At 67.0% G+C, this 55754-nt stretch carries 53 protein-coding genes (2 of these 53 running past the window's edge); 16 read left to right on the top strand and 37 right to left on the bottom strand.

The features are described from left to right. Together A3M1_RS0101235 and A3M1_RS0101230 are read right to left on the bottom strand one after the other, a co-directional pair. Window positions 1-717: the 5' portion of a response regulator gene (locus A3M1_RS0101235; protein ID WP_018387130.1), read on the bottom strand. Its footprint begins 24 nt before the window's first position; 717 of the gene's 741 nt are visible here — the first part of the coding sequence; its start codon is at window positions 715-717; the stop codon falls past the left edge of the window. 14 nt (window positions 718-731) lie between these two features. Further along, entirely contained in the window at window positions 732-1316 is a 585-nt protein-coding gene (locus A3M1_RS0101230; protein ID WP_018387129.1) for a MarR family winged helix-turn-helix transcriptional regulator, read from the bottom strand. Between the two features lie 251 nt (window positions 1317-1567). Between A3M1_RS0101230 and A3M1_RS0101225 the strand changes: the two genes are divergently transcribed. Continuing rightward, window positions 1568-2458 carry a branched-chain amino acid aminotransferase gene (locus A3M1_RS0101225; protein ID WP_018387128.1) on the top strand — a complete coding sequence of 297 codons (891 nt, stop codon included), beginning with the start codon at window positions 1568-1570 and terminating at the stop codon, window positions 2456-2458. A gap of 192 nt (window positions 2459-2650) precedes the next feature. Here the strand turns inward: A3M1_RS0101225 and A3M1_RS0101220 are convergent, their stop codons facing one another. The 4 genes from A3M1_RS0101220 to uvrC all read right to left on the bottom strand — a co-directional run bounded on the left by A3M1_RS0101220 (window position 2651) and on the right by uvrC (window position 6314). After that, window positions 2651-3109: a molybdenum cofactor biosynthesis protein MoaE gene (locus tag A3M1_RS0101220; protein WP_018387127.1), complete on the bottom strand. Its 459-nt coding sequence runs from the start codon at window positions 3107-3109 to the stop codon at window positions 2651-2653. A 15-nt stretch (window positions 3110-3124) separates the two neighbouring features. After that, complete coding sequence (gene moaD, locus A3M1_RS0101215) at window positions 3125-3376, bottom strand: molybdopterin converting factor subunit 1 (RefSeq protein ID WP_018387126.1); 252 nt, start codon at window positions 3374-3376, stop codon at window positions 3125-3127. Beyond that, entirely contained in the window at window positions 3373-4014 is a 642-nt protein-coding gene (gene pgsA / locus A3M1_RS0101210) for a CDP-diacylglycerol--glycerol-3-phosphate 3-phosphatidyltransferase (RefSeq protein WP_371258726.1), read from the bottom strand. The genes moaD and pgsA overlap by 4 nt, the downstream gene beginning before the upstream one ends. Window positions 4015-4157: 143 nt before the next feature. Further along, window positions 4158-6314, bottom strand: coding sequence for an excinuclease ABC subunit UvrC (uvrC, locus tag A3M1_RS0101205; RefSeq protein WP_018387124.1), 2157 nt, complete (start codon window positions 6312-6314; stop codon window positions 4158-4160). 176 nt (window positions 6315-6490) lie between these two features. Between uvrC and A3M1_RS0101200 the strand changes: the two genes are divergently transcribed. Then, window positions 6491-7426 (top strand): DMT family transporter, encoded by a 936-nt coding sequence (locus A3M1_RS0101200; protein WP_018387123.1) that lies wholly within the window; start codon window positions 6491-6493, stop codon window positions 7424-7426. Window positions 7427-7446: 20 nt separating this feature from the next. Here the strand turns inward: A3M1_RS0101200 and A3M1_RS0101195 are convergent, their stop codons facing one another. Further along, on the bottom strand, window positions 7447-8244 hold the full coding sequence (locus tag A3M1_RS0101195) for an SDR family oxidoreductase (RefSeq protein WP_018387122.1): 798 nt from the start codon (window positions 8242-8244) through the stop codon (window positions 7447-7449). 381 nt (window positions 8245-8625) lie between these two features. Next, window positions 8626-8853, bottom strand: coding sequence for a pentapeptide repeat-containing protein (locus A3M1_RS27140; protein ID WP_081620313.1), 228 nt, complete (start codon window positions 8851-8853; stop codon window positions 8626-8628). On the opposite strand from A3M1_RS27140, the gene A3M1_RS0101185 reads away from it, so the two are divergent. Next, the gene (locus A3M1_RS0101185; RefSeq protein ID WP_018387120.1) at window positions 8817-9359 is read left to right on the top strand and encodes an outer membrane protein; all 543 of its coding nucleotides are present in this window, start codon (window positions 8817-8819) and stop codon (window positions 9357-9359) included. The genes A3M1_RS27140 and A3M1_RS0101185 overlap by 37 nt on opposite strands. Window positions 9360-9733: 374 nt before the next feature. Next, the gene (locus A3M1_RS0101180) at window positions 9734-10384 is read left to right on the top strand and encodes an outer membrane protein (protein WP_018387119.1); all 651 of its coding nucleotides are present in this window, start codon (window positions 9734-9736) and stop codon (window positions 10382-10384) included. A gap of 97 nt (window positions 10385-10481) precedes the next feature. On the opposite strand, the gene A3M1_RS0101175 is transcribed toward A3M1_RS0101180, so the two are convergent. The 8 genes from A3M1_RS0101175 to A3M1_RS0101140 form a co-directional block, all read right to left on the bottom strand. Beyond that, on the bottom strand, window positions 10482-11090 hold the full coding sequence (locus A3M1_RS0101175; protein ID WP_018387118.1) for a glutathione S-transferase family protein: 609 nt from the start codon (window positions 11088-11090) through the stop codon (window positions 10482-10484). A gap of 101 nt (window positions 11091-11191) precedes the next feature. Further along, entirely contained in the window at window positions 11192-11407 is a 216-nt protein-coding gene (locus A3M1_RS0101170; RefSeq protein ID WP_018387117.1) for a cold-shock protein, read from the bottom strand. A 122-nt stretch (window positions 11408-11529) separates the two neighbouring features. Next, the gene (locus A3M1_RS0101165) at window positions 11530-12405 is read right to left on the bottom strand and encodes a 23S rRNA (adenine(2030)-N(6))-methyltransferase RlmJ (RefSeq protein WP_018387116.1); all 876 of its coding nucleotides are present in this window, start codon (window positions 12403-12405) and stop codon (window positions 11530-11532) included. 8 nt (window positions 12406-12413) lie between these two features. Then, complete coding sequence (locus A3M1_RS0101160; RefSeq protein WP_018963923.1) at window positions 12414-13085, bottom strand: ribonuclease T2; 672 nt, start codon at window positions 13083-13085, stop codon at window positions 12414-12416. Beyond that, window positions 13082-13702 (bottom strand): hypothetical protein, encoded by a 621-nt coding sequence (locus tag A3M1_RS0101155; protein ID WP_018387114.1) that lies wholly within the window; start codon window positions 13700-13702, stop codon window positions 13082-13084. The genes A3M1_RS0101160 and A3M1_RS0101155 overlap by 4 nt, the downstream gene beginning before the upstream one ends. A gap of 96 nt (window positions 13703-13798) precedes the next feature. Further along, entirely contained in the window at window positions 13799-14152 is a 354-nt protein-coding gene (locus A3M1_RS0101150) for a cupin domain-containing protein (RefSeq protein WP_018387113.1), read from the bottom strand. A 135-nt stretch (window positions 14153-14287) separates the two neighbouring features. Further along, the gene (locus A3M1_RS0101145) at window positions 14288-15904 is read right to left on the bottom strand and encodes a xanthine/uracil/vitamin C permease (RefSeq protein ID WP_018387112.1); all 1617 of its coding nucleotides are present in this window, start codon (window positions 15902-15904) and stop codon (window positions 14288-14290) included. Window positions 15905-15979: 75 nt separating this feature from the next. Then, a complete protein-coding gene (locus A3M1_RS0101140; RefSeq protein ID WP_018387111.1) occupies window positions 15980-16708 on the bottom strand; it encodes a cysteine hydrolase family protein in 729 nt (242 codons plus the stop codon). A gap of 353 nt (window positions 16709-17061) precedes the next feature. Between A3M1_RS0101140 and A3M1_RS0101135 the strand changes: the two genes are divergently transcribed. Both A3M1_RS0101135 and uvrB read left to right on the top strand, forming a co-directional pair. Next, window positions 17062-17655, top strand: a complete 594-nt coding sequence (locus tag A3M1_RS0101135; protein WP_018387110.1) for a hypothetical protein — start codon at window positions 17062-17064, stop codon at window positions 17653-17655. A gap of 64 nt (window positions 17656-17719) precedes the next feature. Then, the gene (gene uvrB / locus A3M1_RS0101130) at window positions 17720-20323 is read left to right on the top strand and encodes an excinuclease ABC subunit UvrB (RefSeq protein WP_018387109.1); all 2604 of its coding nucleotides are present in this window, start codon (window positions 17720-17722) and stop codon (window positions 20321-20323) included. A gap of 114 nt (window positions 20324-20437) precedes the next feature. On the opposite strand, the gene A3M1_RS0101125 is transcribed toward uvrB, so the two are convergent. Next, window positions 20438-20851, bottom strand: coding sequence for a GNAT family N-acetyltransferase (locus A3M1_RS0101125; RefSeq protein ID WP_018387108.1), 414 nt, complete (start codon window positions 20849-20851; stop codon window positions 20438-20440). Window positions 20852-20956: 105 nt separating this feature from the next. On the opposite strand from A3M1_RS0101125, the gene A3M1_RS0101120 reads away from it, so the two are divergent. Further along, on the top strand, window positions 20957-21346 hold the full coding sequence (locus tag A3M1_RS0101120; RefSeq protein WP_018963925.1) for a DUF805 domain-containing protein: 390 nt from the start codon (window positions 20957-20959) through the stop codon (window positions 21344-21346). 62 nt (window positions 21347-21408) lie between these two features. Here A3M1_RS0101120 and A3M1_RS0101115 read toward each other — a convergent pair whose 3' ends face one another. Both A3M1_RS0101115 and A3M1_RS26345 read right to left on the bottom strand, forming a co-directional pair. Then, a complete protein-coding gene (locus A3M1_RS0101115) occupies window positions 21409-22413 on the bottom strand; it encodes a TIM44-like domain-containing protein (RefSeq protein ID WP_018387106.1) in 1005 nt (334 codons plus the stop codon). 280 nt (window positions 22414-22693) lie between these two features. After that, the gene (locus A3M1_RS26345; RefSeq protein ID WP_018963927.1) at window positions 22694-22867 is read right to left on the bottom strand and encodes a hypothetical protein; all 174 of its coding nucleotides are present in this window, start codon (window positions 22865-22867) and stop codon (window positions 22694-22696) included. A 406-nt stretch (window positions 22868-23273) separates the two neighbouring features. On the opposite strand from A3M1_RS26345, the gene ppc reads away from it, so the two are divergent. The 3 genes from ppc (at window position 23274) to A3M1_RS0101095 (ending at window position 27055) form a co-directional block, all read left to right on the top strand. Then, window positions 23274-26066 (top strand): phosphoenolpyruvate carboxylase, encoded by a 2793-nt coding sequence (gene ppc / locus A3M1_RS0101105; RefSeq protein WP_018387104.1) that lies wholly within the window; start codon window positions 23274-23276, stop codon window positions 26064-26066. Between the two features lie 6 nt (window positions 26067-26072). Next, entirely contained in the window at window positions 26073-26366 is a 294-nt protein-coding gene (locus A3M1_RS0101100) for a cupin domain-containing protein (protein WP_018387103.1), read from the top strand. Between the two features lie 92 nt (window positions 26367-26458). Further along, the gene (locus A3M1_RS0101095) at window positions 26459-27055 is read left to right on the top strand and encodes an FMN-binding negative transcriptional regulator (RefSeq protein WP_018387102.1); all 597 of its coding nucleotides are present in this window, start codon (window positions 26459-26461) and stop codon (window positions 27053-27055) included. 660 nt (window positions 27056-27715) lie between these two features. Here A3M1_RS0101095 and A3M1_RS0101090 read toward each other — a convergent pair. Next, window positions 27716-28474 carry a 3-keto-5-aminohexanoate cleavage protein gene (locus A3M1_RS0101090; RefSeq protein ID WP_018387101.1) on the bottom strand — a complete coding sequence of 253 codons (759 nt, stop codon included), beginning with the start codon at window positions 28472-28474 and terminating at the stop codon, window positions 27716-27718. Window positions 28475-28500: 26 nt separating this feature from the next. After that, a complete protein-coding gene (locus A3M1_RS0101085; protein WP_018387100.1) occupies window positions 28501-28974 on the bottom strand; it encodes a YaiI/YqxD family protein in 474 nt (157 codons plus the stop codon). A 350-nt stretch (window positions 28975-29324) separates the two neighbouring features. Between A3M1_RS0101085 and ggt the strand changes: the two genes are divergently transcribed. After that, window positions 29325-31076: a gamma-glutamyltransferase gene (gene ggt / locus A3M1_RS0101080; protein ID WP_018387099.1), complete on the top strand. Its 1752-nt coding sequence runs from the start codon at window positions 29325-29327 to the stop codon at window positions 31074-31076. A 222-nt stretch (window positions 31077-31298) separates the two neighbouring features. On the opposite strand, the gene A3M1_RS0101075 is transcribed toward ggt, so the two are convergent. The 7 genes from A3M1_RS0101075 to urtA form a co-directional block, all read right to left on the bottom strand. After that, window positions 31299-31655 carry a zinc ribbon domain-containing protein gene (locus A3M1_RS0101075; RefSeq protein ID WP_026221076.1) on the bottom strand — a complete coding sequence of 119 codons (357 nt, stop codon included), beginning with the start codon at window positions 31653-31655 and terminating at the stop codon, window positions 31299-31301. A gap of 254 nt (window positions 31656-31909) precedes the next feature. Further along, the gene (gene fmdA / locus A3M1_RS0101070) at window positions 31910-33139 is read right to left on the bottom strand and encodes a formamidase (RefSeq protein WP_018387097.1); all 1230 of its coding nucleotides are present in this window, start codon (window positions 33137-33139) and stop codon (window positions 31910-31912) included. Window positions 33140-33204: 65 nt separating this feature from the next. Further along, window positions 33205-33894, bottom strand: coding sequence for an urea ABC transporter ATP-binding subunit UrtE (gene urtE, locus A3M1_RS0101065; protein ID WP_018387096.1), 690 nt, complete (start codon window positions 33892-33894; stop codon window positions 33205-33207). Window positions 33895-33904: 10 nt separating this feature from the next. Then, window positions 33905-34672 (bottom strand): urea ABC transporter ATP-binding protein UrtD, encoded by a 768-nt coding sequence (urtD, locus tag A3M1_RS0101060; RefSeq protein WP_018387095.1) that lies wholly within the window; start codon window positions 34670-34672, stop codon window positions 33905-33907. Between the two features lie 11 nt (window positions 34673-34683). Next, on the bottom strand, window positions 34684-35856 hold the full coding sequence (gene urtC / locus A3M1_RS0101055; protein ID WP_018387094.1) for an urea ABC transporter permease subunit UrtC: 1173 nt from the start codon (window positions 35854-35856) through the stop codon (window positions 34684-34686). A gap of 10 nt (window positions 35857-35866) precedes the next feature. Next, window positions 35867-36793 (bottom strand): urea ABC transporter permease subunit UrtB, encoded by a 927-nt coding sequence (gene urtB, locus A3M1_RS0101050; protein ID WP_018387093.1) that lies wholly within the window; start codon window positions 36791-36793, stop codon window positions 35867-35869. Between the two features lie 101 nt (window positions 36794-36894). After that, window positions 36895-38178, bottom strand: coding sequence for an urea ABC transporter substrate-binding protein (gene urtA, locus A3M1_RS0101045; RefSeq protein WP_018387092.1), 1284 nt, complete (start codon window positions 38176-38178; stop codon window positions 36895-36897). Window positions 38179-38667: 489 nt separating this feature from the next. Between urtA and A3M1_RS0101040 the strand changes: the two genes are divergently transcribed. After that, window positions 38668-42057, top strand: coding sequence for an ATP-binding protein (locus A3M1_RS0101040; RefSeq protein WP_018387091.1), 3390 nt, complete (start codon window positions 38668-38670; stop codon window positions 42055-42057). After that, a complete protein-coding gene (locus A3M1_RS0101035; RefSeq protein ID WP_018387090.1) occupies window positions 42047-42979 on the top strand; it encodes a response regulator transcription factor in 933 nt (310 codons plus the stop codon). Before A3M1_RS0101040 ends, A3M1_RS0101035 begins: the two co-directional genes overlap by 11 nt. Window positions 42980-42991: 12 nt before the next feature. Here A3M1_RS0101035 and A3M1_RS0101030 read toward each other — a convergent pair whose 3' ends face one another. Next, entirely contained in the window at window positions 42992-43411 is a 420-nt protein-coding gene (locus A3M1_RS0101030; protein ID WP_018387089.1) for a DUF779 domain-containing protein, read from the bottom strand. A gap of 286 nt (window positions 43412-43697) precedes the next feature. Next, a complete protein-coding gene (gene adh / locus A3M1_RS0101025) occupies window positions 43698-45215 on the bottom strand; it encodes an aldehyde dehydrogenase (RefSeq protein WP_018387088.1) in 1518 nt (505 codons plus the stop codon). Between the two features lie 238 nt (window positions 45216-45453). Here adh and A3M1_RS0101020 point away from each other — a divergent pair, with 238 nt between their 5' ends. Both A3M1_RS0101020 and A3M1_RS0101015 read left to right on the top strand, forming a co-directional pair. Further along, window positions 45454-47295 carry a sigma-54-dependent Fis family transcriptional regulator gene (locus A3M1_RS0101020; RefSeq protein ID WP_018387087.1) on the top strand — a complete coding sequence of 614 codons (1842 nt, stop codon included), beginning with the start codon at window positions 45454-45456 and terminating at the stop codon, window positions 47293-47295. A gap of 80 nt (window positions 47296-47375) precedes the next feature. Beyond that, the gene (locus A3M1_RS0101015; RefSeq protein WP_018387086.1) at window positions 47376-47633 is read left to right on the top strand and encodes a hypothetical protein; all 258 of its coding nucleotides are present in this window, start codon (window positions 47376-47378) and stop codon (window positions 47631-47633) included. A gap of 18 nt (window positions 47634-47651) precedes the next feature. On the opposite strand, the gene mnhG is transcribed toward A3M1_RS0101015, so the two are convergent. From mnhG to A3M1_RS0100985, 6 genes are read right to left on the bottom strand one after another with little or no spacing between them, the layout of a single operon-like run. Continuing rightward, the gene (mnhG, locus tag A3M1_RS0101010) at window positions 47652-48011 is read right to left on the bottom strand and encodes a monovalent cation/H(+) antiporter subunit G (protein WP_018387085.1); all 360 of its coding nucleotides are present in this window, start codon (window positions 48009-48011) and stop codon (window positions 47652-47654) included. After that, a complete protein-coding gene (locus A3M1_RS0101005; protein ID WP_018387084.1) occupies window positions 48008-48289 on the bottom strand; it encodes a K+/H+ antiporter subunit F in 282 nt (93 codons plus the stop codon). Before A3M1_RS0101005 ends, mnhG begins: the two co-directional genes overlap by 4 nt. Continuing rightward, window positions 48286-48783, bottom strand: a complete 498-nt coding sequence (locus A3M1_RS0101000; protein WP_018387083.1) for a Na+/H+ antiporter subunit E — start codon at window positions 48781-48783, stop codon at window positions 48286-48288. The genes A3M1_RS0101005 and A3M1_RS0101000 overlap by 4 nt, the downstream gene beginning before the upstream one ends. Continuing rightward, complete coding sequence (locus tag A3M1_RS0100995; protein ID WP_018387082.1) at window positions 48780-50441, bottom strand: monovalent cation/H+ antiporter subunit D; 1662 nt, start codon at window positions 50439-50441, stop codon at window positions 48780-48782. The genes A3M1_RS0101000 and A3M1_RS0100995 overlap by 4 nt, the downstream gene beginning before the upstream one ends. After that, window positions 50438-50788 carry a Na+/H+ antiporter subunit C gene (locus tag A3M1_RS0100990; RefSeq protein WP_018387081.1) on the bottom strand — a complete coding sequence of 117 codons (351 nt, stop codon included), beginning with the start codon at window positions 50786-50788 and terminating at the stop codon, window positions 50438-50440. The genes A3M1_RS0100995 and A3M1_RS0100990 overlap by 4 nt, the downstream gene beginning before the upstream one ends. Next, window positions 50788-53697: a monovalent cation/H+ antiporter subunit A gene (locus A3M1_RS0100985; protein ID WP_018387080.1), complete on the bottom strand. Its 2910-nt coding sequence runs from the start codon at window positions 53695-53697 to the stop codon at window positions 50788-50790. Before A3M1_RS0100985 ends, A3M1_RS0100990 begins: the two co-directional genes overlap by 1 nt. Window positions 53698-53807: 110 nt before the next feature. Here A3M1_RS0100985 and A3M1_RS25600 point away from each other — a divergent pair, with 110 nt between their 5' ends. Then, complete coding sequence (locus tag A3M1_RS25600; protein ID WP_026221074.1) at window positions 53808-54035, top strand: helix-turn-helix transcriptional regulator; 228 nt, start codon at window positions 53808-53810, stop codon at window positions 54033-54035. 198 nt (window positions 54036-54233) lie between these two features. On the opposite strand, the gene A3M1_RS0100975 is transcribed toward A3M1_RS25600, so the two are convergent. Then, window positions 54234-55754 carry the 3' portion of an ATP-dependent helicase gene (locus tag A3M1_RS0100975; RefSeq protein ID WP_018387078.1) on the bottom strand. It continues 552 nt past the right edge of the window, so 1521 of the gene's 2073 nt are visible here — the last part of the coding sequence; its start codon lies beyond the right edge, outside the window; it ends in the stop codon at window positions 54234-54236.

Raw genomic sequence — 55754 nt, 5'->3', positions numbered from 1 at the left:
GCCGACGCCGCGCACCGTCTGCACATAGGCGGGATTGGCCGGGTCACGCTCGATCTTGCGGCGCAGTCGGTTCACCTGCACGTCCACCGCCCGGTCGCCGGCAGCGACGCCGGGGGCCACCAAGTCCTGGCGCGGCACGGTCTGGCCCGGCGCCTCGCCGAGCACCCGCAGCATGTCGCGCTCGCGGTCGGTGAGGCGCACCATCTCGCCCTCGCGGGTGAGTTCGCCGCGCGCCAGATGGAAGCTGAACGGGCCGAAGCGCACCGTTTCGATCGCCTGCGCCGGCGGGGTGGCCGAGCGCTTGATGATGTTGCCGATCCGCAGCAGCAATTCGCGCGGCTCGAACGGCTTGGCGAGGTAGTCGTCGGCGCCGATTTCCAGCCCCTGGATGCGGTCGCCCGGCTCGGAGCGGGCGGTGAGCATGAGGATCGGCACGGAAGAAGTTTCGCGCACCCCGCGGGCGAGGTCGAAGCCGGTTTCGCCAGGCATCATCACGTCGAGAATCAGCAGGTCGAAGGTGAGGCCGGCGAGCCGGGCGCGGGCATCGGCGCCCGATTCCGCCGTGGTGACGCGGTAGCCATGCTCGCTGAGGAAGCGCGAGAGCAGGTCGCGGATGCGCCGGTCGTCATCGACGATGAGCAGGTGGAAGGCGTCGTCGGCAGGCATGGTGCGGGCTTCCCTTGCCGCCGCGACCGGGCTTTGGCGGGCGTCGAGCATGGCGATCCTCCCCGTCAGCCGGCCGGCCGGCTGCGGGCGGCGCTGCGCGCCTCCACGGCCTGGTCGGCGCGGGCGATCAGCTTCTCTGTCGGGCTGCGATCTTCCGGGTCGATCATGGCGACAAGAAAGCGGCGCACGACATCGCGCGCATCGCCGCCGCTCTCTTCCAGCGCGCGGCGCAGGCGGCGCGACTGGATGGCGACGAATTCCTGGGTCAGCGCCTCGCCCTTCGGGGTGAGGTAAAGCAGGCGCTGGCGGCGGTCGGAGGCGCCGGCCCGGCTGTCGATGAAGCCCTGGTCCACCAGCTCGCGCAGCACCCGGCCGAGGCTCTGCTTGGTGATGCGCAGAATGTCGAGCAGGTCGGTAACGCGCATCCCGGGATGGCGATTGACGAAATGCAGCACCCGGTGATGGGCCCGGCCGAAGCCGAAGCCGTGCAGGATCTCGTCGGGATCGCTGACGAAATTGCGATAGGCGAAAAACAGAAGCTCGATCAGGTCGAGCATCGGCTCGCCTTCCGGGGCGGGGGACAGGCGCGGGGCAGCCCCCGGCTCGCTCTTGCCGGTGCGCGCTGTCAGCGAGACATTTATGTCAGCCATGTTGACTTTTTTCGTTATGATCGTTACCCAGATGTCCCGTTCAACGAAAGGATCGTTCGGCTAGCCGCCCGATCCGCCTCGGAACAGGATAGAGTCGCGCTCGCTCTTACTGAGCCGCGACGATAACGGGACTTCGGCCGCGAGGCAAAGCGTTGCGCGCTCGCCTGACAGGCCGTAGCCACCATGCCGAAGGAACAGAAGGGCTCCGGCGCCTCCCATGGCGCGCTGGCGCCCCGGTTGGGAGACTTACCATGGCGAGCGAACCTTTCGACAAACGCAGCGGCTGGATCTGGTATGACGGCGCCTTCGTGCCCTGGCAGGACGCGCAGGTCCATGTACTGACCCACGGGCTGCACTATGGCAGCTGCGTCTTCGAGGGCGAGCGCGCCTATGGCGGCGAGATCTTCAAGCTGGACGAGCACACGGCGCGGCTGAAGCACAGCGCCGAACTGCTCGATTTCGAGATCCCCTATGGCACGGACGAGATCAACGCCGCCTGCCGCGAGCTGCTGGTGCGGCAGAAGCTGAACGACGCCTATCTGCGTCCCGTCGCCTGGCGCGGCTCGGACATGATGGGCGTTTCGGCCCAGCACAACCAGATCCACCTCGCCATCGCGGCGTGGGAATGGCCGAGCTATTTCGATCCGGCCCAGCGGCTCAAGGGCATCCGCATCGGCATGGCGAAGTACCGCCGTCCCGACCCGATGACCGCGCCCTCGACCTCCAAGGCGGCCGGGCTCTACATGATCTGCACCATCTCCAAGCACGCCGCCGAGCGCGAGGGCTTCGCTGACGCGCTGATGCTGGACTGGCGCGGCCGTGTCGCCGAATGCACCGGCGCCAATGTGTTCTTCGCCAAGGACGGAGTGATCCACACGCCTGACGCCGACGCCTTCCTGAATGGCATCACCCGCCAGACGGTGATCGCGCTCGCCAAGCGGCGCGGCATCGAGGTGGTGGAACGGGCGATCATGCCGGAGGAACTGCCGAGCTTCGACGAGTGCTTCATCACCGGCACCGCCGCCGAGGTGACGCCGGTCGCCGAGATCGCCGGCCAGCACTTCCAGCCCGGCCCGGTCACCAAGACGCTGCTGGAGGACTATATGTCCGAAGTGCAGCCGAAGAAGGCCGAGGCGGCCTGAGGGCTGCAAAGATCGCAGACTGGAAATGCCGGCCTTCGGGCCGGCATTTTTCGTTTGCCCGGCTCTTCGCGTCAGGCCGGCCCCAGCCCGCAGGGCGGAGAGCCGGGATCGCTTCCCGCTACCTCTCGGCCGAGGATCCCGGATCGTCTTGCGGCCGTCCGGGATGACGGCGGCTGGCGGGCGGCCTCGGTGTCAGGCCCAGCGTTCCGCCGCCGCGTCGTCTTCGTCCTTGGCGGCGACCCAGCCCTTGCCGTCGTCGCGCTCTTCCATCTTCCAGAACGGCGCGCGTGTCTTCAGCCAGTCCATCAGGAATTCGGCGGCTTCGAAGGCTGCGGCGCGGTGGGCGGAGGCGGTGACGACGAGCACGATGTTGTCGCCCGGCACCATGCGGCCATAGCGGTGGATGACGGTGGCGCCGACCAGCGGCCAGCGGGCGCGGGCCTGCTCCATCAGCCGGCCGATCTCCTCTTCCGCCATGCCGGGATAATGCTCCAGCGTCAGGGCGATGAGCGGCGCGCCGCCGGGCGCGTCCTGCGCGCGGCACAGGCCGGCGAAGGTGACGACCGCGCCGATGTCCGTGCGCCCGCGCGCCAGGGCGGCGGCCTCGGCGGCGGCGTCGAAATCCTGCGCCTGTATGCGGACGGTGAACATCTCCGCCCTCCCGGTTCAGCCGCCCGTCATGGGCGGGAAGAAGGCAATCTCGCGCGCGGCGCCGAGCGGCGTGTCCGGCTTGGCGTGCCGCCGGTCGAGCGCGGCCCGCACGATACGCGGATTCTCGAAGGCACGGGCATAGCCCTCGCCGCGCGCGCCGAGAAAGGCGGCGAGTTCGGCGACGGTGGCGACGCCCTGCGGCAGGTCGATCTCCTCCGCCTCAAGGCCGATGCGCTCGCGCACCCAGGCGAAATAAAGCACCTTCACGCATCATCCCCGATCAGATGGCGGGCGCCGGCGCGGAAATAGTCCCAGCCGGTATAGAGCGTCAGCAGCGCCGCGATCCACAACAGGCCGATGCCGAACAGCGTGATGCCTGGCACCACAAGGTCCGCCGCCGGCCCGGCCAGCAGCACGCCCACCGCCACGAGCTGGGCGGTGGTCTTCCATTTGGCGAGGCGGGTGACGGGGACGCTGACCCGCAATTCGGCGAGAAATTCGCGCAGGCCGGAGACGAGAATCTCACGGCACAGAATCACCAGCGCCGCCCAGAGCGACCAGCCGCGAATGGTGCCGTCCGAGGCCAGCATCAGCAGCGAGGCGGACACCAGCAGCTTGTCGGCGATCGGGTCCAGCATGCGGCCGATGGCCGATTGCTGCTGCCAGGCGCGGGCGAGGTAGCCGTCGAAGAAATCGGTGACGGCGGCGACGACATAGATGACCACCGCCACCCAGCGCAGCCAGACGCCGCCTTCCAATATGTCGGACCAGAACAGGCAGGCCGCCACCAGCGGCACCGCCACGCAGCGGCCATAGGTGAGCAGATTGGGCAAAGACAAGGCGTGACCGCGAGTCACCTTGGCCGGCTCCCGTGCTGTCTGCGGGTTTGATGCAACATCGACCATAGTGCGCCGGCTCCCTCACAGGCAGGTAAACACGCGAGCCGGCTACGTCAATTGCGTGGCGGCCATTGCTTTGCCTGCCGTGGCGCTTTCACGATGCGGCAGGGCTGTGGCCATCGCATGACGGGAATGGCCGGACAGGCGCTTCATGTGGCTTTCGCATGAAAGAAGTCATAAACCGCCCGCGCCATCGCCGCGTTCACCCCCGGCACACCCTCAAGATCGGCGAGCGAGGCGCGCTCGATCGCCTTCAGAGTTCCAAAATGGTGCAGCAGCGCGCGTTTACGAGTGGGGCCGATGCCGGGAATTTCCTGCAGGCCGGCCTGGGTGATGTCCTTCTTGCGGCGGGCGCGGTGCGAGCCGATGGCGAAGCGGTGCGCCTCGTCGCGCAGGCGCTGGATGAAATAGAGCACCGGGTCGCGCGGCTCCAGCCGGAAAGGCTCGCGGCCATCGGCATAGAAGGTCTCGCGGCCGGCATCGCGGTCCGGGCCCTTGGCGACGCCGACCATCGGCACATCGGTGACGCCGAGCCCGGCCAGGGTTTCGCGCGCGGCCTTCAACTGGCCGGGGCCACCATCGATCAGCAGCAGGTCCGGCCAGGCCGAGGAGGCGGCGGAGGCTTCCACCTCGGCGCCTTCGCTCGCCCCATCGGCGAGGGATAGCCCGCCAAGCGGGTCGGCGTGGGGGAGGGCGTTCGCCACGCTCGGCGCGGTTTCCCCCTCGCCCGGGCGCTCTCCCAGGTGGGGAGAGGGCGCGGCCTCCCCCTCGGCGAGAGAGGTCGCGCCGGCCGGAATCGCCCGTGGATTCTCCTTCAGCAGGCGGGAGAAGCGGCGGGTCAGCACTTCGCGCATCATGCCGTAATCGTCGCCGGGGGTGAGTTCGGTCGAGCGGATGTTGAACTTGCGGTACTGGCTCTTGGCGAAGCCCTCCGGCCCGGCCACGATCATGCCCCCCACCGCATTGCTGCCCATGATGTGGCTGTTGTCATAGACCTCGATGCGCCGGGGCGGCGCCTTGAGGGCGAAGGCGCGGGCGAGTTCCTCCAGCAGCCGGGCCTGGCTGGCGCTCTCGGCCAGCTTGCGGCCCAGCGCCTCGCGGGCATTCTGCAAGGCGTGCTCGACCAGCTCGCGCTTCTCGCCGCGCTTGGGCGCCGCGACCTCCACCCGGTGGCCGGCGCGGGTGGAGAGCGCCTCCTCCAGCAGTTCGCGCTCGGCGATGTCGTGGCTGATCAGCACGAGGCGCGGGCAGGGCTTGTCCTCGTAGAACTGGGCCAGGAACGATTCCAGCACCTCGCCGATCTCCAGCGTCCGGTCGGCGCGGGGATAGAGCGCGTGGTTGCCCCAGTTCTGGCCGGTGCGGAAGAAGAACACCTGCACGCAGGTCGCCCCGCCCTCCTGGTGGATGGCGAACACATCCGCCTCCTCCACCGAGCGCGGGTTGATGCCCTGCGTGCCCTGAACGGCGGAAAGCGCGGCGAGGCGGTCGCGCAGGGCGGCGGCGCGCTCGAATTCCAGTTCCTGCGAGGCGGCTTCCATCTCGCGCGCCAGCTGTTCCTTCACCGCCTTGCTGCGGCCGGAGAGGAAGTCGCGCGCCTCGTGCACATATTCGGCGTAGTCGGTGTGGCTGACCTCGCCGGTGCAGGGGCCGGCGCAGCGCTTGATCTGGAACAGCAGGCAGGGGCGGGTGCGGGCCTCGTAGAAGCTGTCCGAGCAGGAGCGCACCAGAAACGCCTTCTGCAGCGCGTTGATGGTGCGGTTCACCGCCCAGACCGAGGCGAAGGGGCCGTAATAATCGCCCGGCCGGTTGCGGGCGCCGCGGTGCTTGGTGATCTGCGGCGACACATGATCCTTGGTGATGAGGATATAGGGAAACGACTTGTCGTCGCGCAGCAGCACGTTGAAGCGCGGGCGCAGCTGCTTGATGAAGTTGGCCTCCAGCAGCAGCGCCTCGGTCTCGGTGCCGGTGGAGACGAATTCCATCTCGCAGGTGGCCGCCACCATCCGCATGATGCGGGCGGTGAGCCCTGTGGGGCGGGTATAGGCGACGATGCGGCGCTTGATGCTCTTGGCCTTGCCGACATACAGCACCGCCCCGTCAGCGCCGATCATGCGGTAGACGCCGGGCCCGTTCGGCGCGTGCTTGAGGGCGCGGACAATGGCGGCGCGGCCCATGGCGACGGAGCCCGGCGCGGGCTCGGCCTCCTCGGCAAGGTCGGCAATAAGGGCCTCGTCCTGGTCCAGCTCGGCGATGTCGGCATCGTCGGCGTCGAGGTCGGGCATGTCGCGGGTCGGTCGGGCAATCATGAGTCCCTAGATACGTATTTGCGCTCCTCGCGAACAGGGGGCGGCGCATGTTCCCGGCGCCTGTTTCCGGCGCGTGTTCCCGCTACGGCACAGGGCACGAAAATGCATCGGGCGTCGGCCGGCCATGCGCCGGCGGCCGGTGTCAGCGCCGGCAAAAGGGTCTAAGGGAGCCCATCATGTCCCATTCCGGCGATGCTGCTTCCCACCCGCCCTTTCCCCTGGCCGGCTACGCCTTCGGCGCCGCCGGGGCGATGCTGTTCGCCTCCAAGGGCATCATCATCAAGCTCGCCTATGCCGAGGGCATCGACCCGGAGACGCTGCTGGCGCTGCGCATGGCGTTCTCGCTGCCGTTCTATCTCGCGGTCGGCGCCTTCGCGCTGCTGCGGCTGCGCGGCATGGGCGAGCCTCTGCCGAGTGGCCGGCTGGTGGTGCAGTCCATGCTGGTGGGGGCGCTGGGCTACTGGCTGGCCAGCTATCTCGATTTCGCCGGGCTGCAATACACATCCGCCTCGTTCAGCCGGCTGATCCTCTTCACCTATCCGATCTATGTCGCGCTGTTCGGCGCGCTGCTGTTCGGCCAGCCGATCCGACCGAAGGCGATGCTGGCCTTCGCGCTCGCCTATGGCGGGCTGGCGCTGATCTTCCTGCAGAATGTCACCACCATGGGCTCGGACGTGGTGAAGGGTTCCGCGCTGGTGACGCTGGCGGCGATCTCCTTCGCGCTCTACCAGCTCTGCGCCCGCTCGCTGCTGCAGCGGGTCGGCTCGGCCCTGTTCACCTGCATCGCCATGATCTCGGCCTCGATCATGGCGATCGGCCAGTTCGCGGTGTTGCGGCCGGTCGAGGCGCTGATGGTGTCGCCGCATGGGCTGATGCTGGCGGTCAGCGTGGCGATCGGCGCCACCGTGCTGCCGACCTTCCTGATGAACGCGGCGCTTAAGCGCATTTCGGCGCAGGCCAATTCGATGATCAGCACGGTGAGCCCGGTCGCCACCATGGTGCTGGCGGTGATTTTTCTCGGCGAGAGCGCCAGCCCGGCCGAACTCGCCGGCGCGGTGCTGGTCATGGCCAGCATCGGCTGGTTCACGTTGAGCGACGCCCGCAAACGCTGATCGCCCGCAGGGGCTGAGGCTCAGTCGTCCTCCACGTCCGGCGTGCGCCAGGCGAGGTGCTGCCCGCCATCGACCGCGATCATCTGCCCGGTGACGCTGGAGGCGCGGGCAAGATAGGCGACAGTGTCGGCGATCTCCTCCGGGCTCGGGCCGCGCCCGAGCAGGACGGAGGCGGACTGACGGGCGAAGGCGCTGTCGTCCTGCCGGCCATTGGCCAGTGTCGGGCCGGGGCCCACCGCATTGACCCGCACGCGCGGCGCCAGCGCCTGCGCCAGCATCCTTGTGGCGGCCCACAGCGCTTCCTTGGTCACGCTGTAGGAGAAATAGGCCGGGGTCGGCTTCAGCACGCGCTGGTCGATGAGGTTGACGATCGCGCCCGGCGCGCCCTCCGGCAGCTGCGCGGCGAAGGCGCGGGCGAGCTGCACCGGCGCGCGCAGATTGACCGCCATGTGCCGCTCCCACACGCCGAGGTCGAGCACTGCCACGCTGTCGGGATGGAATTCCGAGGCGTTGTTGACCAGCAGGGCAAGCGGCCCCAGCGCCGCCACGGCGGCAGGGACAACGCCGTCCACCGCCTCGGCCTCGGCGAGCTCGGCGACGATGATGGCCGCGCGCCCACCCGCCTCCCGGATCGCGGCGGCGGTCTCCTCCGCCGCAGGGCCAGGCCGGCGCACATGCAGCGCGATGTCATAGCCATCACGGGCGAGGCGCAGGCTGATGGCGCGGCCGATCCGCACCGCGCCGCCGGTGACGAGGGCGACGGGACGGAGGGACGGTTGGGACGTGTCGGGTGCGGGCGGCGAGGGGGCAGGGGTCATCAGGTTTCAGGCGCTGCATTGAAAGGGCGGCGGGCAAGGGACGGCTGCGCCGCCCGGCTGACAATACGTCGCGCGACGGTGCGCGGATGAGGATAGGTGGCCTTGATCGGGTAAATTCGTGCCGGCGGGCACGGCCGCCCTTTTAACGGGGCAAAGGCCGGTGTGCCATCTCAGTGTGCCGGATCCCCGGCAGGGCGCGGGTGCCGGCGGATCTGTGGTCGGTATTCAAGTATACATGAAGGTTACGTTTCATTAAGTATAATATAGCCTATCGGAATTCGACATTATTTCGGCCGCACCTTTCTGGAAGTGTCGGACTTATCTCAGCGACGGCGATGTCTTTTCGCCGGCTGGTCGGCTGAGCCAGGATCCAGGAGACGATCATGAAGAACAGCATCCGCGCAGATCGCATTCGTGCAGATCGCATTCGTGCAGATCGCATTCGTGCAGATCGCATTCGTGCAGATCGCATGCGTGCAGGTCGCATTCGTGCAGGTCGCATGCGTGCAGGTCGCATTCTTGGCGGTCTCGGGCTTGTGGCCCTGATGGCCGCTCCCGCCGCTGCGGCTGATATGTCCTACCCCGCCCCGGCCGGGGTCGCCTATGCACCGGCGCCGGTCTTCAGCTGGACCGGCTTCTATCTCGGCGCAAATGCTGGCTATGGCTGGGGCACGGCGGATGCCTCGCCGGATATTGACGGTTTCCTCGGCGGCCTGCAGGCCGGCTATAACTGGCAGGGCAATGGCCCGCTGGTGCTCGGCGTGGAAACCGACATCCAATATGCCGGCCTGTCCAGCTCGGCCTTCACGCTGGACTATTTCGGCACGGTGCGGGCGCGGCTCGGCTACGCCTTCGACCAGTTCCTGGTCTATGGCACCGGCGGCCTGGCCTATGGCGGCGGCAGCTACGAATTGCTCGGCCTTTCCAATGACCGCAACCATATCGGCTGGACCATCGGCGCCGGCGCCGAATACGCCATCGGCGGCAATTGGAGCGTCAAGGGCGAGTATCTCTATGTCGACCTCGGCGAGGAGACCTATACGAGCTATTTCGGCCCGCGCGATGTCGGCATGAGCGCGAATGTGCTACGCGCCGGCGTGAACTACCGCTTCTGATCGGCGCATGGCGGGCGATGACGCCGAATCCGGCGCGCCCGCCTCGCCTTCGGGCGATGAAGTCGCTCAATCTGTGACATCAGAAACACACCCGCCGATGATCTGAAGTCGATCATGGCGAAATTGTTGCGCGTTTCGCGGTTCTGTGGGTGCGGTATTTTTCGCATAGATCCAGTCGGGCGAAGGGTTTGCGGGCCCTCCGGCCGCGTTCGACGGAGGGCGCGGACGGCAAATGCGGCGGTGTTGCCCCAATCCAGCCCTTGGCCTGCCCATCTGGGCTTCTACTTCACACTCCGAGACGCAGCCTCAACGGTTTCGCAAACCTTTCCTGGCGCCAAGCCCCCCCCGGCTCCAGGTTGTTTCGGAGAGTACCTATGAAGAACATCCTCTGCTCGGGCGTCGCCGCGGTCGCCCTTCTCGCCGCGGCCCCCGCCTTCGCGGCCGACCTGGCGCAGCAGCAGCCCTACCCGACCAAGGCCGCCCCGATGTATGTCGAGCCGGCGTTCACCTGGACGGGCTTCTATCTCGGCGCCAATGCCGGCTATGCCTGGGGCCAGGGTGAGGGCGGCGCCGGCGTCGTCAATCTCGACCCGACGGGCTTCCTCGGTGGTGGCCAGATCGGCGTCAACTACCAGTTCGACAACAACATCGTTCTGGGCGCCGAAGCCGACTTCCAGGGCTCGGACATCAAGGACAGCTATGCCGGTTACGAGTCCAAGATGGACTATTTCGGCACGGTCCGCGCCCGCCTCGGCTATGCCTTCGGCAATGTGATGCCCTACGTAACCGGTGGTCTGGCCTGGGGCCACACCGAGGTGAACGACAACGTGTTCGGCCTGTCCTCGGACAAGACCCAGGTGGGCTGGACGGTTGGCGGCGGCGTGGAATACGCCCTCACCAACAACTGGACCATCAAGGGCGAGTATCTCTACATGGATCTCGGCGAGGACTATTACGACAGCATCGGCTACAAGACCGGCCTGACGGCCAACATTGTCCGCGCTGGCGTGAACTACAAGTTCTGATGCGGGCCTGACGGCTCTTCGACGACAAAGGCCCCGGATCGACGATCCGGGGCCTTTTTGCGTTGGCGCGAGAAGGTTGCAGGATCAGATCTTTGGGTCAGACCTGCGGGGTCGTTGCCTCGAAAGCAGGCACACGCTCGGAAAAGGCGTCGAGCCAGGCGACCAGCGCCGGATGGCCGGCGCGCCAGGCGCCGGCAAAGCGCAAATCGAGATAGCCGAGCGCGCAGGCCACCGCGATCTCGCCGACATGTGCGGCGCCGCTGACCGGCAGGGGCTGCGGCGGCGCCGCCTCCAGCGCGGCCAGCCCGCGCGCCACCTTGCCGGCCTGATGGTCGAGCCAGCGGGCGCTGTGGGTTTCGGCGTCGCGGAAGCGGCTCTCATACATCTGGAGCAGCGCGGCGTCGGCAATGCCGTCGCCGAGCGCGAGCATGGTCAGGGCCGCGATCCGGTCCTCGCCGCCGGCCGGGAACAGCACGCCGCCGCCCGTCGCCATGTCGAGATACTCGATGATGACGCGCGAATCATAAATCGCCGGCCCGTCCTCGCGCAGCAGCACCGGGATCTTGCCGAGGGGGTTCTGCTCCCGCAGCGAATCGGTGGGATCGGTGGTGTCGGCCGGCAGGACATCGAGATGGATGTCGCACAGAATGGCGCCGATCTTGACCTTACGCCCGAACGGGGACAGCGGGGAGGAACGAAGCTTCATCGGGGTTCGACACCTGTTGGGGGCGAGCCGCCCCCGTGCCGGGATGCCCGGCGGCGCTGCGCCCGGCCGCGGCGGAGCCGCAGCTTCGGCCGGCAGGCTTATCAGTCGGCCGGCTGCAGGTCGATTGCCTTCGGGCCCTTGCCGCGCTTGTCCGGCTCGATCTCGAAGCTCACGCGCTGCCCCTCCATCAGCGTGCCCAGCCCGGAGCGGCTCACGGCCGAGACATGCACGAACACATCGCGCCCCCCATCATCCGGCCGGATGAAGCCATAGCCCTTTTCGGTGTTGAAGAATTTGACGGTGCCCATCGTCGCCATGCGCCTGCTCCTGACCTCGGATGGCCGCACCCATCCGCCGCTTGACTCTGCCCGGGCAGAGTGAAGCAAGACCGATGCCGATTAATGACGCGGGGGAGGTGCGGTCGGCCGGCGCGGCGGGGTCAGCGTTCCGGCGTCAGCCAGCCGAGGCGCACGCGCCCGGTTCCGTCGGTGGCAAGCACCGGGGCGAGGGCGCCCAGCACCGTGCGCAGTTCCTCGGCGAGGGTGAAGGGCGGGTTGACCACAATGAGGCCGCAGCCGGTCATGGTGTCCGCCTGCCGCACGGCGCGCAGGTCGAACTGGATGTTCAGCGTCTTCGGGATTCCGGCGCGTTCGATCTCGCGGCGGAAGCCGTCGACCGCGCGCACATCCTTGATCGGGTACCAGAGCAGGTAGATGCCGCCGGACCAGCGCCGGTGCGCCTCGGCGAGGCCATGGGCGAGGCGGTGGAACTCGCCCTGTTCCTCGAAAGGCGGGTCGACCAGCACCACGCCGCGCCGCTCCTTGGGCGGCACATAGGCGTTGAGCGCCTGCCAGCCATCGGTCGCCAGCACCTTGGCGCGGACATCATGGCCGATCGATTCCTCCAGCGCCGCCCGCACGCCGGGCTGGGTCTCGCACAGCAACAGCCTGTCCTGGGCGCGGGCGAGCGCCTGGGCGATGAGCGGCGAGCCGGGATAGCGGCAGAGCGTTGCCGCCAGCGCGGCATCGTCCGCCGCCGGCGGGTTCACCGCCCGCACGGCATCGAGCCAGGGGGCGAGCAACTCGGCCACATTGGGGGCGAACGATGCGCGCAGCACCGCGCCGATGCCGCCCTCCCACTCGCCGGTGCGGCGGGCCTCGTCGCCCGTGAGGTCATAAAGCCCGGCGCCGGCATGGGTGTCGATGACGCGATAGGCGGCATCCTTGCGTCCGAGATAGGCAAGAATGCGCGCGAGCACGACATGCTTGACGACATCGGCGAAATTGCCGGCATGGAAGGCGTGGCGGTAGTTCATCGCGTCCTCTATTTCGCGCCGGCGCTCTCACGCAGCGGCGGCATCACCACGCGGCTTGCCCGGCAGGCGCGGCGATCCACCTCCTCGCAAGGCGTGAAACCGAGCGTGCGGTCCATGCAGATGCGGACCTCAGTCAGCCGGCGGCCATCGCAGGCGATGGCGATCATATCAGGCGCCAGCCCCGGATTGGCGGCGCGGAAGGCGTCCTCGACCTCGCCGGGCGACACCATGCGGTAGTCGTCGAGCCGGCGAAAGCCTTCCGGGATCGTTACCCGCTCATAGGCGCGGCGTACCTCGGCGAAATAGGCGGCGGCATCGGCGCCGTCGCAGGTGCCGTGCTTGCGCCACTGGTGCAGCACCAGCCGGCGGCTCGGCATGATGTCGAGCATGGCGCGCAGCACCGGCTCGGGGACGAAAGGGGCGGGGGTGACGCAGTTTTCCGGCCAGCCGCGCTTATATTGCGGCCAGAGCCCGTGCACGACGAAGGCGAAGGGGCGGGCGCCTGCGCATTGCGCCGGCTCGGCGCGCTCGCCCATCGCCTCGCAATAGGAGGGCGACCAGGACAGGGCGAGCACATAGTGGTCGAAGCGGCCCGGATCGCCCTTCTGCTGGGCGAAGGCCAGTGCCGGCCAGAGCAGCAGTGCGGCGAGGGCCAGCCCCGCCGCCCGCGCCAGCCTCACGGACGGGCCATGCGGCAATTCGGGGCGTAGGTCCAGGAGCGGTCGAAGCCCTCGACGCAGAAATCAACGCCCCAGGAGGCGCCGAGGAAGCCGCCATCCTCGATGATCGAGTACCAGACGGTGTGGTAGAGCGGGGCGCCATGGGCCTTGCCGACGACCTTGCCCACCGGCTTGCCCGTCGCCTGGCCCCCATAGGGGCTGCTGTCATAGGCGCCGCTGCCATAGGCGCCCTCGGTCTGGAAGCTGGGCGTGCCTTCAATGCCGGAGACGATGACCTCGGCGCGGCAATAGCGGCGCGGCATGTATTCCTCGCCCCAGGGCCGGAACGCGACCTCGCGGACATGCTCGATGCGGTCGATGGTGAGCTTGGAATTCCAGAAGCGCGATTCGGTGGTGGAGAAATCCCGCTGGATCTTCGACAGCGCCGAGGGCGTGTCGCAGGCCGGCACGTCGCCGCTGTAATTGGGGCCCGACATCCAGAAGTTCTTCTCGAAGAAATTGGCCGCCTGCGCGCCGCCGAGCGAGCCGGCCAGCATGCCGATGACGGCGAGGCCGGTGGCGGCCCGCGCCATGGCCCGCTTCGCCCGCCCTGTCGCGCCCTTCATGTCGGCCAGCATCGCACATCTCCTGCTTCATCTGCGGCGAAGATGCGTCGCGTCTGCCGCGCGGTCAATGACGGCAAGGCCACACTCGGCCGGATTCGGGCACCGTTCTCAGATGAGGCGGATGACATAATGCTTGCGGGTGGTCTCGATGACTTCCCACACGCCCTTGAAGCCGGGCCGCAGGGCGAAGGCGTCGCCCGCCTTCACCGTCACCGGCGCCTCGCCATCCTCGTGCAGGACGGAGACGCCTTCGAGAATCGAGCAGAACTCCCATTCCTCATAATCCACCCGCCAGGCGCCGGGAGAGGATTGCCAGATGCCGGCGAACAGGGCGCCGTCCGGCAGGGTCTCGATGTTCCAGGTGAGGTGGCGGGGATCGCCGGCCACGAGGCGCTCGGCCAGCGGCGCGGTTTCCTCCGGTTCCCCAAGCGTGGCCGGATCGAAGGAAAGCAGGAACGACATGGAAAACCTCGCAGGCGGGGCATAGGGCGGGAGCCGTCCGGCGGTAGGCTGGAAACAAGAGCGGCGCGGCCATCCTGAAGGATGAGCCGCGCCGTCTCAAGCTGCTTCGACACCCCCCAGCATCGAAGCAAAAACTCATTCCGCCGGTGCTGGCTGCGGCCCGTCCGCGCTCACTGCGGCGGGCGATTCCTCCCGCGCGGCGTATTTCGCGCAGGCGAAGAGGAAGCCGGCTACCAGAAGGTAGGCGAATGCTACCGTCGGTGTCACGCCAATTCCGACGCTTTCCCCGTGCATGAAGCCGAAAAAGGTGAGCACGGCGCCGGCAAGGGCGAAGGCGGCGGCGTTGACGAATTGCCGTTCGACCACGAACACGCCGATGGCGCCTAGCACCAGCCCGACCAGGATGGCGCCGCCGCCCATCACTTCCAGCCCGTGATAGAGCACGCCGACCGTGCCCAGCTTCTCCAGCCCGAGCGCGGCGGCCGAGGTGCCGGCGACGGCGAGCGAATTGTCGATCAGCAGCTTGGCCCAGGCGGCCAGATGCGGGGTCAGCGCCAGCACCACGGCGGGGGCATGCTTGGAGGGCGTGGTCTGGAACGCCTGCGCCCCGATCAGCATGCCGATATAGAGCAGGATCGGCGAGATGGCGACGACCGGGATCAGCGCCAGCAGCAGCGCGATGATGCCGAACCAGGACAGCACGATCACCATCAGCCCGGTGGCGGCGGAATAGCCGATGCGCCCGCCCATCGATTTCCAGCCGGGATGGCCGATATAGACGGCGTTGATGAAGGGGTTGCCCATCAGGCAGCCGATCAGGCTCACCACGCCGTCGGCGGTGAGCACGCGGGTGGTGGGGTAATGGTCGCCCGCCGCCTCGGCGCTCTCCACATTGTCCATCGCCTCGACGAGATCATAGATGCCGAAAGGAATGGCGGTGACGAGGATGATGCCGAGATAATCGAAGCCGTGGAACACATGGTCGAAGGCCGGCAGCGGCACGGAGAAACCGAAGGTGGTGAAGGCGGCGCCGACATTGTCGAGGCTCATGCCGCCATAGTTCAGCCCGAACAGGTTCGAGCCCCAGGCGATGATCATGCCGACCGCGATGGCGATGAGGCCGGCGGGAATGCCGCGCGGGTATTTCACCCCGCCGAACCAGCTGACCATGATGATGGCGAAGCAGGTGAGGCCGATCACCGGGGTGGCGAAGATCTCGAAGGCCGGGCGCATGGAGATGAAGGCGATCGACACGCCCGCCAGCGTGCCGAGCAGCGCCGCCCGGGGGGTAATCTTGCGGATATAGGGAGCGACGAAGCCGCCGATCATCAGGATGAAGCTCTGGAAGAACACCCAGACGAGGCCCGCCTCCCAGCCCTGGATCGGGTCGCCGGTGGCCGCGCCGATCGGCAGCATGATGACGAAGGTAACGACGAACATGTGCGGCACCGAGATGCCCGAGGGCAGGGCGCAGACATCGTCGCGGCCGGTCTTTTTCGCCAGCTGGTAGCCGAGCCAGGCGTAATAGACGGTGGAGAGGAACATCATCAGCCCCACCGCCGGCAGGATGCGGCCGAAGACGATGTCGGGCGGCATTTTCAGCACGAATTGCAGCAGGCCGGTCAGCACCAGCATGTTGACCAGTATGTTGGTGCCGAAGCCGAACAGGGCATTCCAGTCGCCGCGCACCCACAGGGTCGGGCGCATGCCGGTGCGGGCGGGTGAGATCGGGGTCATTTCAGTCGCGGACATGCTCGGTATCCCTCAAGGACGAATGACGGGACGCGGTGAAAGGCGGCGCCGGGCGCCGGACGCGGCAGGCGAAAATCAGGCGGCGCTCGGGGGCGCGGCGTGGGTGGCGGTGCCGGCGAGTGCGGCGAGAAGGGCGGTGGAATCGGACACCCAGCCGAAGATTCCGCCCTGCGCCTTGATCATCTCCAGGCCGACGCGGTGGAATTCGGGGATGTAGGAGGCGCAGCAATCGGCCAGCGCCACGCAGCGATAGCCGCGGTCATTGCCCTCGCGAATGGTGGTGTGGACGCAGACCTCGGTGGTGACGCCGGCGACCAGCAGCGTGTCGATGCCCCGGTTCTTCAGCATCAGTTCGAGGTCGGTCTGGTAGAAGGCGCCCTTGCCGGGCTTGTCGAGCACCGGCTCGCCGGGTGCGGGGGCGAGGGCGGCGATGATGTCGTGGCCGGGCTCGCCGCGAATGAGGATGCGCCCCATCGGCCCGGCGCAGCCGATGCGCGCGGTGGGCGCGCCGCGCTCGACCTTGGCCGGGGGCGCGTCCATCATGTCCGGGCGGTGGCCCTCGCGGGTGTGGATGACCATGAGCCCGGCGGCGCGGGCGGCGGCGAGCACGGCCTGGCAGGGAGCGACCGCCGCCTGGAGGCGCGAGACATCATTGCCCAGCGTCTCGCCGAACCCGCCCGGCTCCAGGAAATCGCGCTGCATGTCGATGATGACCAGCGCGGCGCGGGCGGGATGGAAGGCGAGGGGCGCGGGCTCGGCGGCGAGCTGCGTTTCGGAAGGGGGTGCGGGCGGTGTCGCGGGCATGAGCAAGCCTGACATTTTCATTGCATACAATGGTGCATGCAGAAATCGTGCCGCCGGCTTGTTTGCAGATCATAAAATAAATCGAAGTTATATCAATATGTTATATGGAGGGATGTCGGTGCGAGGCTCGCATTGGCGGGGCACCCATGCACCGCGTGAGAGGTTCTTGTTGCTTATATTATAAGCAAACTGCCAGCGTGCGCAGCTTTCCGGCCCGGTGGTGAATTGGTGCTTGAGTGTAGCTCTCCGGTTGTGCAACTTAAGAGTGTATTAACCTGGGGGCTGCAATGAAGGCGTTCATCCCGGCCATAATGGCCTTGAGTCTAAGTCTCGCGGGGTGCCAGACGGCCCCCTTGCCCGGTGCGACGAGCATCGAGCCGCCCACCAAGGGCGTGTATGTCGGCGGGCTCTACAAGCCCATTCGCGACGGTCGGCGGCGTTCGGCGCCGGTCAATCTCATCCGCATCTGTACCGTGTCGCCGACGCTGGCCGAGTTCGGTGTGCCCGCCCCGGAGGGCAACGAGGTCAGCGACATCGATCTGCTGGTGTCGCGCAAGCTCTCGGCCTCCGTCTCCCTGCTCAATGCCGCTGTGGCCAAGGCGGGGCTGTCCGGATCGATCTCGGATTACTACGAGTACAAGATCGTCAATGCGGCGTCCTATGAACTCGGACTTGCCGACGCCAGCGTCGTCTACGCCAAGCTGATGAAGAACGCCCAATGCCGCCGGCAGGTGGACGAGGAATTGGCCGAGGGCAAGGTGGTGCAGGTCACGAAGGCCTATGTCGGTGACATCGTCTTCCGCCGCAAGACCGGGCTGGACCTTTCCGGCGATCTCAGCACCAAGGCGGTGCAGGCCACCCTGTCCAGCAGCACCGATCTCCGCTTCTCCGGCAAGGGGATGATCTTCGCCTTTGTCGGCAAGACCAAGACCGGCACCGGCTACTGAATCCGGGCCTGCTATGGGTGCGGCGGGGCTTCCCCCCGTCGCGCCCGCACCCCATATTGCCGCCATGGCCAAAGCAGCACGTCCCGGCGGGTTCTCCGAGCGCTCCCAGCGCGCTTTCGAGCCCGCGCAATCCGCCACGCTCGATCCCGCCCTCGCCGAGAAGCTCGGCGTGGCGCCGACCTCGGGCGCCTCCGCCACCGTCGCCGCGCTGTCGGCGCTGATCGAGGGCGGCCGCCCGGAAGTGGACGGCCAGCTCTGGGCGCCGCATCGCCCCGCGCGGCCCGAGAAGTCGGAAGGCGGCGTCCGCTTCGTGCTGAAATCCGACTACACGCCAAATGGCGACCAGCCGGAAGCGATCAAGGAACTGGTGGCGGCGGCCAATGAGGGCGAGCGCGACCAGGTGCTGCTCGGCGTCACCGGCTCGGGCAAGACCTTCACCATGGCCAATGTCATCGAGCGGGTGCAGCGCCCGGCGCTGATCCTGGCGCCGAACAAGACGCTGGCGGCGCAGCTCTATGGCGAGTTCAAGAGCTTCTTCCCCGACAATGCGGTGGAGTATTTCGTCTCCTATTACGACTACTACCAGCCCGAGGCCTATGTGCCGCGCACCGACACCTTCATCGAGAAGGAATCGTCGATCAACGAGCAAATCGACCGCATGCGCCACTCGGCCACGCGCTCGCTGCTGGAGCGTGACGATGTGATCATCGTCGCCTCGGTGTCCTGCATTTACGGTATCGGCTCGGTCGAGACCTATGCCTCGATGACCTTCAAGATCGAGGTCGGCGAGCGCATCGACCAGCGCCAGATGCTCGCCGATCTGGTGGCGCTGCAGTACAAGCGCACCCAGGGCGATTTCGGCCGCGGCACCTTCCGGGTGCGCGGCGACGTGATCGAGATCTTCCCGGCGCATTACGAGGACCGGGCCTGGCGCGTCTCGCTGTTCGGCGACGAGGTGGAGAGCATCCAGGAATTCGACCCACTGACGGGGCAGAAGTCGCAGGATCTGAAATTCGTCAAGCTCTACGCCAATTCGCACTATGTGACGCCGCGCCCGACGCTGATCCAGGCGATCCAGGGCATCAAGGCCGAGCTGAAGCACCGTCTCGACGAACTGCACGCCATGGGCCGGCTGCTGGAGGCGCAGCGGCTGGAACAGCGCTGCACCTTCGATATCGAGATGATGGAGGCGACGGGAAGCTGCGCCGGCATCGAGAACTATTCGCGCTGGCTCACCGGGCGGCTTCCCGGCGAACCGCCGCCGACGCTGTTTGAGTACATTCCCGACAATGCGCTGATCTTCTGTGACGAGAGCCATGTGACCGTGCCGCAGATCGGCGCGATGTATCGCGGCGACTTTCGCCGCAAGGCGACGCTGGCGGAATATGGCTTCCGCCTGCCAAGCTGCATGGACAACCGGCCGCTGCGCTTCGAGGAATGGGAGGCGATGCGCCCGCAGACGGTGCATGTCTCCGCCACGCCAGGCAAATGGGAGATGGAGCGCACCGGCGGCGTGTTCGTCGAGCAGGTGATCCGCCCCACCGGACTGGTCGACCCCGAGGTCGAGGTGCGCCCGGCCCGCACCCAGGTCGACGACCTGCTCGGCGAGGTGCGCGCCACGGCGGCGAAGGGCTACCGCACGCTGGTGACGGTGCTCACCAAGCGCATGGCGGAGGATCTTACCGAGTATCTGCACGAGAACGGCATCCGCGTGCGCTACATGCATTCGGACATCGACACGATCGAACGCATCGAGATCCTGCGCGATTTGCGGCTCGGCGCGTTCGATGTGCTGATCGGCATCAACCTGCTGCGCGAGGGGCTCGACATTCCCGAATGCGGGCTGGTGGCGATCCTCGATGCCGACAAGGAGGGCTTCCTGCGCTCGGAAACCTCGCTGATCCAGACCATCGGCCGCGCCGCGCGCAATGTCGACGGGCGGGTGGTGCTCTATGCCGACAACATCACCGGCTCGATGGAGCGGGCGATGGCCGAGACCGAGCGCCGCCGCACCAAGCAGGTGGCGTGGAATGTCGAGCACGGCATCACCCCCGAGAGCGTGAAGAAGGCGATCGGCGATATTCTCAACAGCGTCTATGAGCGCGACCATGTGACGGTGGATGCCGGGCTGGCCGAGGGCGCGAGCACCTATGGCAACAACCTCGCCACCGTGATCGCCGACCTCGAAAAGCGCATGCGCAAGGCGGCGGCCGATCTCGACTTCGAGCAGGCGGCGCGGCTGCGCGACGAGATCAAGCGGCTGCAGGCGACCGAGCTGATGCTGTCGGATGATCCGCTGGCGCGGCAGGACAGCGTCGACGACCGCACCGGCGGCTATCGCGGCGAGCGCAAATATGGCCGCTCCGCCAACATGCCGGAGAAGAAGGCGAAGGGTGGGGGGCGGGCCGGCACCGGGCGTTCCTCGCCCGGCCATGTCTCTTCCGGCGCGGAGGCGCGGGCGGACGAGGCGCAGGCGAGCTATGAGCCGGGCGAACCGTCCATGTTCGGGGGAGGCACGTCCCGCCTCGTCAAGCCGTCGCTCGACGATATGGGCCCCGGCACCGACCGGGTGGAACCGCTGCGGGTTGAGGACTGGGTGCGCCCGGAACGGCCGGACCCGATGACCAAGGGCTACCGCAAGGGCGGAAGGCGGGCGCCGAAGCGCTGAGGGCGGGCGCTCCAGAGCACGTCCGGTGAAAACCGGTTCGCCTGATGTGCTCTAGGTTTTTGTTTTTACGCATTTTCTTCACGCGAACCGGAACCCACTTCGCTCGAAAATGCTCTAGAGCCGCTTCTTCAGCCAGATGCAGCAATGGCCGGGCGGGTAATCGTCGATCTCCCCGAAGCGCTGATAGCCGTGCCTCTCGTAGAAGTCCGGCGCCTGGAAGCTGTAGGTTTCGAGATGGGCCCCGATGCAGCCGCGCGCGCGGGCCTCAGCCTCGGCGGCGTTCAGCAGGGCGCTGCCGACGCCGCTGCCGCGTGCCTCGGGTGACACCCATAGCCAGTCGATGTGCAGCCAGCCGAAATAGGTGCGTGCCTTCAGCCCCGCCTTCGCGGTTCCTTCGTCGTCCCGGGCGATGACCCACAGCTCCGAGGCCTGCAGCGGGCCGGCCTTCGTCTCGTTGAAGAGGTCGAGGCCCTGATCGATCAGGTCGCGCACCTGCGCGCCCGGCTCGTCTTCCACGGCAATCCGCATCGGTGCTCCCCTGCAACCCGCTGCCCCCGCCCGATGCGGGGGATGGCTCTGCGTGTCTTTCGTGCCAAGAATAGCGCGCACCGCCAATGGGGCACGGGGGACGACATGACTTTCACGCAGGCGATTTCCAGCGTTCTCGGCAAATACGCCACCTTTTCCGGGCGCGCGCCGCGCTCGGAATATTGGTGGTTCGTCGTGTTCTCGATCTTGGCGAGCATCGCTGCCGGCGTCCTCGACACCGCCCTCTTCGGCGCGTTCTCGCTGCTCACTTTCGGCGAAATCGACGCCTTTACACCCATCAGCACCCTGGTCGGTCTGGGGCTGCTGATCCCCTCGATCGCCGTCGGGGTGCGGCGCTTCCACGACATGGATCACGCCGGCTGGTGGCTGCTGCTGATCATCACCGGTATCGGCGCCCTCGTCGTTTTCTTCTGGTTCATGGTCCGGGGCACGCGCGGGCCGAACCGCTTCGGGCCGGACCCTCTGGAATTCTGACGCGCATGAAAAAGGGCGGCCCGAAGGCCGCCCTTTCGACTGTTGGATGAGAGAGGCGCGGCTCAGCCCTGCTGAATGGCGCTGAGCTTCCACGCGCCGCGCGGCGGGCGGGCAAAGGTCCAGAATTCCACCGCCTGCTCCAGCCGGTCCGGGTCGCCCTGGACGACGCGGCCGGTGGCCTTGTCGAGGGTGACATCCTTCAGCTCGTAGCGCATGGCGACGGTGGCGTATTCGGTGTCGCCTTCCGACCAGGCTTCCGACAGGTCGCCCTGCAGCAGCTTCACATCGGTGATGCGGTTCTCCAGCCCGTCGCGGGCCATCTCGTCGAGTTCCTCGCCCATGTAACCCGCCATTTCGGGGGTGAGCAGGGCGGCGAGCGCAGGCTTGTCGGCGCGGCCATAGGCGGACTGCACCTCGGTGAGGGTGCGCTCGAAAGCGTCGAAATCCGCGCCTTCCAGCTTGATCGGCTTGCCGCGCGGGGCGGTGCCGAAGCCGGCGCGGGGGGCCGCTGTACCGGCCGCTGTGCCCATGGAGCCGCCACCCTGGGGGGCCGAGCCGGCGCCGTTCAGCGCGTCACGGTTCATCGGGTCCGGACGGGCGCCGCCGGCATAGGAAGGCTGATTGCGCGAGCGCATCCAGCCCATCACCAGCCGCACGACGATGAAGATCAGGCCGACCTGCAGCAGCAGGCCGAGAATGCCGGAGAGGCTGCCGAGGCCGGAGAAGAAGCCCGAGCCCATCAGCAGGCCGAAAATGCCGGCGCCGAGCAGGCCGCCCATCAGCCCGCCCATGAAGCCGCCGCGCATGAAGCCGCCAGGCTGCGCGCCAGCAGCGCGGGCCGGAGAGGCGGCCTGGGTCGGGGCCGCGGAACGCTGCAGCGGCTGGGCGGTGGGAGCGGTTGGCGTCGGGGCAGGGGTCGACCAGCTGCGCGTGCCGCGGCTGCCGAAGCTGCCGCTGCGGCCGGCGCGAGCCTCGGCGAAGTCGACGGCCACCAGAACGCCGGCGGCAACGAACAGGGCGCCAATGACGAGACGCAGGGCTACGGGACGTAGACGCAGAGAACGCAAGGGCTTGGCCTCTCTAGGACGGTTTTCGGGCGACAGGTGCCGCAACGTCATCCATATGGGAAGAGAGGGCCGGGAATCCAGCCCCTTGTGCGTCAACTGGGGCCCGGGGTCGTGCCGGCCGGGGGCGGGTCGGCACGAAATGGCGCTTTGCGCGCGGCACACAATCCCGTGAAGACGGGTGCGCGGCCGTGGCGGATTCACTGCGCAAGCTGCTGAATCGGCAGGCTGCGGAACGGCGCGCGCTCTGGGGCGGCGTCACCCGGCTGCAGCTGCTGCGACGTCAGAAGCCGAGCTGCGATTCGATGGCGGCGATCGAGCCGACCGGGGCGTTCGCCAGCTTCTTCTCGCGCGCATCGGCGGGACGCAGCGGCGAGATCGCGCCAGTATACGACGTCTTGGGCTGGGAGCCGGCGAGGGGGGCCTGAACCTCATTGCGGTTCATGACGGGGGGCATCTCAAATTCCTTCCTGATACGCTTACGCTGACTTTGACCAACGGCCTTTCGGCCGGCTTGTTCATTCCCACGGCCTCTCGGCCGGCTTTTCCAAAAGGCACCGCCCGAGAACGACGCCCTGCATACTCACTTCTCTACAGCCTGAACCCTGAAGCTTTCCTGAGCATGGTGTTCATGCTGGCGGGGGATTCGTTCACAATCGCGGCGGCTCTGCGGCATTTCGCAAGAAACGCGGCCGCTGTGGCCCGGCGGCCTCACCTCATCCACAGCCGGCGCGGCGGGCGGTATCGCAGTGGCGACAGGGACGGAGCGGGGCGGGGACAGGGCCGGGGATAAGCGCACCCGCATGGGTGTCATCGACGGCATGCTAATTGCTAAGTTGGTCTACGCCTTAAGGAGTATCGCCATGTCCGTTGCCCTGACCATCGCCCTTTCCGATGCCGAGCCCGAAGCCGATGGCGAGCTCGATCTTTCCCTGCGCGAGGACATCCGCATGCTCGGCCGGGTGCTGGGCGACACGCTGCGCGACCAGGAAGGCGAGGCGATCTATGAGCTGGTGGAGCATATACGCCGCGTCTCCACCCGCTTCCACCGCGAGGAAGACGAGGGCGCCCGGCACGAGCTGGAAGCTATTCTGAGCGATCTGGGGGCGGACCAGACGATCTCCATCGTCCGCGCCTTCTCCTATTTCTCGCATCTCGCCAACATCGCCGAGGACCAGAACGTCATCCGGCGCATGCGCGCGGCCGCCGCCCATGGCAGCGCGGCGGGACCGGCCACCGTCGCGCGGGCGCTGGAGCGGGCGCGCGAGGCGGGGATTTCCACCGCCGATCTGCGCGCGTTCTTCACCACCGCGCTGGCCAGCCCGGTGCTGACCGCGCACCCCACCGAGGTGCGCCGCCGATCCACCCTGACCCATGAAATGAAGGTGGCGGAGCTGCTCGCCGACCGCGCCCGCCGCGACCCGACGCCGGAGGAGCTGGAGCTGGCGACCGCCGAGCTGCGCCGGCGGGTGCTGATGCTCTGGCAGACCAATCTGCTGCGGCGGACCAAGCTGACCGTGCTGGACGAGGTGGCGAACGGCCTTGCCTATTACGACTACACTTTCCTGCGCCAGCTGCCGTCGCTCTATGCGGCGCTGGAGGACCGGATGGCTGATATGGAGGGGCTGGAGGGCGAGGCGCCGGAAATCGCCTCCTTCGTGCGCATGGGCAGCTGGATCGGCGGCGATCGCGACGGCAACCCCTTCGTCACCGCCGAGGTGACGCGCGAGACCATGCGGATGCAGAGCGCGCAGGCCGTGCGCTTCTATCTCGAAGAACTGGACAGCCTCGGCGCCGAGCTTTCCATCAGCACCATCCGGGTGAGCGTGTCGAGCGACCTGCTGGCGCTGGTGGACGCCTCGCCCGACCTTTCGCCGCACCGGCGGGGCGAGCCCTACCGCCTCGCCGTCACCTGTATCGCCTCGCGCCTGCGCGCCACAGCCTTCCGGCTGGAGATTGCCGACCTGCTGGGCATCACGCAGATGCCGCAGGCACGGCCCTATGGCTCGGCCGCCGAATTGCGCGCCGATCTCGACATCATCGACGCCTCGCTCAAGGCGCATAAATCCGGCGTCATCGCCGGCGGCAAGCTGCGGGCGCTGCGGCGGGCGGTGGATGCGTTCGGCTTCCACCTCGCCGTGCTGGATTCGCGGCAGAATTCCGACGTGCATGAGCGCTGCGTCGCCGAACTGTTCGAGGTCGCCGCGCCCGGCACCAACTACAAGGCGCTGCCGGAGGGCACCCGCGTCGCTCTGCTGCTGCGCGAGCTGACCACCGCCCGGCCGCTCACCTCGCCCTTCGCTGCCTATTGCGACGAGACGGTGGGCGAACTGGCGATGCTGCGCACCTGCGCCCGCATCCACCAGATCTACGGGCGCGAGGCGATCCAGACCTGCATCATCTCCAAGGCCGAGAGCGTCTCCGACATGCTGGAGCTGGCGCTGCTGCTGAAGGAGGTCGGGTTGGTCGATCCCGCCGGCGCTGCGGCGGTGAACATCGTGCCGCTGTTCGAGACCATCGGCGACCTGCGCAACGCCGCCAAGGTGATGGAGCAGATGTTCCGCCTGCCGGAATATCGCAAGCTGGTCGACAGCCGGGGCAGCGTGCAGGAAGTGATGCTCGGCTATTCCGACAGCAACAAGGATGGCGGGTTCCTCACCTCCGGCTGGGAACTCTACAAGGCCGAGATCGAGCTGATCGAGGTGTTCAAGCGCCATGGCGTGCGGCTGCGCCTGTTCCATGGGCGCGGCGGCTCGGTCGGGCGCGGCGGCGGGCCAAGCTATGACGCCATTCTCGCCCAGCCGGGCGGGGCGGTGCAGGGGCAGATCCGCATCACCGAGCAGGGCGAGATCATCTCGTCGAAATACTCCAACCCGGCGGTGGGGCGCGGCAACCTGGAGATCCTCGCCGCCGCGACGCTGGAGGCGACGCTGCTTTCCGGCGACGCCATGGCGCCGCGCGCGGAATATCTCACCGTGATGGAGGCGCTGTCCGACGCCGCTTTCGCCGCCTATCGGGCTCTGGTCTACGAGACCCCGCGCTTCGAGGACTATTTCTGGGAATCCACCGTCATCAACGAAATCGCGACGCTGAACATCGGCTCGCGCCCGGCCTCGCGCAAGAAGACGCGGCGGATCGAGGATCTGCGCGCCATTCCCTGGGTGTTCTCCTGGGCGCAGTGCCGGCTGATGCTGCCGGGCTGGTACGGCTTCGGCACGGCGGTGCGGGCCTGGCTGGAGGCCAATCCCGACGGGCTGCCGCTGCTGCAGGAAATGTACCGGGAATGGCCGTTCTTCCGCACCCAGCTGTCCAACATGGACATGGTGCTCTCCAAGAGCTCCATCGCCATCGCCTCGCGCTATGCCGCGCTGGTGGAGGATGTGGAACTGCGCGAGAGCATTTTCGGCCGCATCCGCGCCGAGCACCATGATTCCATCGAGGCGCTGCTGACGATTTCCCAGCAGCCGGCGCTGCTGGCCTCCAACCCGCTGCTGGAACGCTCGATCCGCGCCCGCTTCCCCTATATCGACCCGCTCAACCATGTGCAGGTCGGCCTGCTGCGGAAGTACCGCGCCAGCGACACCGACGAGAAGGTGCTGCAGGGCATCCAGCTCACCATTAACGGTATTTCCGCCGGTCTGCGGAACTCGGGGTAAGTCATCATGGCGTTCGCCTGCACCATACCGGCCGTGCCCACCCAGCTGGCCGATGACGCGCGCGTGCGCATCACGCGCTGGGATTTCGCCCCGGGCGCCACGACGGGCTGGCACGAGCACGCGATGGACTATGCCATCGTCTTCATCACCGACGGGCTGATGGAGATCGACGTGGACGGCGCGGTGACGCAGGTCGCCATGGCGGCCGGCGCCGCCTATTCCCGCCCGGCCGGCATACGCCACGATGTGCGCAATGCCGGCGCCGCGCCGATGAGCTTTGTCGAGGTGGAGATGAAATAGGCGGCGGTGGCGGTGGGAAGCGACGGCGGGGTTTATCACGGCTCGCCTTGGTTTATGCTGGCGCTTTCTTCCCTCGCGCGTTCCGATCCGCCATGTACACGCCGCCCGCCTTCCGTGAAGACGACCCCGTCCTGCTGCGCCAGATCATGCGCGAGGCGCGGCTGGCGACCCTTGTCACCGCCACCGCCGACGGGCTGATGGCGACGCCGCTGCCGCTGTTCCTGGAGGAAGGCGAGGGCGAGCAGGGCGTGCTCTACGGCCATCTCGCCCGGGCCAACCCGCAGTGGAAGACGCCGCCCACAGGCGAGGCGCTGGTGCTGTTTTCCGGCGCCGACGCCTACATCACGCCGAGCTGGTACGCGGCCAAGGCCGAGCACGGCAAGGTGGTGCCGACCTGGAACTATGAGGCGGTGCACGCCTATGGGGCGGTGGAGTTTTTCGACGATCCCGCCCGCCTGCGCGACGCCGTGACGCGGCTCACCGCGCTCTATGAGCAGCCGCGCGCCGAGCCCTGGGAGGTGAGCGACGCGCCGGAGGCTTTTGTCGCGGCGCAGCTGCGGGGGATCGTCGGCGTGCGGCTGCCGATTGCCCGCATCGAGGGCAAGCGCAAGATGAGCCAGAACCGTTCCGAAGCCGACCGCGCGGGCGTCGCCGCCGGGCTGGCGCAGAGCGAGCGCCCGAGCGACTAGCGTGTGGCCGCGATGATCCCCACCCGGCGGGAGTAGGCGTCAGGCTGCCGGAGGCTGCGGGGTATCAAGTTCACCACCAATGGGATTTCGGTCGGCTGCGGCACTCGGCTTAAGGGTAGGCCGCTGAGCCGATGGATCGGCCAGTTGTTCAGTTCATAACCTGGGAACAGAGATAATTAAGCCCCTGACGACATCATCGCTGTCCACTTTTATCTTGCAAATGGCCTCAAATTTTTGGCCTGGCCAATCTCGGAGTTTCATGAAGTCGGCGACTTGCTTGGCGTCTCGTTTAGTGGGTGGGGAACAAAACGACCAAGCGTCTTTGAGATAGAAAGGAACTTCGACTGGAATGCCAAGATAACGTCTGGTTTCCTGATCGTTTGGTACATTTACTAGTATCGCGCGTAATCCGCTCTTATAAGAGATCGAGAAGGCGCCTTCAGGCATGGCTGGTCTCGTATGGTATCCAGCATGGTATGTATCATATGCTACATAGCATCCGCCGACGATGAGCATAAGAAGTGTAATTCGTCCTATCCACTTCAGCATCCGACTTGCCCGAATTCCCATCTATCCAAGAACGCATAGGTAAAGGAGGGGCGGAAATCCGCAATCGCCAAACTTGGAACATGGTAATTCATTCCGCCTGGGGGATCACCATCACCCCGCCAGCGGCGGCACGGCGTCCGGCGGGAGGTTCGGCGGCACGCGGGCGAGGCGGAAGGCGGCTTTGATGAGGGCGGCATTGTCCTGCGCCTCGCTGCCGTCGGGCAGATGCTTGCCGTCCTCCAGCCCGATGCGGCCGTCGAGCCCGCGCATCAGCGCGTCCTGGTAGAGCGGCCAGACGCTGGCATCCAGCCCGTGCTGCAGCACCGGGACATCGAGGCTGGCGCGCGCCAGCACCTTGCGGATCGCGGCGGCGACCGCGAGCCCTTCCTCGACATCCTGCTCATTGATCTCGATGAGGATGCGCAGGCACTGCTTGGCTTCGGGCAGCGCGGTGAAGCGCTCGGCATCCGCCACCGACCACAGCCCCGCCTCGACGCCGATGCCGCGCGCGAGGCACAGCGCGATCATCTCGGGCGCGTCTTCCTCGATCAAATTGACCGACACATAGTCTGGCAGCACCTGCCACGTCTTCATCGCCTTCAGCCGGCCCGTCCCGCCCGGGGCGATGCCGGCATGGGTGGAGAGGCCGATGGGCACGCCCGGCACACGGGCGCGGATCGCCTCGATGGCGGCGGCGACATGGGCGGCCTCCAGCGTCTCGGCCCCGGAGGGATCGCGCGGGTGAAGATGCAGTTCGCTGGCCCCGGCCGCGATGACCGCCGCCGCATCCGCCGCGAGGCGGGCGGGGGTGAGGGGGGTGTAGGCATGGAAAGCACTGTCGCGCGATCCGTTGAGGCAGGCTTGCAGCATTGCGGTCTCCCTTTTCCTTGCCCCCTTCAACCCGCCAGAAAGCCCTTTCGTTTCAAGCGCTGCACTGATCTCTCCAGCGCCTGCAGAAATTCCGAGCGGTCGCGGGGCGAGAACGGGCGGGGGCCGCGGGTGATCTCGCCCGCTTCGCGCAGATCCGCCATCAAATTGCGGGTCGCCAGCTGCATGCCGATGGAGGCGGCGGTGAAGGGCTTTCCGGTGGGACCGATGGCCTCCGCCCCCTTCGCCACCACCCGGGCGGCAAGCGGCACATCGGCGGTGATGACGAGGTCGCCCTCTTCCACCCGCTCGACGATCCAGTCATCGGCGACGTCAGGCCCGGCGGCGACCACGACGCGCTCCACCTCGGCCTCGCGCGGCACCGCGATCCAGGAATTGGCGACGAGGAACACCTTGATCTGGTGGCGGGCGGCGACGCGATAGGTCTCGTCCTTCACCGGACAGGCGTCGGCGTCGATATAGATGAGGATCGGCTTCGGCAAAGTAATCCTGGAGGTAAGGGCTGGCATTCAAGAAAGAAGGGCTGCCCGCGAGGACAGCCCTTCCCATGTCAGACCGCGGTCCGGTCCGGTAACTGCCTAGAGGGGCAGCGCGACGTATCGCATCACGCGGAACGAACCTCGTAAGAGGCAAGCGTCCAGGTCACGGATACCGACGACCGCGGATCAAGACGATCAGACACTGGATCACCTCCTTTCGATTGTTAACGACAACTGAAGCTTAGACCGATTCGTCGAAAGGTCACGCGCTTGTTGCAGTGCGATGGCGGAATCCGCTGTTCACTTCGCGTTACGGCGCGCAATCTTGAGTGTGCGCAAAGGGAAGGAACGCGATGAGGCGAAGCGGCTGGTTGTTCGCGCTGGTGCTGGCGGCAACGCCGCTGCAGGCCCAGCAGATCTCCGACACCCACGCGCCGGAGGCGGCCAGCGCGCGGGCCGGCGGCCCGAAGTCCGCCACCGGCCGGGACTGGATGGTGACGGCGGCCAACCCGCTGGCGGCGGAGGCCGGCGCGGCGATGCTGCGCGCGGGGGGCAACGCCATCGACGCCATGGTCGCGGTTCAGCTCGTGCTGGGTCTGGTGGAGCCGCAATCCTCCGGCCTCGGCGGCGGGGCGTTCCTGGTCTATTGGGACGCCGCCGCCGGCACGCTTACCACCTTTGACGGGCGCGAGACGGCGCCGCGCGCGGCGACGCCAACCCTGTTCCAGAATGGAGAGGGCGAGCCGCTCGCCTTCATGGAAGCGGTGATCGGCGGGCGCTCGGTCGGCACGCCGGGCACGCCGGCGCTGCTGGAGGCGGTGCACAAACGCTATGGCCGGCTCGGCTGGGGCGCGCTGTTCGCGCCCGCGCTGGAACTGGCGGAGAACGGTTTCGCCGTCTCGCCCCGCCTTGCCGGGCTGATCGCCGGCGACGCGGCGACGCTGGCGCGCGACCCGGCAGCGCGGGCCTATTTCCTCGACGCCGCCGGTGCGCCGCTGGCAGAGGGCACCCTGCTGAAGAACCCGGGCTATGCCGATACGCTGCGCACCTTGCGAGTGGAGGGCGCGGCGGCGTTCTATCAGGGGGCGCTGGCGCAGGGGATCGTCGCGGCGGTGCGCGGTTCGGTCAATCCGGGCGGGTTGTCGCTGGATGATCTGCGCGACTACGCGGTAAAGGAGCGGGCGCCGGTGTGCGGCGCCTATCGCGGCCTCGATGTCTGCGGCATGGGGCCGCCGAGCTCGGGCGCGCTCACTCTGGGCCAGATTTTGGGCCTGCTGGAGCCCTATGATTTGAAGGCGCTCGGCCCCGCTTCCTCCGAGGCGTGGCGGCTGATCGCCGATGCCTCGCGCCTCGCCTTCGCCGATCGCGAGCGCTACATCGCCGATGTCGATTTCGTGCCGGTGCCGGCAAAGGGGCTACTGGCGCGCGACTATCTCGCGGCGCGGGCGAAGCTGCTGGAAGGCGACGATGCACTGCCCGAGGTGGCGGCGGGAACGCCCCGATGGGACCACGCGATGGCTCCCCCGGCGCGGGTGGACGGCGCGGCGCCGGAACTGCCCTCCACCACCCAGATCACCATCGTTGATGACGACGGCAATGTGGTTTCCATGACCTCCACCATCGAGGCCGGCTTCGGCTCGCGGCTGATGGTGGGCGGCTTCCTGCTCAACAATGAGCTGACCGACTTTTCCTTCCGCTCGCACCGCGACGGCGTGCCGGTGGCCAACCGGGTGGAGCCGGGCAAGCGGCCGCGCTCCTCCATGGCGCCGACCATCGTGCTGAAGGACGGGCGCCCGGTGCTGGCGCTGGGCTCACCCGGCGGTAGCCAGATCATCGGCTATGTCGCCAAGACGCTGATCGCCCATCTCGACTGGGGAATGAGTTTGCCCGACGCCATCGCCGCGCCGAACGTGCTGGCGCGGTTCGACGCGGTGGAGATCGAGGCGGGAACAGCGGCGGAAGAGCTGGCGCCCGGGATGCGGGAGCTTGGCTTCCAGGTGAAAACTGGGCCGATGACATCCGGCGTGCAGGCGGTGGCGATCACGCCGGGCGGTCTCATCGGCGCCGCCGACCCGCGCCGCGAGGGCGTGGCGATCGGGGAGTAGGAGCGTGCCCGGACAACATCCTTCGGGGCTCGCTCCGCTCGCACCTCAGGATGACGGTGTTGGGGGGAAGAAGGCCGCGCCGATGCCTCCTGGGAGGTTCACCCGTCATGCTGAGGTGCCGCCCGTGAGGGCGGCCTCGAAGCACGCAGGCGGGGCAGGGTCCTTCGAGTCCCGCCTGCGGCTCGCACCTCAGGATGACGGTGCTGCCATCCGTGTGCCGGTTCAGTGGCTGATCATCCACGGCCGGGCGGAGGGGAAACTCTTGGCGCCGCTGGCGGCGGTGGCGGTCTTGGATTTCTTGGTCCGGCTCTTCATGCCGCCGGCGCAGCAGGAGCAGCTCGACGGGTGCTTCTTCGCCGCGTATTCGCCCGTGGTCATCGGCGCGTGGCTTGCCCGCTCATTGGTGGCGTGGGCTTGGAGGCTGTCGCGCGACATGCCGGAAAAATGCGGTGCTGTCAGCATCACCCGCGGGGCCATCGCGCCGCAATCCGGGCAGGGCTGGGGCGCCTGATACTCGCTCATCGGCCGCATGGCGGTGAAATCGCCGCAGCTGTCGCATTCATATTCGTAGACGGGCATGAGCGTGTCCTTCACTCGGCATGGCGTTCGGGCGGGCCTTTGCTGCGGCCTTGTGTGCCCCTTGGGCGTTTCCTCGAAGGCAAGGGCGATGCCAGGCATCGCCCCGGAATCTTGGGAAGGGTGGGGCGATGCCGTTGGCGTCGCTCCAAATCTCTAGGAAGGAGCGGGGCGACGCCTTCGGCATCGCCCCAGAATCCTGAGGAAGAGCGGGGCGACGCTTCGCGCCGCCCCGCATGCACCGGACTAAGAGGGGGTCAAAGGTCCGGTGAAAGCGGCATGTCGATCGAGCCGTCGATGAACTTGGTCGGCCCGGCGGCGGTGGGGTTGATGTCGAAGTCGAAGATCTCGGTCGGCAGCCACAGCGTGGCGCAGGCGTTGGGGATGTCGACCACGCCGGAGATGTGGCCCTGCACCGGCGCTGTGCCGAGGATCGAATAGGCTTGGGCGCCGGAATAGCCGAACTTCTTCAGGTACTCGATGGCGTTGAGGCAGGCCTGGCGATAGGCGATGTGCACGTCGAGATAGTGCTGGCCGCCATATTCGTCGACCGAGATGCCCTCGAAGATCAGGTAGTCCTTATAGTTCGGCGTCACCGGCGAGGGCTTGAAGATCGGGTTCTTGATGCCGTACTTGGCCATGCCGCCCTTCAGCACCTCGACCTTGAGGTGTACCCAGCCGGCCATTTCGATGGCGCCGCAGAAGGTGATCTCGCCGTCGCCCTGGCTGAAATGCAGGTCGCCCATGGAGAGGCCGCCGCCTTCGACATAGACCGGGAAATAGATCTTGGAGCCGCGCGACAGGTCCTTGATGTCGCAATTGCCGCCATGCTCGCGCGGGGGAACGGTGCGCGCGCCGGTGGCGGCGGCGGCGGCCCGCGCGTCGCCGGTCAGCCGGCCCATATGGGCGGTGGCGGCGAAGGGCGGGACGGCGAGGGCGGGCACGCGGGTCGGGTTGGTGTCGATCAGCGCCTGCTCGCGGGTGTTCCAGGTCTCCAGCAGCTTCGGGTCGGGCAGGCAGCCGATCAGGCCGGGGTGGATCAGCCCGGCGAAGTTCACGCCGGGGACGTGGCGGGAGGAGGTGTACATGCCCTTGAAGTCCCAGATCGACTTCTGGGCCAGCGGGAAATGGTCGGTCAGGAAGCCGCCGCCATTCTTCTTCGAGAAGAAGCCGTTGAAGCCCCACTGGCTGTCGGGCATGGCGCCGATGTCGAGCAGGTCGACCACCAGCAGGTCGCCCGGCTCGGCGCCCTTGACGCCGATCGGGCCGGACAGGAAATGCACGATCGACAGGTCGATGTCGCGCACATCGTCGGCGGAATCGTTGTTCTTGATGAAGCCGCCGGTCCAGTCATAGGTCTCGACGATGAAATCGTCGCCCGGCTTCACCCAGGCCACCATCGGAATGTCCGGGTGCCAGCGGTTGTGAACCATGTCGTTGTCATAGGCCGACTGGTTCAGGTCAACTTTGATAAGCGTCTCGGTCATGCGTCTCTCTCCCCGGGTACGAACTGGAAGTTTGGGCAGGCTGGGAACGGCGGTCTGGCGGGGGCTCAGACCGAAAGGAATCGGGCGACCTTGGCCTCGTCGATGTCGGCGCGCTTGTCCTCGTGGACGATCTCGCCATTCTCGATGACCAGTACCCGGTCGGCGATTTCGAGCGCGAAGGACAGCACCTGCTCGGACACCACGATGGAGAGGCCGCGCTCGTCGCGGATGCGCTTCAGCGTCCGCGCCATCTCTCGGATGATCGAGGGCTGGATGCCTTCCGTCGGCTCATCGAGCAGCAGCACCTTGGGCGCCGTGGCGAGCGCGCGGGCGATGGCGAGCTGCTGCTGCTGGCCGCCGGACAGATTGCCGCCGCGCCGGCCCTTCATCTCCAGAAGGACGGGGAACAGCTCGTAGATGTCGGGCGGCACCTTGCTCTCGCCGCGCGGGATGAGGCCGGTCTCGATGTTCTCCTGCACCGTCATGGTGGAGAAGATCATCCGGCCCTGAGGCACATAGGCGACGCCGTTCTTGACCCGCTCATAGCTCTTGAAGCGGGTGATATCGGTGCTGCCGACGCTTACCGTGCCGCTCTTGGTCGGCACGATGCCCATGAGCGACTTCATGAGCGTGGTCTTGCCCATGCCGTTGCGGCCCATGATGGCGATGATCTCGTTCGGCGCCACCTTGAAGTCGAGGCCGTGCAGAACCTCGCTCTCGCCATAGGAGACGTGCAGCCTGGATACGTTCAGCATGATCCGCCCCTCAATGGCCGAGATAGACTTCGACGACCTTCGGGTCCGCCTGGACCTTGGCCATCGAGCCTTCCGAGAGAATCTTGCCCTGGTGCAGAACCGTCACCTTGTGGGCGATGTCCTCGACGAACTTCATGTCGTGCTCGATCACGATCACCGAGCGGTTCTTGATGATGGTGTTGAGCAGTTCGGCCGTCTTCTTGCGCTCGGAAACGCTCATGCCGGCCACCGGCTCGTCGAGCATGAGCAGTTCCGGGTCCTGGATCAGCAGCATGCCGATCTCCAGCCACTGCTTCTGGCCGTGCGAGAGATATTCGGCGCGCTGGTCGAGCTGGTCGGCGAGGAAGATGGTCTCGGCGATCTCCTGCACCCGCTCCTTCACCGCCCGGTCGCGCCGGAAGGTCAGCGCCCCGGGCACCGAGCGGCCCTTGGGGTAGGAGATTTCCAGGTTCTCGAAGACGGTGAGGTCCTCATAGATCGACGGGTTCTGGAACTTGCGCCCCACCCCGGCGCGCACGATCTCGTGCTCCTTCATCTTGGTCAGCTCGCGGTCCTTGAAGCGGATCGAGCCGGTGGTCGCCTTGGTGCGGCCGCAGATCAGATCGAGCACCGTGGTCTTGCCGGCCCCGTTGGGGCCGATGATGACGCGGATCTCGTTCTCATCGACGTAGAAGGACAGGTCGTTGACCGCCTTGAAGCCGTCGAAAGAGACGGTGAGGCCTTCCACCGCAAGGACGAAATCCTTGTTCATGGTGTCGGCGATGACAGCACTGTTCATGGCTCGCGCTCCTATTCGGCGGCGGCAGGGGCGGCCGCCGAGGGGGGCGGCGAGGCGGGCGGCGTCGCGGGAGGGCTGGCCCGGCGCGCGGCGGTGCCACCGAAGAGCGGGCCGAGGCGCGGAGCGATATAGGTCTGCCAGAGGCCGGCAATGCCGTTCGGGAAGATCAGCACCACCGCGATGAACAGGCCGCCGAGGCCGAACAGCCAGAGCTCGGGGAAGCTCTCCGAGAACGAGGTCTTGGCCCAGTTCACCAGCAGCGTGCCGTAGATGGCGCCGAGGATGGACAGCCGCCCGCCGACCGCGGCGTAGATCACCATTTCGATCGAGGGCACGATGCCGACGAAGGAGGGCGACATGAAGCCGACCTGCAGGGTGAACATCGCCCCGCCAATGGCCGAGAGCGAAGCGGCGAGGCAGAACACGAACACCTTGAAATTGGCGACGTCGTAACCGGAGAAGCGCACCCGGTCCTCCTTGTCGCGCATGGCGACGAGGATGCGGCCGAGCTTCGAGGACTTCACGAAATAGGCGATCAGGATGCAGGCGATCAGCAGGGCGACGCAGACGAAATAGAGGATGGTCTTGGCGCTGTCGGTGCGGATGTCCCAGCCGTTCAGCGTGCGCAGATCGGTGATGCCGTTGATACCGCCGGTATAGCCCTGCTGGCCGATGATCAGGATGGTCATGATCGCGGCGAGTGCCTGGGTGATGATGGCGAAGTACACGCCGCCCACCCGCCGCTTGAACATGGCGAAGCCGACGATGAAGGCGAACAGCGCCGGCACCAGGATCACCGCGATGAGGGTGAGGGTGAGGCTGTTGAAGGGCTGCCACATATAGGGCAGCTCGGTGATCTGGTTCCAGTCCATGAAGTCCGGGATGCCCGGCGTGGTCTGGATCTTGGTGGCCTCGACGCTGGAGGATTCCAGCTTGAGGAACATCGCCATGCAGTAGCCGCCAAGGCCGAAGAACACGCCCTGGCCGAGCGACAGAATGCCGGCATAGCCCCAGCACAACACCAGGCCGAGCGCCACGAAGGCGTAGGTGAGGTATTTGCCGACGAATTGCAGGCGGAAATTGTCCAGCGTCAGCGGCAGGATCACGATCAGCAGGAATGCGAGGACGGCGATCCCGATCATGTCCTGCGGGCGCAGGAAGAAGGTGCGGTCGGACTTGAACATGTGCGCCTCCTCAGCGACGGACCTTGATGACGAACAGGCCCTGCGGCCGCAGCATCAGGATGATGACCACGCCGAGCAGCGTGAGGACCTTGGCCATCGAACCGGAGAGGAAGAACTCCATGGTCGACTGGGCCTGCGAGATGGTGAAGGCGGAGGCGATGGTGCCGAGCAGGCTCTGCGCGCCGCCGAAGACGACGACCAGGAAGGTGTCGACGATGTAGAGCTGGCCGGAGGTGGGGCCGGTCGAGCCGATCATGGTGAAGGCTGACCCGGCGACGCCGGCAATGCCGCAGCCGAGGCCGAACGTGTAGCGGTCGACCTTCTCGGTATCGATGCCGACGGCGCCGGCCATGACGCGGTTCTGCACCACGGCGCGCACCTGCTTGCCCCAGGCCGATTTGTACATCAGCAGCGCGACAGCGACGGTGATGACGATGGTGAGGCCCATGACGAACAGGCCGTTGATCTGCACCTCGATCGTGTCGGTGACGGAGATCGAGCCCATCATCCAGTTCGGCAGCTCGACGCCGACCTCGCGCGGGCCGAAGACCGAGCGATAGAGCTGCTGAAGAATGAGGCTGAGGCCCCAGGTCGCGAGCAGCGTGTCGAGTGGGCGTTTGTAGAGCCGGCGGATCATCAGCCATTCCACCGCCATGCCGAGCGCCCCGGCGGCGAAGAAGGCCAGTATCATCGCGAGGAAGAAGTAGGCGCCGAACAAGCCGGGAAGGTAGTTCAGGAAAAATTGCGAAGTGAAATAGGTGACATAGGCGCCGAGAATCATGAACTCGCCATGCGCCATGTTGATGACGCCCATCTGGCCGAAGATGATGGCCAGGCCGAGGGCCATGAGGACGAAAACCGAGAACAGGATGAGGCCTGCGAAGCCCTGCATCACGAAAATCGAGCCAAGCTCGGCCAGCGAATAGTCAGCGAACATTCAAGGTTCCCCCGGCGAGCGCGCAGTTGCGCGGTCTTGCGTCAACGGCAAAGAGCCCCGGAGAGGGCGCGGGGCCCTCTCCGGGTGGGAGTGTCAGGCGATCACTGGTAGCCCTTCGGGAACGGATCGGGCTCGATCAGGTCCGGGGTCTCGTAGACGACCTTGAACTGGCCATCGGGCAGAGCGAGGCCGATGCGGGCCTTCGACCAGAGATGATGGTTGTCGTGGATCTTGACGTAGCCTTCCGGCGCCTTGTTGAACTCGATGCCGGCCGAGGCGGCGGCGATCTTGTCGATGTCGAAGGAGCCGGCCTTCTCGACGGTCATTTTCCACAGCCACGGGCCGAGATAGGCGGCCTGGGTGACGTCGCCGATCACGGTCTTCTCGCCCCACATCTTCTTGAAGGCGGCGACGAATTCCTTGTTGTTCGGGTTGTCGAGCGACTGGAAGTACTTCATCGAGCTGTAGGCGCCGGCGATGTTCTCGCCGCCGATGCCGTCGATCTCGTCCTCGGTGACCGAGATGGTCAGCAGGGTCTGCTTGTTGAGGTCGATGCCGGCCGCCTTCAGCTGCTTGTAGAAGGCGACGTTGGAGCCGCCGACGACGGCGGCGTAGATCACGTCCGGCTTCTTCAGCTTGATCTTGTTGATGACCGAGTTGAACTGGGTGTGGCCGAGCGGGAAATACTCTTCGCCGACAACCGAGGAATCCTTCAGATGCCCCTCAATGTGCTTGCGGGCGATCTTCATCGAGGTGCGCGGCCAGATATAGTCTGAGCCGATGAGGTAGAAGGTCTTGCCGTTCTTGGTCTTGGCGACCCAGTCGAGGCCGGCGAGGATCTGCTGGGTGGCTTCCTGGCCGGTGTAGATGACGTTCTTGGACTGCTCCAGGCCTTCATAGAAGGTGGGGTAGTAGAGCATGCCGTTATACTGCTCGACCACCGGCAGCACCGCCTTGCGGGACGCCGAGGTCCAGCAGCCCATGATGGCCGCGACCTTGTCGTTGACGAGGAGCTTCTTGGCCTTCTCGGCGAAGGTCGGCCAGTCGGAGGCGCCGTCTTCCTGGATGAACTTGATCTTGCGGCCGAGCACGCCGCCCATGGCGTTGATCTGGTCGATCGCCAGCTTTTCGGCCTGCACCGAGCCGGTCTCGGAGATAGCCATGGTGCCGGTGACGGAGTGCAGGATGCCGACGGTGACTTCCGTATCGGTAACGGCAAGGCCGGTGGTGTTCACCGCCGAGGTGGCGGGCGCCTGGGCCATGGCGGGTGTCGAAAAGAGGCCGGTGGACGCAAGAAGAGGCACCGCCGGCAGCGCCGCAATTCCCATCAAGAGCTTGCGCCGCGTCGTTGAAAACTTGTTCGATTGATCGTTTTGCGAAGACATACGATTCCCCTCCACGGGTTTGACGTGGCCTCAACAAGCTTCTCATGTGCTTGCATTGGCTGGATCGTGGCGGCCGATGTCGCGATGCAGCAATACGTCGATTGACGTATAGGGGAACCGTCTCTCCTCCCGCACAGTGGAGCCCAACATGGGATGTGTGTGTTTCCGCCAAGATGTTGGCGCGGGGCTGGAGATATTTCTCGCGCGCGCGCGAGAAAAGATGTTTAGTTGATAAGCGTAATGGCTCGCCGTGCAGCCGTATTATTGGGCAGTCGGGTAGAGTTTTAGCAGATAGCGGTAATTAGATGCGTGTAGGTTCGTTGGAATGACTTTCTTTTGTCGGTCTCGCGCGAATGGAACGATTTATGCTTCGTTGTCCGGGGCGGCGATCGTGGCGGGCCGGAACTGACGTGGTGCAAAAACACGACATGCCCTGGGGAGGGTGAGCGCGGAAGAATGTCTGGCGTTGGCACGGCGAGGCAAAACCCCATGGCGGCGGAGCAGAAGATCGTTCGCGTTCGGCGCCGCTATAATCAGTGGGTCGTCAACGAGACGCTGGAGGACTATGCGCTCCGCTTCACCGCCAAGAGCGCGCGCCGCTGGTCGGCGCTGCGCGTGGCCAATACCGCGCTCGGCGCCGTGTCGTTCCTGGCGCTGGAGGCGATCGGCGGGGCGATCACGCTGGCCTATGGCTTTCCAAACGCGGTGGCGGCGATCCTGGTGGTCTGCGTCGTCATCTTCGCCGCAGGCCTGCCGATCAGCTACTACGCCGCCAAGTTCGGCGTCGATATCGACCTGCTGACCCGCGGCGCCGGCTTCGGCTATATCGGCTCGACGCTCACCTCGCTGATCTACGCCTCCTTCACCTATCTGTTCTTCGCCATCGAGGCGGCGATCATGGCGCTGGCGCTGGAGATGTGCTTCGGCGTGCCGCTGATGGTGGGCTATTTCATCAGCGCGCTGGTGGTGATCCCGCTGGTCACGCACGGCATCACCTTCATCAGCCGGTTCCAGCTGTGGACCCAGCCGGTCTGGCTAGTGCTGAACATCATTCCCTTCATTTTCATCTTCGCGCTCTATGACGCGCCGCTGGCCGGCTGGACCTCCTATACCGGCCGCTTCGGCGCCCCGGATGGCTCGTTCGACCTGGTGCTGTTCGGCACCGCGACCACCGTGGTGTTCGCGCTGATTGCGCAGATTGGCGAGCAGGTGGATTTTCTCCGCTTCCTGCCCCGCCGGGCGCCGGGCCGCACCGAGACCCGGCGCAACGTGCTGTGGTGGGTGGCGCTGCTGAGCGCGGGGCCGGGCTGGATCATCCCCGGCGGCATCAAGATGCTGGCGGGCTCGTTCCTCGCCTATTTTGCCCTCACCCAGGGCATCCCCTTCCTGCACGCCGCCGAGCCGACCCAGATGTATCTGGTGGCGTTCAGGACGGTGTTTTCCCCCGAGCTGGCGCTGGCCTTCACCGGCTTGTTCGTCATCCTGGCGCAGCTCAAGATCAATGTGACCAACGCCTATGCCGGCTCGATCGCCTGGTCGAACTTCTTCTCCCGCCTGACCCACAGCCATCCCGGCCGGGTGGTGTGGCTGGTGTTCAACGTCACCATCGCGCTGATGCTGATGGCGCTCGGCATCTACAAGGTTCTGGAGCAGATCCTCGGGCTGTATTCCATCGTCGCGGTGGCCTGGGTGGCGGCGCTGGTGGCCGACCTCGTGGTCAACAAGCCGATGGGCTGGAGCCCGCCGGGCATCGAGTTCAAGCGGGCGCATCTCTACGACATTAACCCGGTGGGCGTCGGCGCGCTGCTGGCCGGCACGCTGATCGGCGTCATTGCCTTTGCCGGCTTCTTCGGCCCGACGCTGAAAGTGTTCGCGCCGTTCCTGGCGTTGGTGGTCTCCTTCGTCGCTGCGGCCGGCATCGCCTATGCCACCGGCGGGCGCTACTACATCGCGCGGCGGACGGCGAAGAACTGGGAGGCCCGCCACACGCTCAAATGCTGCATTTGCGAGCACAAGTTCGAGCCGGAGGACATGGCGCACTGCCCGGTCTATGCCGGCCCGATCTGCTCGCTGTGCTGCTCGCTGGATGCCCGCTGCAACGACCGCTGCAAGGAGGATGCGCGCTTTCCCGAGCAGATTCTGGGCGCGCTGCGGGCCACCCTGCCGGGCTGGATGGTGGCGCAGCTCAATTCCCGGCTGGGCCATTATATCGGCGTGATGTCGCTGCTGGCGATCGTCATCGGCGGCATATTGGGCGTCATCTATTTCCAGTCGACCTTCGCGCCGCCCGACCAGACCGAGACGGTCGGCAATGTGCTGTTCACGCTCTATTTTATCCTTCTGATCATTGCCGGTGTCGCCGCCTGGCTGTTCGTGCTGGCGCAGGAGAGCCGGCGCGTGGCGCAGGAGGAGAGCAACCGCCAGACCGCGCTGCTGATGCGCGAGATCGAGGCGCACAAGCGCACCGACGCCAAGCTGCAGAAGGCCAAGGAGGCCGCCGAGGCCGCCAATCTCGCCAAGAGCCGCTATGTGGTCGGCATCAGCCACGAGCTGCGCACCCCGCTCAACGCGATCCTTGGCTATGCCCAGCTGCTGGAGCGCGATGTCGCCATTCCCCCGCACCGGCGCGACGCCATCCGCGTGGTGCGCCGCTCGGCCGAGCATCTGTCCGGCCTGATCGACGGGCTGCTCGACATCTCGAAAATCGAGGCCGGCCGGCTCTATCTCACCCGCGACGAGGTGCGGATCGGCGAGTTCCTCGACCAGCTGGTCGACATGTTCCGGCTGCAGGCCACCGCCAAGGGGATCGATTTCGTCTATGTCCGGCCCGATCGGTTACCCGGAACCGTCTTCACCGACGAGAAGCGGCTGCGGCAGATCCTCATCAACCTGCTCTCCAACGCCATCAAGTTCACCGAGCGCGGCCGGGTGGCGCTGCGCGTTTCCTATCGCAACCAGGTGGCGGAGTTCGAGATCGAGGACAGCGGCATCGGCATTCCCGCCGCCGACCACAAGCGCATCTTCGAGCCGTTCGAGCGCGGCGAGAGGGCGGGCACCTATTCGACCGCCGGCATCGGCCTCGGCCTCACCATCACCAAGCTGCTCACCGAGATCATGGGCGGGGAAATCTCGCTGAAATCGGCGCCGGGCGAGGGCAGCGTCTTCCGCGTCAAGATGATGCTGTCGGAAGTGACCAACCCCTCGCGCCTCGGCCCGATCCAGCACCGGCATATCGCCGGCTACACCGGCCCGCGCCGCACCGTTCTGGTGGCCGATGACGATGTCGCCCATCGCGACCTGATGCACGAATTGCTGGTGCCGCTCGGCTTCACCGTGCTCGCCGCCTCGGACGGCGTGCAGGCGCTCGACATGGTGCGCGAATGGGAGCCGGACATGCTGCTGCTCGACATCGCCATGCCCGGCCTCAATGGCTGGGAGGTGGTGCGCCAGCTGCGCGACGAGGGCTTCGGGCGGCTGCGCATCATCATGATCTCCGCCAATGCCGGGGAGATTCTCGGCGACGGCCTCGCCCAGAATGACGACCATCTGGTCAAGCCGGTGCATCTGCGCACGCTGCTGGAGAAGATGGCGGCGCTGCTCGATCTCGAATGGGTGGGTGATGGCGAACTCGCCGCCATGGCCGCCGGCGAAGCCACCAAGCCGGGCGAGTTGCGGCCGCCGGCGGGCGTGCATCTCGACGACCTGATGAAGCTGGGGGAGATCGGCTATGTGCGCGGTATCCAGGCCAAGCTCAAGGAGATTGAAGGCGCCTCGCCCGACCACCGCGCCTTCGTCGCCCATATGCGCGACCTGATGGAAACCTTCGACCTCAAACAATACATGGCCGTGCTGGAGGCGTTGCGCAGCAATGATGCATAGCGTGGAGCGCCGAGACATCGTCCTGGTGGTGGATGATTCGCCCGAAACCCTCAGTCTCCTCACCGATGCGCTGGAAGCGGCCGGCGCCACCGTGCTGGTGGCGACCGAAGGCGCCAACGCGCTGGCGCTGGTCGAGCGCATCACCCCCGATGTGGTGCTGATGGACGCGGTCATGCCCGGCATGGACGGATTCGAGACCTGCCGCCGGCTCAAACGCAACAAAGCGGTGGCGCATGTGCCCGTCATCTTCATGACCGGGCTGTCCGAGACCGAGCAGATCGTGAAGGGGCTGGAGGCGGGCGGGGTCGACTATGTCACCAAGCCGATCTCGCCGGACGAGCTGATCGCCCGCATCCGCGTTCACCTCGCCAATGCCCGCCAGACCCACAGCGCCCGCGCCGCGCTGGACGCGGCCGGGCGCTATCTGCTCTCCGCCAACCGGGCGGGGAGGGTGCTGTGGAGCACACCGCAGGCCACCGCGCTGCTCACCGCCCTCAGCATCTCGCCCCCCGGCGACAGCTTCACTCTGCCGGAGGTGGTGCGGCGCTGGCTGGAAGGGCGCAAGGTAGAGGGCGCCACCAGCGAGCCGGAGGCGATCGAGGTGGTGCTGGAGGGCTCGGCCCGCCGGCTGAAGCTGTCCTATGTCGGGCAGATCGGCCCGGAGGAATTGCTGCTGCGCATTGTCGAGGATTCCGGCATTCCCCCCGAGCAGGTGCTGAAGACCAAGCTGGGCCTCACCTTGCGCGAATCCGAGGTGCTGGTCTGGCTGGCGCGCGGCAAGGCCAACCGCGATATCGGCGAGATTCTGGGCCTGTCGCCGCGCACGGTGAACAAGCATCTGGAACAGATCTACGCCAAGATTGGCGTGGAGAACCGGGCGGCGGCCACCGCGCTGGCGGTGACGGCGCTGGCGCCGCGGTAGCGCTTTGCGCGCTCAATCCGCCGCGCCATAGGCGAGGGGGGCAAGGCGGTCCAGTTCGTCATCGGCGAACAGCCGCGAGCGGGTGAGGAAGCGCTGGTCGCGCCCGTTCTCCAGGCTGAACATGCCGCCGCGCCCGGGCACCACGTCGATGATGAGCTGTGTGTGCTGCCAGTACTCGAACTGCGACGGGCTCATATAGAACGGCGCCCCGCCGATTTCGCCCATCCGCACGTCGCGGTCGCCGACAATATAGTCGCCTTGCGCGTAGCACATGGGCGAAGAGCCGTCGCAGCAGCCGCCGGACTGGTGGAACAGCAATTTTCCATGCTCGGCCGTGAGCGTCGCGATGAGCGCCAGCGCCGCCTCGGTGGCGCGGACGCGGGGGATGGTGTCTTGGACCGGGTAGGCGGGGGCGGCTGTCAGCGTGTCCATGGAAACTCCTTCGCTCCCTTTGCCTCGTCACCGGGCGCGACCCGCGAACCCGTCTTCGGCCTTCAAGAGGTGAGGGCCCGGTGCCGGAATCAAGCCCTGCCTGGAGGAGGGGGCAATTGCCCCTCGTTGTTCATTGTAGGTCAAATCCCCAGCCGTCATGGCCGGGCCTGGCCCGGCGATCCACGGCTTTGAGGAGGAGCCGAAGGCGTGAATCCCCGGGCCGGGCCCGGGGATGACGTTCGTCAGGCGGTGCCGCCCGCGTTTCCGCGGGCGACCGCGCCTTCGCTCAGAAGAAGCCGAGCTTCTTCGGGCTGTAGCTGACCAGCATGTTCTTGGTCTGCTGGTAGTGGTCGAGCATCATCTTGTGGTTCTCGCGACCAATGCCGGACTGCTTGTAGCCGCCGAACGCCGCGTGGGCGGGGTAGGCGTGGTAGCAGTTCGTCCACACGCGGCCGGCCTGGATGGCGCGGCCGAAGCGGTAGGCGCGGTTGCCGTCGCGGGTCCACACGCCAGCGCCGAGGCCGTAGAGCGTGTCGTTGGCGATGTGGAGCGCTTCCGCGTCGTCCGTGAAGGTGGTCACCGAGACAACCGGGCCGAAGATCTCCTCCTGGAAGATCCGCATCTTGTTGTGGCCCTTGAACACGGTCGGCTTGACGTAATATCCGCCGGCGAGGTCGCCGCCGAAATTGTTGCGCTCACCGCCGATCAGAACTTCGGCGCCTTCCTGCTTGCCGATGTCGATATAGGAGAGGATCTTCTCCAGCTGCTCGGAAGAGGCCTGGGCGCCGATCATGGTCGCCGGGTCGAGCGGCGAGCCCTGAACGATGGCCTCAACCCGCTTCAGCGCCTTCTCCATGAAGCGGTCATAGATGCTTTCCTGGATCAGCGCGCGGCTCGGGCAGGTGCAGACCTCGCCCTGGTTGAGCGCGAACATGACAAAGCCCTCGACCGCCTTGTCGAAGAAATCGTCATCCTCGGCCACCACGTCGGCGAAGAAGATGTTCGGCGACTTGCCGCCCAGTTCCAGCGTGACGGGGATCAGGTTCTGGCTGGCATACTGCATGATCAGCCGGCCGGTCGTCGTCTCGCCGGTGAAGGCGATCTTGGCGATGCGGCTGGAGCTGGCGAGCGGCTTGCCGGCCTCAAGGCCGAAGCCGTTGACGATGTTCAGCACGCCCGGGGGCAGCAGGTCGGCGATCAGTTCCGCCAGCACGAGGATGGAGGCCGGGGTCTGCTCCGCCGGCTTCAGCACCACGCAATTGCCGGCGGCCAGCGCCGGGGCGAGCTTCCACACCGCCATCAGGATGGGGAAGTTCCACGGGATGATCTGGCCGACAACGCCGAGCGGCTCGTGGAAATGATAGGCGATGGTGTCGTGGTCGATCTCGCTGATGCCGCCTTCCTGGGCGCGCACGGCGCCGGCGAAATAGCGGAAATGGTCGATGGCCAGCGGCATGTCGGCCGCGGTGGTCTCGCGGATCGGCTTGCCGTTGTCCCATGTTTCGGCGAGCGCCAGGAGGTCGAGATTATCCTCCATGCGGTCGGCGATCTTGTTGAGGATGATCGCACGCTCGGCGGCCGAGGTCTTGCCCCAGGCGTCCTTGGCGGCATGGGCGGCGTCGAGCGCCTTCTCGATATCGTCCGCGTCGGAGCGGGCGATCTCGCAGATCTTGCCGCCGGTGATGGGCGAGGTGTTGTCGAAATAACGGCCGGCGACCGGCTCGACGAACTTGCCGCCGATGAAGTTGCCGTAGCGGGCCTTGAAGGGCGACTGCTTGGTGATGGCGATTTCTGGCTTGTTCATTGGATCCTCCCAGACTGGGACACTCAATATTGCACCGGCCGTGCCAGACTGTTTCCGCAGTGCACAAAATCGTTATTGCGACACGGCAAAGGATTGGAATTGCTCGCAGTGGCGATGTACTCGCGCGGGGTTGAGGATGATACCGATGGACGCGGCCTGAAAACTTGGTGCAGACTGTCGGAAAGAACAACAAGACCTGCGACATGTGTGGCATTTTGCAACACTCCGGGAGGATCGCATGCGCCAAGAGGCCTCGCCGCGCGCCGTTCTGGCCGCGCGCAAGCAGTTCTTCCAGCTCGGCCTGCACGACAGGCCGCTGGCGGCGCTGGTGCCCGAGCCGATCCTGCGCTCATGGAAGCGCTGCGCCGAGCGTGGGCTCGACAGCGCCGCCTTGCCACGCCTCGAGCCGCTGACCGCCCCTGAGCTCAATGCCATTGCCGAGCGGCATGAGCGGCTGCGCCGGCTGTGCCGGCCGGAAATCGAAAGCCTGTATGCCGATGCCATGCAGACCGGCTGCGTGGTCATCCTCACCGACGACGAGGGGCTGATCCTCGACGCGCTCGGCAATGCCGATTTCGCCGCCCGGGCGGCGCAGGTGGCGCTGCGGCCCGGTGTGCTGTGGGGCGAGGCTTCCACCGGCACCAATGCGGTGGGCACGGCGCTGGTCGAAGGCCGGCCGATCTGCGTGCATGGCGGCGAGCACTATTACGACCCGCACGGCATTCTGAGCTGTTCGGCGGCGCCGATCCTCGATCCCTATGGACAGACGGTCGGGGCACTGGACATGTCCGGCCCGGCGGCGGTGGACCATCGCCACGCGCTCGGGCTGGTGCGCCTCGCGGTGGAGCAGATCGAGCATCGGTTCTTCGACGAGGGTTTCGCCGGCCGCCGGGTGCTGCGGCTGCAGGCCGACCGGGCGCTGCTCGGCACCTCACGCGAGGGCGTGCTGGTGTTCGAGGACGACCGGCTGGTGGCGGCGAACCGGGCAGGGCTCGGGCTGGTCGGCGCCGACTGGTCGGCGCTCGGTGAAAAGCGGGCCGGCGATTTGCTGGAGCGGCTGCCCGGCACGGATGGCGAGACGCAAGCGCTGCGCGGGCGCGGCGGCGGGCCGCTCTATGGCCGCTTCGAGGGCTCGGGCGCGCGGCCCGTTGCACCGCCCAAGCTGCGCCCGGCGCGGCGCGAAGAGGGGCCGCTGCTCGGTGCCGAGGAGCGGGCGGCGCTGGCGCGGGCGGTGCGGATGGTGGGCGCCGATGTGCCGGTGCTGATCCGCGGCGAAACCGGCACCGGCAAGGAACTGGCGGCGCGCGAGATCCACCGGCTGAGCGCGCGCGGCGGCGGCGCCTTCGTGGCGGTGAACTGCGCAGCCATTCCCGAGACGCTGATCGAATCCGAGCTGTTCGGCTATGAGGACGGCGCGTTCACCGGCGCCCGCCGGCAGGGCCGACGCGGCCTGCTGCGCGAGGCCGATGGCGGCGTTTTGTTTCTCGACGAGATCGGCGACATGCCGCTGGCGCTGCAGTCGCGCCTGCTGCGGGTGCTGCAGGAGCGTGAGGTCGCCCCGCTGGGCGGCGGCCGGCCGGTGAAGGTGGATTTCGCCCTGCTCTGCGCCACCCATCGCGATCTGCGCCTGCTGGTGGAGGCTGGCAGCTTCCGGCAGGACCTGTATTTCCGCATCGCCCATTACACGATCGAACTGCCGCCGCTGCGCCGCCTGCCGGACCGGGCGGAGATCGTGCGGGCGTTGTGGCGTCGGCTGGTGGAGGATGAGCGGCTGACGCTCTCGGACGCCTGCGAGGCGCGGCTCGCCGCCTATGACTGGCCGGGCAATTTCCGCCAGCTGGCCGGCACGCTGCGCGCTCTGGCGGCTCTGGCCGACCCGTTCCGCCCGGTCGGCGAGGACATGCTGCCGCCGGAGATTCTGGCGGCGCCGGCGGGGACGGCCCCGGCGGGCACGCTCGACGCGCTTACCGTCGAGGCGATGCGGCAGGCGGTGGAGGCCTGCGGCGGCAATGTCTCGCAGGCGGCCCGCCGGCTCGGCGTCAACCGCTCGACTCTCTATCGGCGGCTGTTCCACGCCTGAGCGGGCGGCGGCAGGGCACTGGCAGGGAACTCGCGACCATCCGGCCCGTTACCTCCTGACATATCCATGGAGGCCGCCCGATGGTTCTTGATCCCCGCAAGCTCGACCAGAACCCCGTCGTCGTCGATCCCGCCAATATCGACGCCGTGCTCGAAGACCGGACGACGGCGGTGTCCGATCCGCTCAAGCCGCCGCTGGGCGAGGTGGACAACGACAATCACCCCACCGATGGCGAGCCGTCCGCCCGCGACGGCGGACGCTTTGCCCCTGATACCGTGAAGACGGTCGACGGGTCGCTCGACGGCACGCCGAAGAAGCCGGACGACCCGCGCCGCTGAACGCAGGCGGGCCCGCGCTTACAGCTCGGTCGGCGGCGGGTCCTTCTTGGGTGCGGCGTCGTTGCCTTCCACCCGGTCGCGATAAAGCGAGGCGCTGGCCAGCAGCATCAGCGTGACCGGCGTGGTGATGGTGACGAACACGCCGATCAGCACCTCGTGCACCAGCGGCCGGCCCTGCAGCACCGAGAAGCAGATCATCGAGGCGACGAGGGTCAATCCGGTGCCCAGCGTGGCGCCGAGCGAGGGGGCGTGCAGCCGGGCGTAGAAGTCCGGCAGCCGCCACAGGCCGATCGAGCCGAGCAGCGTCACCAGCGCGCCGGCCACCAGGAAGAACGAGACGAGAATGGCCGCCCAGAGCGGCAAGTCCGGGGCGCTCATTCGATCACCTCGCCGCGCATCAGGAACTTGGCCAGCGCCACCGTGCCGACAAAGCCGAGCAGGCCGATGACCAGCGCCGCCTCGAAATAGAGCGTGGCGCCACTGCGTATGCCGAGGGTGACGAGCAGCAGCATGGCGTTCACGTAGAAGGTATCGAGGCCGATGATGCGGTCCTGCGCCCGGGGCCCGCGCATGAAGCGCAGCACCGCGCAGGCCATGGCGAGGGTCAGCAGCACCTGCGCCAGCGTGATCGACCAGCCGAGGATGGCGACGCTCATTCAAAGATCTCCATCAGCAGGCTCTCATAGCGCTCCTTGATGGTCCGCACCCAGTACCTGTCGTCCACCAGGTCGAGCACATGCAGCATCAGCACGCGCCGCGAGGGATCGTAGCGCACCCATTGCGTGCCGGGCGTGCAGGTGAGGATGATGGCCAGGACAGCGAGCCCATAGGGGCTGGTGAGGTCGAGCCGCAGGCTCATGAAGCCAGAATGGGTGCGCCGGTCCTCATTGCCGAGGATGATGCTGCCGACCGCGAGATTGGAGCGAAACACGTCGACGAAGACCCGCCCGGCGAGGCGCGCCACCGCGCTGGGACGGCGCAGTCGGCCGGCCGGCGGGTCCAGCGCCACCATCGTCCAGCAGCCGCCAAAGGCCACGATCGCCCCGAGCAGGATCTGCCCTGCCGACAGGCTCTGCGTCATCAGCAGCCACATGCCCAGCAGCGCCAGGAACAGCAGCGGGTAGGGCAGAACGCGCTTCAGCCGGGTCATGGCGGGCCTCCCGACGGGCCGTGCCCGCTGGCGCGGGGATCGCTGGTGATGTGGCCGGCGGGGCGGTCGCCGAGCACGTCACGGGCATATTCGCTCGGCCAGTACAGGATCTGCGCGGTGGCCTCCATGTAGCGCATGACCGGTCCGCCGGCGAAGGTCATCGCCGCGCACAGGAACAGCAGCGCTCCCACCGGGATCGCCTCGATGGCGCGCACGCGGGGGATTTCCGTCTCCGCCGGCACCCAGAGGGTGCGGATGCCGTTGCGGGTCATGGCGATGAGGGTGGCGAGGCCCGACAGCATCAGCAGCGCCACGAAGGACCAATGGGCGAAGGGAATGTCGCCGGCCTCGTTCAGCAGCGCCGAGAGCATGGCGAATTTGGCAATGAAGCCCGACAGAGGCGGCAGGCCGGCGAGCAGCGCCGTGGTGGCGAGGAACGCCCCGCCGAGCACGGCGATGGTGGCGGGAATGGCGACGCCCACCTCCTCGTCCTCGTCCTCGATGTCCTCTTCCGGGTCGCCGAAAATCTCCAGCGTGACCGCGAGCACATCGGCGCCGGCGGCCTGGCCGCGCTCGATCAGCTCGACCAGCAGGAAATAGGCGCTGATCGCCAGTGTGGAGGTGACGAGATAATAGAGCGCGCCTGATATCACCGCGCTGTTGCCGGTGCCGATGGCGGCGAGCAGCGTGCCGGAAGAGATCAGCACCGAATAGCCGCCGAGCCGCTGCATCGACTGCGAGGCCAGCACGCCGATGCCGCCGAACAGGATGGTGGCCATGCCGCCATAATACAGCCAGAGCGCGCCGAATTCCTCCGAGGCGCCCGCCTCGTCGCCGAAGCACAGCAGGAACAGCCGCAGGATCACATAGATGCCGACCTTGGTCATGATGGCGAACATGGCGGCGATCGGCGCGCAGGCGGCGGCATAGGTGGTCGGCAGCCAGAAGCTGAGCGGCCACATGCCGGCCTTCACCAGAAAGGCGATGCCGAGCACCGCCGCGCCCGCCTCCATCAGCGTGCGCGACTCCGGCGCCAGGGTCGGCACGATCCGGCTGAGGTCGGCCATGTTGAGCGTGCCGGTGACGCCATAGATCACCGCCACGCCGATCAGGAACAGCGAGGAGGCGACAAGGTTGATCGGGATATAGTGCAACCCCGCCCGAACCCGCGCGGTGCCGGAGCCGTGCAGCACCAGCCCATAGGAGGCGGCGAGCAGGATTTCGAAGAACACGAAGAGATTGAACAGGTCGCCGGTGAGGAAGGCGCCGTTGAGGCCGGTCAGCAGCAGCAGGAACAGCGTGTAGAAGCGCGGCCCCGCCTTGTGCCAGCGCGCCATGGCGAAAAGCAGCGTGGCGCAGCCCAGCACCGAGGTGAGCAGCAGCATCATTGCCGCGAGCCGGTCCACCACCAGCACGATGCCGAAGGGCGGCGGCCAGTTGCCGAGCGGATAGACGATCATGGTCGACCAGCGGTCGCCATTGGGCAGGCCGACCAGCACCACCAGCGTCACCGCGATTCCCAGCAGCGCGAAGACGGTGGCCAGGCTAAGCGACATCTTCAGCAGGCGCCGGCGCTCGTCGAACAGCAGCATGAAGGCGCCGACGGCCAGCGGCAGCAGGATCGGCAGGATGGCGAGATGGTCGAGAACCGGGGTCATCGATCCGGCTCCCGTCCATCGACATGGTCGGTGCCGGTGCGCCCGCGCGCGGCCAGCAGCACGACCAGGAACAGCGCCGTCATGGCGAAGCCGATGACGATGGCTGTGAGCACCAGCGCCTGCGGGATCGGGTCGGCGATGGCGGTGGGATCGCCGACGCCGCCGGGCGCCAGGATGGGCGGCGCGTCGACGCGCAAGCCCCCGCCGGCCATGGCGAAGATGAACAGGTTCACCGCATAGGACAGCAAAGCGAGGCCGATGATGACCTGGTAGGTGCGTGGGCGCAGCAGCAGCCAGACACCCGAGGCGGTGAAAAGGCCGATGCCGATGGAGAGGACGATTTCCATCACTCGCCCCCCTCATTGACCTGCGCGGCGCGTGAACTGCGCAGCGACTGGTGGGCAAGGGCGATGAGGATCAGCACGGTGGCGCCGACCACCAGCGCGAACACGCCGAGATCGAACAGCAGCGCCGAGGCCGCCGGCATCTTGCCGATGAAGGGCACCTCCACATACTGGAAATGCGAGGTGAGGAACGGGTAGCCGAACCACCAGGAGCCGACGCCGGTAGCGCAGGAGGTGAGCAGGCCCAGCCCCATCCAGCGCAGCGGCAGCACCCGCAGATGGTCCTCCACCCAGCGCGCCCCGCTCGCCATATACTGCACCACGAAGGCGATGGAGAGGGTGATGCCGGCGGCAAAGCCGCCGCCTGGCAGATCATGCCCGCGCATGAACAGATAGACCGCCATGACCGCGATCACCGGGAACAGCCAGTGCATGATGAGGCGCGGGATCAGCATATAGTCGGCCACGGTGTCGCCGGGCGAGCGGTCGGGCGAGGCTTCGTCATAGGCGTTCTGGATGCGCTGCTGCTCCGGGGTGCGGATGCTCTCCGGGGCGGGGCGGAAACGGCGCAGCAGGGCGAAGACGGTGAGCGCGGCGAGACACAGCACGACGATCTCGCCCATCGTGTCGAAGCCGCGGAAATCCACCAGGATGACGTTAATGATGTTGGTGCCGCCGCCTTCCGAATAGGCGCGCTCGACGAAGAAGCGCGAGACGCTTGAGGTCAGCGGGCGGGTCATCAGGCAATAGGCCAGGAACGCCATCACCCCGCCGAGCGCGCAGGCGATGGTGATGTCGACATAGCGGCGCAGCAGCACCTTCAGCGGCGGGCGCGTGGGATAGACCTCCTCGATCCGCTTGGGCAGCCAGCGCAGGCCGAGCAGCAGCAGCACCGTGGTCACGATTTCCACCAGCAGCTGGGTGACGGCAAGGTCCGGGGCCGAGAGCCAGACGAAGGTGAGGCAGGTGACGAGACCCGCCCCGCCCACCAGCACCAGCGCGGCGAAACGGTGGTATTTGGCCTGATAGGCGGCGCCGAGCGCGCAGGCCCCGCCGATCAGCCACAGCAGGGCGAAGGCGGGCGGCAGCGGCGTGCCGGGCATGTCGCCGGTGCCGACGGCGCCATTGGCGAGGAAGGGCGCCAGCGCCGCCACTACGGCGAGGCTGATGACAATCCGCATCTGCGGCTGCAGGCGCCGCGTGCCAAGCGCGCTCTCGCCCGCCCGCGCCCATTGCCAGGAGAGCGTCGCCAGCACCTTTTCGAAGATGCGCTGGCCCTTGAAATCGCGCAGGATCGGCGGGCCCTCTATGCCGCTCTCAAGGTAGCGGCGCAGGCCGAGATACAGCACCACGCCGCCGGCCATGGCGATCAGGCTCATCATCAGCGGCAGGTTGAAGCCGTGCCAGAGCGACAGGCTGTAATAGGGCGGGGTGGTGTCCAGCAGGCCATTCACCGCCGTGGCCAGCACCGGGCCGACGGTCAGGCCCGGCACGATGCCGATCAGCAGGCAGATCAGCACCAGCAGTTCGATTGGGAAGCGCATCCAGTGCGCCGGCTCGTGCGGGCGGTGCGGCAGATCGATGGGTGGGGGTCCGAAGAACACGCCGAGGATGAAGCGCAGCGAATAGGTGACGCTGAACACGCCGGCGAGCGTCGCCCAATAGGGCAGGCTGTCGTCGAGCAGCGAGCCGGTATGGTCGGCCACCGCCTCGGCGAAGAACATTTCCTTGGAGATGAAGCCGTTGAGCAGCGGCACCCCGGCCATGGCGGCGGCGGCGACCATGGCCAGCGTCGCGGTAAACGGCATGTAGCGGTAGAGCCCGCTCAGCTTGCGCAGGTCGCGGGTGCCAGTCTCATGGTCGATGATGCCGGCCGCCATGAACAGCGACGCCTTGAAGATGGCGTGGTTCAGCGTGTGGAAGATCGCCGCCACCGCCGCCAGAGGGCTGCCAAGGCCGAGCAGGAGGGTGATCAGGCCGAGATGGCTGATAGTGGAATAGGCGAGCAGCCCCTTCAGGTCCTGCTGGAAGATGGCGATGAAGGCGCCGAGCAGCAGTGTCACCAGCCCGGCCGGTACCACCAGGTAGAACCAGGCATCGGTACCCGACATCACCGGCCACAGCCGCATCAGCAGGAAGATGCCCGCCTTCACCATGGTGGCCGAGTGCAGATAGGCCGAGACCGGGGTCGGCGCCGCCATGGCGTGCGGCAGCCAGAAATGGAACGGGAACTGCGCGCTCTTGGTGAAGGCGCCAAGCAGGATCAGCACCAGCGCCGGCACGTAGAGATCGCTTTGGACGATGAGGTCGCGCGATTCCAGCACCTGGTCGATGTCGTAGCTGCCGACGATGCGCCCGACCAGCAGCACCCCGACCAGCAGGCACAGCCCGCCCGTGCCGGTAACGGTGAGCGCCATGCGGGCGCCGTCGCGCGCGCTCGCGCTGTGGTGCCAGTAGCCGATGAGCAGGAAGGAGAACAGGCTGGTCAGTTCCCAGAAGAACACCAGCTGGATGAGGTTGCCCGACAGCACGATGCCGATCATCGAGCCCATGAAGGCGAGCAGGAAGGAGAAGAAGCGCGGCACCGGGTCTTCGGGCGACATGTAGTAGCGGGCATAGAGCACGACGAGCGCGCCGATGCCGAAGATCATCATCGCGAACAGCCAGGCGAGGCCGTCGAGCCGCAGGGTGAAATCGAGCCCCAGCATCGGCAGCCAGGACAGCCAGAACTGCACCGGCGTGCCTTCCGCCACCATGGCGTAGAGCCAGATGGTGATCGCCATCCCCGCCACCGCCACGCTTCCCGCCAGAACCGCCGCGGCATTGCGCGCATGGGTCGGCAGAAACCCCGCAGCGAGGCTGCCGAGAAACGGCAGAAGCAGCGCGACGAGGAGAAGCGTGTCATGCGGCATAGGTAGCGGGAGCCTCCCTGCGGGCGGTGAATCCTAGCGTCTTGCGAGAGCATCTTGCGAGATGTCGCCCATTATGGTTGATTTGATCGTCTTCACGCAAGGCAGAAACGATGGAACTTGCGCCCGAACAATGCCGCGCGGCACGTGGGCTTCTCGACTGGACGCAGGAGCATCTGGCCGAGCGCGCCGGCGTTTCCCGTAGCACGGTGCGTGATTTCGAGCGGCACCGCCATGTGCTGCACCGGGGCACGGAAACCCTGCTGGTTCGTACCCTGCAGGATGCGGGCGTGATGCTGCTTCCTCGCGGCGAGCATGGGCCGGGGGTGCGGATACGCTGAAGCCATCGCGCTGCATGCCGTGCAACGCCTCGCCCCGGCGCGGGGCTCGTTCATGCACTCGCCAATAACCTTCCTCACGACCGGGCTTGACCCGGCCACCCAGGCTTTCACACGCCGCGCCGGTGGCTGGGCTGGGTCCCCGGGTCGAGCCCGGGGATGAGGGCCGCGGGGTGGGCGAGGGAAACGGAAAACAGCCCCTTACTTCCACATCGCCCGCATCCGCGCGCCGATATCGACGGCGGCGCGCGGCTCGCCTTGGCGGCCGGTGGCGTCGGCCTGCGCGGGTGGCCAACTGGCCATGGCGAAGCGGCCGAGGATGGTGGGCGGGATGAAGCGGGTGCGGGCGGCATAGACATGGCGGTCGCCGCGCGCGGCCTGCCCGTGGGTGAAGAAACGCTGCGGCAGCATCAGATGCAGGCTGTCCTTCGCCCGCGTCATCGCGACATAGAGCAGGCGCCGCTCCTCCTCGATCTCCTCGCGCGTGCCAGTGCCGAGATCGCTGGGGATGCAGCCATCCACCGCGTTGAGCACGAACACCGATTTCCATTCCTGCCCCTTGGCGGAATGGATGGTGGAGAGGATGAGATAATCCTCGTCGCGGTGCGGCGGCCCGGCCTCGGCGCTGGTAGCGTCCGGCGGGTCGAGCGTCAATTCGGTGAGGAAGCGGGCGCGGGAGGGGTAGCTCGCGGCGATCTGCGCGAGTTGCACGAGGTCGGCCTGCCGGCTGCCGGCATCCTCGTGCAGCCGCTCCAGCAGTGGCTCGTACCAGGCACGCACTAGGTCGAGCTCGCCCGGCCAGCCCGCGCTGTTCGCCTTCAGCTCACGGGCCATGGCGAGGAAGGAAGGCCATTCCTTTTCCGCGCGGGCCGGGGGCGTCACCGCCTCCAGCGCCGGCACCAACGTGCCGGCGGCATCGACCGCGTCGAGAATGCGCCCGGCGGTGGCGGGACCGAGGCCGGAGAGCAGGCGCAGCACGCGGAAGCCCGCCACCCGGTCGCGCGGATTCTCGACGAAGCGCAGCACGCCGAGCACGTCTTTCACATGGGCGGAATCGAGGAACTTCAGCCCGCCGAACTTCACGAAGGGAATGTTGCGGCGGGTCAGCTCCACCTCCAGCGGCCCGCTGTGATGAGCGGCGCGGAACAGCACCGCCTGCTGCTTGAGGACGATGCCGTCCTCGCGGTTCTCCAGCACGCGGGAGGCGATGAAATTGGCCTGTTCGATCTCGTCGCGCACGCTCACCAGCACCGGGCGCTCGCCGGCGGCGCGCTCGGACCAGAGATTCTTGGCGTAGCGCTCGCTGGCGAAATCGATCACCGCATTGGCGGCGGCGAGGATCGGCTGGGTGGAGCGGTAATTCTGCTCCAGCATGATGGTATCGGCACGGGGCGTGAAATGGCCGGGGAAATCGAGAATGTTGCGGACCGTGGCGGCGCGGAAGGAATAGATCGACTGCGCGTCGTCGCCGACCACGGTCAGACCGCGCCCGTCCGGCTTGAGACCCAGCAGGATCGAGGACTGAAGCTTGTTGGTGTCCTGATATTCGTCGATCAGCACATGGTCGAACCGGCTGGCCACCGTGGCGGCCAGCGCCGGCTCGCCCATCATCTGCGCCCAATAGAGCAGCAAATCGTCGTAATCGAGCACGTTTTGGCGCTGCTTTGCTTCGACATAGGCGCAGAAGATCGCCTTCAGCTCCCCGCTCCACCCGGCGCACCA

The sequence above is a fragment of the Ancylobacter sp. FA202 genome (genome assembly GCF_000380205.1).
Lineage (GTDB): Bacteria > Pseudomonadota > Alphaproteobacteria > Rhizobiales > Xanthobacteraceae > Ancylobacter.
Note: the sequence above shows the minus strand (reverse complement) of the source record. Positions and strands in the feature narration are given on the sequence as shown.

Bases quoted from the DNA above. Each gene is read 5' to 3' on its own strand.
- A3M1_RS26345 (WP_018963927.1), bottom strand. From the start codon at position 22,867: ATGCCCCCCGTCATGAACCGCAATGAGGTTCAGGCCCCCCTCGCCGGC.
- A3M1_RS0101225 (WP_018387128.1), top strand. From the start codon at position 1,568: ATGGCGAGCGAACCTTTCGACAAACGCAGCGGCTGGATCTGGTATGAC.
- A3M1_RS0101185 (WP_018387120.1), top strand. From the start codon at position 8,817: ATGTCCTACCCCGCCCCGGCCGGGGTCGCCTATGCACCGGCGCCGGTC.
- A3M1_RS0101175 (WP_018387118.1), bottom strand. From the start codon at position 11,090: ATGAAGCTTCGTTCCTCCCCGCTGTCCCCGTTCGGGCGTAAGGTCAAG.
- A3M1_RS0101000 (WP_018387083.1), bottom strand. From the start codon at position 48,783: ATGACCCGGCTGAAGCGCGTTCTGCCCTACCCGCTGCTGTTCCTGGCG.
- urtD (WP_018387095.1), bottom strand. From the start codon at position 34,672: ATGAACAGTGCTGTCATCGCCGACACCATGAACAAGGATTTCGTCCTT.
- A3M1_RS0101150 (WP_018387113.1), bottom strand. From the start codon at position 14,152: ATGTCGTTCCTGCTTTCCTTCGATCCGGCCACGCTTGGGGAACCGGAG.
- A3M1_RS0101230 (WP_018387129.1), bottom strand. From the start codon at position 1,316: ATGGCTGACATAAATGTCTCGCTGACAGCGCGCACCGGCAAGAGCGAG.
- A3M1_RS0101035 (WP_018387090.1), top strand. From the start codon at position 42,047: ATGATGCATAGCGTGGAGCGCCGAGACATCGTCCTGGTGGTGGATGAT.
- A3M1_RS0101075 (WP_026221076.1), bottom strand. From the start codon at position 31,655: ATGCCCGTCTACGAATATGAATGCGACAGCTGCGGCGATTTCACCGCC.
- ppc (WP_018387104.1), top strand. From the start codon at position 23,274: ATGTCCGTTGCCCTGACCATCGCCCTTTCCGATGCCGAGCCCGAAGCC.
- A3M1_RS0101040 (WP_018387091.1), top strand. From the start codon at position 38,668: ATGGCGGCGGAGCAGAAGATCGTTCGCGTTCGGCGCCGCTATAATCAG.
- pgsA (WP_371258726.1), bottom strand. From the start codon at position 4,014: ATGGTCGATGTTGCATCAAACCCGCAGACAGCACGGGAGCCGGCCAAG.
- uvrC (WP_018387124.1), bottom strand. From the start codon at position 6,314: ATGATTGCCCGACCGACCCGCGACATGCCCGACCTCGACGCCGACGAT.
- A3M1_RS0101125 (WP_018387108.1), bottom strand. From the start codon at position 20,851: ATGCGGATTGCCGTGGAAGACGAGCCGGGCGCGCAGGTGCGCGACCTG.
- A3M1_RS0101120 (WP_018963925.1), top strand. From the start codon at position 20,957: ATGACTTTCACGCAGGCGATTTCCAGCGTTCTCGGCAAATACGCCACC.
- A3M1_RS0101170 (WP_018387117.1), bottom strand. From the start codon at position 11,407: ATGGCGACGATGGGCACCGTCAAATTCTTCAACACCGAAAAGGGCTAT.
- A3M1_RS0101015 (WP_018387086.1), top strand. From the start codon at position 47,376: ATGGTTCTTGATCCCCGCAAGCTCGACCAGAACCCCGTCGTCGTCGAT.
- mnhG (WP_018387085.1), bottom strand. From the start codon at position 48,011: ATGAGCGCCCCGGACTTGCCGCTCTGGGCGGCCATTCTCGTCTCGTTC.
- urtE (WP_018387096.1), bottom strand. From the start codon at position 33,894: ATGCTGAACGTATCCAGGCTGCACGTCTCCTATGGCGAGAGCGAGGTT.
- A3M1_RS0101145 (WP_018387112.1), bottom strand. From the start codon at position 15,904: ATGTCCGCGACTGAAATGACCCCGATCTCACCCGCCCGCACCGGCATG.
- A3M1_RS0101030 (WP_018387089.1), bottom strand. From the start codon at position 43,411: ATGGACACGCTGACAGCCGCCCCCGCCTACCCGGTCCAAGACACCATC.
- A3M1_RS0101220 (WP_018387127.1), bottom strand. From the start codon at position 3,109: ATGTTCACCGTCCGCATACAGGCGCAGGATTTCGACGCCGCCGCCGAG.
- A3M1_RS0100995 (WP_018387082.1), bottom strand. From the start codon at position 50,441: ATGACCCCGGTTCTCGACCATCTCGCCATCCTGCCGATCCTGCTGCCG.
- urtB (WP_018387093.1), bottom strand. From the start codon at position 36,793: ATGTTCGCTGACTATTCGCTGGCCGAGCTTGGCTCGATTTTCGTGATG.
- fmdA (WP_018387097.1), bottom strand. From the start codon at position 33,139: ATGACCGAGACGCTTATCAAAGTTGACCTGAACCAGTCGGCCTATGAC.
- A3M1_RS25600 (WP_026221074.1), top strand. From the start codon at position 53,808: ATGGAACTTGCGCCCGAACAATGCCGCGCGGCACGTGGGCTTCTCGAC.
- A3M1_RS0101020 (WP_018387087.1), top strand. From the start codon at position 45,454: ATGCGCCAAGAGGCCTCGCCGCGCGCCGTTCTGGCCGCGCGCAAGCAG.
- A3M1_RS0101095 (WP_018387102.1), top strand. From the start codon at position 26,459: ATGTACACGCCGCCCGCCTTCCGTGAAGACGACCCCGTCCTGCTGCGC.
- A3M1_RS0101195 (WP_018387122.1), bottom strand. From the start codon at position 8,244: ATGACCCCTGCCCCCTCGCCGCCCGCACCCGACACGTCCCAACCGTCC.
- urtC (WP_018387094.1), bottom strand. From the start codon at position 35,856: ATGTTCAAGTCCGACCGCACCTTCTTCCTGCGCCCGCAGGACATGATC.
- A3M1_RS0100990 (WP_018387081.1), bottom strand. From the start codon at position 50,788: ATGGAAATCGTCCTCTCCATCGGCATCGGCCTTTTCACCGCCTCGGGT.
- A3M1_RS0101090 (WP_018387101.1), bottom strand. From the start codon at position 28,474: ATGCTGCAAGCCTGCCTCAACGGATCGCGCGACAGTGCTTTCCATGCC.
- A3M1_RS0101155 (WP_018387114.1), bottom strand. From the start codon at position 13,702: ATGCTGGCCGACATGAAGGGCGCGACAGGGCGGGCGAAGCGGGCCATG.
- A3M1_RS0101200 (WP_018387123.1), top strand. From the start codon at position 6,491: ATGTCCCATTCCGGCGATGCTGCTTCCCACCCGCCCTTTCCCCTGGCC.
- A3M1_RS0101100 (WP_018387103.1), top strand. From the start codon at position 26,073: ATGGCGTTCGCCTGCACCATACCGGCCGTGCCCACCCAGCTGGCCGAT.
- A3M1_RS0101165 (WP_018387116.1), bottom strand. From the start codon at position 12,405: ATGAACTACCGCCACGCCTTCCATGCCGGCAATTTCGCCGATGTCGTC.
- A3M1_RS0100985 (WP_018387080.1), bottom strand. From the start codon at position 53,697: ATGCCGCATGACACGCTTCTCCTCGTCGCGCTGCTTCTGCCGTTTCTC.
- uvrB (WP_018387109.1), top strand. From the start codon at position 17,720: ATGGCCAAAGCAGCACGTCCCGGCGGGTTCTCCGAGCGCTCCCAGCGC.
- urtA (WP_018387092.1), bottom strand. From the start codon at position 38,178: ATGTCTTCGCAAAACGATCAATCGAACAAGTTTTCAACGACGCGGCGC.
- A3M1_RS0101180 (WP_018387119.1), top strand. From the start codon at position 9,734: ATGAAGAACATCCTCTGCTCGGGCGTCGCCGCGGTCGCCCTTCTCGCC.
- A3M1_RS0101140 (WP_018387111.1), bottom strand. From the start codon at position 16,708: ATGCCCGCGACACCGCCCGCACCCCCTTCCGAAACGCAGCTCGCCGCC.
- adh (WP_018387088.1), bottom strand. From the start codon at position 45,215: ATGAACAAGCCAGAAATCGCCATCACCAAGCAGTCGCCCTTCAAGGCC.
- A3M1_RS0101005 (WP_018387084.1), bottom strand. From the start codon at position 48,289: ATGAGCGTCGCCATCCTCGGCTGGTCGATCACGCTGGCGCAGGTGCTG.
- ggt (WP_018387099.1), top strand. From the start codon at position 29,325: ATGAGGCGAAGCGGCTGGTTGTTCGCGCTGGTGCTGGCGGCAACGCCG.